This is a genomic window from Synechococcus sp. H55.7 (assembly GCF_047462395.1).
Lineage (GTDB): Bacteria > Cyanobacteriota > Cyanobacteriia > Thermostichales > Thermostichaceae > Thermostichus.
In genome coordinates this window covers 1-54,358 of sequence record NZ_JANSJD010000012.1, presented here as the reverse complement: position 1 = coordinate 54,358, position 54,358 = coordinate 1, and the positions used below count along the sequence as shown (strand labels likewise).

The window sequence follows — 54,358 nt, the reverse complement described above, 5'->3', positions numbered from 1 at the left end:
CAGGGCGGCGGCGGGATCGGCGGATCCCTGCCATTGCTCCAGGGGCAGGCTCTCCTGGACGCGAAAGGGGCCACTTTGCAGCCGTCGCAGGCGGCTCATCAAGCCTCCGCAACCCAATTTCTCCCCCACGTCGCGGGCGAGGGCGCGGATGTAGGTGCCGGGGCCACAGGCAATCTCCAGATCCACTTCCGGGAAGTTGCCGGGGCGCCAGCCCAGGATCCGCAGGTGCCGAATCACTACTCTCCGCGGCTCCAGCCCCAGTTCTGAGACCTCTGCCCCGGCCCGCGCCAGCTCGTAGAGCTTTTTCCCCTGCCGCTTGATGGCGCTGTAAAGGGGCGGCACCTGCTCAATCTCGCCGACAAACTCCCGCAAACAGGCCGCCACCTGCTCGCAGCTCAGCTCCGGACAAGGGGATCCCACCTGGATCTGCCCCTCGGCATCGTCGGTGTCGCTGCGCTGCCCGAAGCGGAAGGTGGCCCGATAGACCTTATCCCCCGGCAGAAAGGCCAAAAAGCGCGTCGCCCGCCCCACGGCAATGGGCAAAACCCCCGTCGCCGCCGGATCCAAAGTGCCGCCATGCCCCACCCTGCGGGTGCGCAAGACCCGCCGCACCACCGCCACACAGTCGTGGGAGGTAAGCCCTGCTGGTTTATCCAGGTTGAGAAAGCCCTCCAGGGATCCCATGCCAGGCATCAACTTGCATCAACCAATAATTAAGATTTGTAACCGAACTGCCGCAGCGCTTAACATGGGGTTAACTTCCGTCTGCGAGTTTGAAGCACCCATGGCTCAGTCTTACCTGCTTTCTCAGCCTATCTGGCAACGCCTGTTGATGATCGCCCCTTTTTTCCTGTGGGGTTCGGCGATGGTGGCGATGCGGGATGCCCTCTCTGAGACCACCCCTCTCTTTATCGCCATTCTGCGGCTCTTGCCGGCTGGGATCCTGGTTTTGGCCTTTCGGCTTTGGCAGGGACGGGCCGCCGGGGCGTCTCAACCCTGGCATCCGCAGGGGCGGCGGGGGTGGCTGTGGGTCTTGGCCTTTGCCCTGGTGGACGGCACCTGTTTTCAGGGATTTTTGGCGCAAGGGTTGAGAGAGACCGGCGCCGGGCTGGGATCCGTGCTGATCGACTCGCAGCCGCTGGCGGTGGCTCTGATGGCCACCTGGTTTTACCGCGAGCGGATGGGAGCGCTGGGCTGGCTGAGCTTGGGGATAGGGGTGGTCGGCATCGGCCTGATCGGCTTATCTGGCGGGGGATCCCTGCAGTTGGGGGCTGGCGTCGTCTGGATGTTGCTGGCATCCCTGTCGATGGCCATCGGCACCGTGATGATGCCCAAGGTGGCGGAGGTGGCGGATCCGGTGTTGGCGACGGGCTGGCACATGGTGTTGGGCAGCCTGCCCTTGATCCTGCTCTCGGCGCTAACAGAAAGCGAGCAATGGCAGCACCTGAGCGGTGCCCACTGGCTGGGCCTGCTCTACGCTTCGGTGATGGGAAGCGCTGTGGCCTATGCCCTCTTCTTCTATTTCGCCTCCCAGGAGAACCTCACCGAATTCAGCTCCCTGACCTTTCTCACCCCCATCTTCGCCCTGCTGTTCGGCAGCACCTTCTTGGGGGAATCGCTGACGCGGCTGCAGTGGTTGGGAGTGGGTATCACCCTGGTCTGCGTGTATTTGATCAACCACCGGCAAGAATGGCAGGAGCGCCTGCGCTTGGCCTGGCCAGGGATCCTCTCGGAGCTGGGCCTGGAGTTCAGCACCGTCGAGATCCGCGATGGCAACCGCGACTAGCAGGGATCCCTTAGGGGGGTAGGAACCCCATTGCCTCTCGCACCCTTTGCAGCGTTGGCTCGGCAACAGCGCGAGCCTTGGCAGCATTTTCCCGGATCAGCGCCAGCAGATAGTCGGGGTTGTTGCAGAGATCCCGGTAGCGCTGCTGAATGGGCTCTAGGGCAGCGATGATGCTGTCTGCGAGGAGAGGCTTGAACTGTCCCCACCCCATCTCGGCACACTCAGCCGCCACCGCCTCCTTGCTTTTTCCAGAGGTGAGCATGTAGATCGTCAGCAAATTGTGGGCTTCAGGACGAGCCGGATCGTCAAAGACAATGCCCCGAATGGGGTCGGTCTTGCATTTTTGGATCTTCTTGCGGATGGTATCCGGGTCATCCAAGAGATGAATGCGGCTGAGATCCGAGGGATCCGACTTGGACATCTTGCGCGTGCCATCGGTCAAGCTCATGATCCGCGCCCCCTGTGGGCGAATCAGGGCCTCTGGGATCACAAACACCTCGCCAAAGCGGTCGTTAAAGCGGCGGGCAATATCCCGACACAGCTCAATATGCTGCCGCTGATCCTCCCCCACCGGCACATACTTGGGCTGGTAGAGCAAAATATCCGCCGCCTGCAAAATCGGGTAGCTGAACAAGCCAACGCTGGTCTCCTCTCCCTGTTTTTCTTTTTTCTCCTTGTATTGGATCATGCGCTCCGCCCAGTTCATGGGGGTGATGGTGTTGAACAGCCAGGCCAGCTCCGTATGGGCAGGCACGTGGGACTGCACGAACAGCACACAATGCTCCAGGCTGAGGCCACAGGCCAAATAAAGGGCAAACAGCGAGCGGGTGCGCTCCCTCAACAGCTTGGGATCCTGAGGGACGGTGATGGCATGTTGATCCACAATGCAAAAAAAGTTCTCGTAGTGCTCCTGCTCGGCCACCCAATTTTTAATCGCCCCCAAGTAATTGCCCAGGTGCAACTCGCCAGAGGGCTGAATGCCAGAGAGGGTGCGCGGCTTAGCCATAGGAAAAGCAGATCTCAAATGCCAACAAGACAAGAGCAAGGAAAGTCTTTATCAGGATACCAAGAGAGGCGCAACCCGTTGGTTCATGATGGATAGAAGACGCCCAGCCCAACACCATGTCAGACTCGGAACCCGAACTGTTGCGTGCCGCCAACCACTATGTGCTGCTGATCCCGGGCTTGCCGGAGCAATTTCTCAGCCCTGAGGAATTGCAGGAGTTCCTCGTGCGGCTGTTGCAAGAGCACCCCCACCTGGTGGATGCAGATCTGGCCCGCTACCCCACCCCCCAAGCGCAGGCGCAGCGGCTGATCGACACCGCCTGTGAAGTCGAGGTTTCCCCCGGCGAAACCCTGCAGTGGCATCCTGTGCGCCTGAGCAAGCGCCCCTCGATACCGCCTTGACAGACCAGGGGCTCGTTTGTGAAACCAACGGGGCTGTGTTTCGGATCCCGCCTTGGACGTGATACAACGCAAGAGAGAAATCTTTAGTCCCAAGTTCTAAAAGGGGTCAGCCATGCCGCGCAGCATGAAGAACGACAACTTCATCGACAAAACCTTTACCGTCATGGCCGATCTGATCCTGAAACTGCTGCCGGGGGTGAGTTCTGAGCAAAAGAAAGCTTTTGCCTACTACCGGGATGGCATGGCCGCTCAGAGCGAAGGGGAATACGCCGAGGCTCTGGAAAACTACCGAGAAGCCCTCACCCTGGAGCAAGGCGAAGAGGATCGTAGCTACATCCTCTACAACATGGGCCTGATCTACCAAAGCAACGGCGAACTGGACAAGGCCCTGGAGTACTACCACCAAGCTCTGGAGTTGAACCCACGACTTTGTTCTGCCCTGAACAACATCGCTGTGTTGCTGCATCATAAAGGCGAGCAGAGCCTGCAGGCCGGAGATGAAGAAACGGCAGAGGCCCTGTTTGACGAGGCCGCTCAATACTGGATCCGCGCCATTCGCATTGCCCCCAACAACTACATCGAGGCCCAAAACTGGCTGAAAACCACCGGGCGCGCCAACCTCGAGTTGTATTGAGTCTGCCTGCCAAAGGACTCTGTACCACCAACGCGAACGGTTGCTCTCAGCTACCTTAAGCTAAGTTAATGATCTGCGCGCCGGGGGGAAGGATGCTGAAACGGGAAGGGGTACAACATGTCGCTCACTTGGCTCGTCTGGAGCTAACCGAGGAGGAAGAGATCCAGTTCACCGAGCAACTGGCAGACATCTTGGCCTACGTGGAACAACTGAAAGAGCTGAATACGGAAGGGGTGGAGCCCACCTTCCATGCCCTGGACATGGAGCTGCCCACCCGCCCCGATGAAGTCGAGCCCTATCCGGATGTCGAAGGGATCCTGGCCAACGCTCCCGACCGGGCGGATGTGTTCTTCAAAGTGCCCCGCATTCTGGATGCAGAAGACTGACGTCGCCAGATTACCTTAGGCTGGCCCAAGGGAGTAGGGGCGTGGTAGGGGCCGCCGGACAGCATTGTGGGTTACTCAATAAAGCAACGGAGAGGGTGGGATTCGAACCCACGGTGGCGTGAACCACGGCAGTTTTCAAGACTGCTTCCTTAAACCGCTCGGACACCTCTCCAATTCTCTGGGATCCCCAAACCCTATTTATGCTACGCAATTGGCTTCAGGTTGTGCAATTGTACTCCGCACCGAGTAGCGCGATGGGCGGGAAAGCAGGCCATGGCATGGTTTAGCATAGCAACGCTCGCCTTGGCCCAGGCCGCCCCAGCAGGGATCCCTCAGTCTGCAACTGCTGCTATGCTACGGGACAAGTAGGCGGATCCCTTGTCGCTATGGCCTCGCGTCGTTCCAAGTTGGTTTTGGATCCCGGATCAGAGGTGGAGGGGGGGCGTCTCTTAGCCCTGAAAAACCAGATTGAGGCAATCCTCTACCTGAAGGGGCAGCCGTTGGCCCTATCGGCGCTGGCTCAATTGGCCCGCTGCAGCCGCGATGAGGCCTATGATGCGCTGCTGGAGTTGATGGAAGACTATGCTCACCGCGACTCTGCCCTGGAAGTATTGCAGGTCGGGGAGGGGTTTGCCCTGCAGTTGCGAGAGCCGTTTTTGGAGCTGGCCAACCAGCTCTTGCCCCCCGAAATCGGGGTGGGCGCTGCCCGTACCTTGGCGACCATCATCCTGCGGGGGCCCCTCTCCCAAGCCGAGTTGGTAGAGTTGCGCGGTCAGGGCGCCTATCAGCATGTGGCAGAGCTGGTGGAGAAAGGCTTTATAACCCGCTACCGCAAAGAAGGCAGCCGCTCCCCCTGGTTGCGGGTGACGGATAAGTTTCATCGTTACTTTACGGTAGACAAGCTGGCCAATCCCTTCCCCGAAGAATAAACTTCCCGCAACGCGGCCAGCGATTCATTCGTTCCCTTTTGCCAGCCCTGCCCGAACGGCATCCAAAAACTGACGGGCGGTGCGACCGGAAAAGCCGTTTTGCTGCTGCGCCCAGATCAGGGCCCGGCGACGCAGGGCCGCCAAAGATTGAGCGAAACCCAGCCGCTGCGCCAAGTGTTCTACAGTTGCCAAGTAATCGTCTTGAGTGAACGGAGGGAAGGTGAGGGTGAGGCCAAAGCGATCCTGCAGCGACAGCTTTTCCTGCACCGTATCCCAGGCGTGGACTTCTTGATCTTGGGGGTTGGGGCGGTCGGCGAAAAACTCGCGGACCAAATGGCGGCGGTTGCTGGTGGCATAGAGGCGGACGTTGGGCGGCGGCGCGACGAGATCCCCCTCCAGGAGCACCTTGAGCTGCTTGAACTCGGTTTCGTCGGCCTCGAAGGAGAGATCGTCCACAAACAGCACAAAGGGCAGCCCCTGTTTCCTCAGCTCCGCCAAGATCTCCGACAATTGCATCAAGTCAGTTCGTCTCAGCTCCAGAAGGCGCAGCCCCTGAGGGCCGTAGCGGCGCAACAAGGCCTTCACCAACGAAGACTTGCCGGTGCCCCGCGCCCCGTAGAGCAAGACATGCAAAGCCAGATCCCCCCGCAGCAGCGCTTCGGTGTTGGCGGCCAACTGCTGCTTCTGCCGTTCGTAGCCGTAAATCTCATCCCAATCGGGCAGGTCGGGAGCCGGGATCCCTTCTAGCCCTGCTGGCCCCCAGCGAAACGCCCAATAGCGAGCACAGATTCCTACCCCTCTTTGGCGGTAGTGGGCGATCAACGCCTCCAGGCTCAGGCCCCAGTCGGCAAAAGAGCGCGGATCCCAGCCGGCGCAGTCACTGTCCCCATCCGGCCAAGGGATCCCCAGGCCCAGCGCCTGCATCTGCTCTTCGATGAGCTCCTGGCTCTCGGCCAGGATCTGTAAGCAGCGGAGATCGTGCCGTGCTGCTTGCAAAAGGGGTGTCGGGATCTCCCCACCTCGCAGCGCCGCGCGGGCAAAGGGGTTGTCCGCCCAGCGGATCTCCTGGATCAGCCACTCCCGCCAGCTCAGGTTTTGCTGGGCCAAAAGCTCAAACCAGCGCCCGTAGGCCGCCCAGCAAGGCAGGGGATCCCCGGCCATCAACTGCTGGATCAGCTCCTGCCAGCCCAGGGCTAGGGGATGGGCGCAGATTTCTCGAAACAGCAACAGCTTGGCCGCCGCTTCCGCCGCTTCTTCAAGGGGAGTCATCGCTGTGGTTGAGATTGGGCATAGTCGCTATGTTGCCGCGATAACGGCAGTGCAGTAAAGCCTTGCAAGACAAGGTTGGTTTTCTGGCTCATCCCCATCGTTGGCGTAGTGTGCCGGCGGCAGGGAGAATCGCCAGACGGGGGGAGTCTCTGTATCCCCATGCTCATCTTGGTCAAATGGGGGGTCGCCCACCCACAAGGGTGTCTGCTCTGCTTCCCCTGGCTATAGAGGCGGGGGGTTGACGCGATTCTGTTCAAGCCAAGGTCAGAAGCAAAAGTCGGCATCTTTGAAGATGTTATAGATTGGGATGCGAGTGCTCTGAATCTCGTAGATCCCCGGTTGCTGACAGGGATCCCAATGGGTTTTGCGGTTCTTGTCTGCAGCTTTGCAGGGAGGTACTTTGGATGGCTAACTACCCAATGCGAGGCCGTTCTTCTCCTGCTTCTGACCATTTTCCCTTGGGCACCTTGGTGGTGGCGAGCGTCTCGGTTGGGGCTCTGGCTGCCTTGGGTTGGCAGTTGTGGCAGATGGTCGCTCCGATGTTGGCCCCCCCGCCCCCACCCCAATTTCAGCGGGCGATCCGCCCGGATCCCTTGCCGAGCCCAACCAGCTTTCCCCCTCCCCTGTCTGCCCCTGCTGCAGGCACCCTTGACCCTGAAGGATTTCCCCCCGGCAGCCGCGGACGGGTGATTGAGCCGATTGGCCTGGCGATCCGCAGCCGGCCCTCCGCCGATGGAGCCTACCAGGGCGGGATTGTGGTGGGGGAAACGGTGACGGTGTTGGAGTATAGCGCCGATGGTCGTTGGCAACGGGTGCGGCGGGAGTTGAACGGTCAAGAGGGCTGGGTGCGGGCGGGCAATTTGGGCCCTGTGGAAGGGGCGGCAGCCTCGGCATCTGCTGTCTCTACCGTTTCACCATCGACAGTTCAGTTGACTCAACCCAGGCCTGAGTCCACCCACTCTCCTGGAGCAACAAGCGTTTCCCCCGGTGAGCGGGGGCGGGTGATCGAGCCGATGGGTTTGGCGCTGCGAGCCACTCCCGACCGGGAAGGGGCCTACATGGGCGGCCTGCCCCTGAATGAGGTGGTGACGGTGTTGGGCCTGAGCGAAGATGGCGGTTGGCAGCGTATCCGCCGCGAGAACGGGCAAGAGGGCTGGGTGCGGGCCGGGAACCTGGCGCAGGAGTAGCAAGATGCCCCAGCGGGGGATTGTGGTGCCCCGAAAGTTTGTGTTTGGCTAGGTCAGTAGCGCTGGCCGAACTCCAGGTGAAGCAACTCCTCTCTCCGTCGTGGGTCATTTCCTCCAGGGATCCCTTGGCCAGAGGGCTGGCTCTGGTGGCCCTGGGGCTGGGAGCCGGCATGACAGCTTGTCGTCCGCCTGTCGAGTCGGGGCCAGCTAGGGAGCCGCAGGCGATCTCTGCCTCGGCCAAAGGCACGCTGGAGCTGTGGGCCAACGGCGAAGCGTTCGTGCGGGAGGGGTTGGTCTCCAAAGACGGCTGGGCGCTGCAGTTTGAGCGTGTGTACGTGACGCTGGCCGACATCACGGCCTACCAGACGGATCCCCCTTTTGAAGGGAAAGGGGAGCTCCAGGCCAAGGCCTTAGTCAACCTGACAGGCCCCCTCACGGTGGATTTGGTGCCAGCGGCGGGGGCAGAACGGGTTCTGCTGGGATCCCTGGAAGCTCCCCCTGGTCACTACAACGCCTTGGCTTGGCGGCTGGTGCCGGCAGCGGAGGGGCCGGCCAAGGGCTACTCCCTCTGGATCGAGGGCACAGCCCGGCCAGCAAAAGGGGAGGGAGAGGGGATCCCCTTTGTGCTCAAGTTCAGCCCTGAGCTGGCCTTCGTCTGCGGCGAGTATGTGGGGGAAGCGCGCAAGGGCTTTGTCCAGGCGGGCCAGGTGGCGGATCTGGAAGTGACTTTCCACTTTGACCACCTGTTTGGGGATGGCAGCCTACCGCCGGAAGATGACCTCAACCGGGCGGCGCTGGGGTTTGCCCCGCTGGTGAAGCTGGATCCCCTCTCCCTGGAGCAGCGGCTAAAGGGGGGATCCGACCCTCTGGTCTGGGACGACCTGCAGGAAAGTGGGACGGCGTCCGAAACCCTCTTGGAGATCCTGCAGAACTTGGGCCACGTGGGGGAGGGCCACTGCCGCGCGTCCTCTGACCGTCTTGGTGGGACGGGATCTTGACCTTAGGTCTTTGCCCTCAAGCCTGGGTGGCTTTTGCAGTCGAGAGATTGTCCTCTACTTTTGCCGACCCATGAACTCAGTCTGGCCAAATCGCCTCCCTTTCTACGCTTACTGGCAACTGAGCTGGCTGGCCTGCGGCCTGCTCTTGTCTGCTCCGGCTTGGGGGCATGGGGTGGAGGCCTCTTGGCGGGCCGTCCCCACTTTCGAGATCCAAGCCCGCTACGATTCCGGCGAGCCGATGCGTTCTGCCCGCGTCACGGTGTTTGCGCCCACCGATCCCACCACCCCTTGGCAGGAAGGGCAAACGGATGAGCAGGGGCGATTTCTGCTGCAGCCGGATCCTGAGCTCAAGGGACTGTGGCAGGTGCGCATTCGCCAGGCCGGCCACGGCGGGGTGGTGAACGTGCCGGTGGGCGAAGCGGCTATGCAGGCAGAAGGGATCCCCAACGGCTCCTCCTTTGGCCCTGTGCAGCGGGGGGTTATGGCTGCCTGTGTCATCTGGGGGTGCTTGGGTACGGCCCTGTTCTTCTCCCGGCCCCGTCCCTCCCAAGGCCCAGAACTCCCCGACTCCTCAGGGGGTGTTGCCGCTTTGAGCCAGGACTAGCCATGCACATCAGCGAGGGCCTTCTGCCAGCACCGCTTTGGCTGGGGGGCTATGGCATCACTGCCCTGCTTACGGGTTGGAGCCTACACCTCCTCCAGCGGTTGGAAAAGGATCCCCGCCGCCAACTGCCCAAAGCGGCGCTGCTGACCGCCGCCTTTTTTGTCGCCTCCTCCATTCACCTGCCTTTTCCCCCGGCCAGCCTGCACCTGCTGCTCAATGGCTTGCTGGGCGTGATGCTGGGGGCCTTGGCCTACCCGGCGATTGTGGTGGGCCTGTTTTTTCAGGCGGTGGCTTTTGGCCACGGGGGGCTAACCACCCTGGGGATTAACGCCGCCATTATGGGGATCCCGGCGCTCTTGGCAGGGGGGATCTTTCGAATGGGCCGACGGCGGCTGGGAGACGGGTTGGCAGCCTTCTGGGCGGGGGCGGCGGGGGTGGGGCTGGCGGCGCTGCTCTTCTACGGGGTGGTGATGGCTGCTCTCCTGGGCGAGGGGACGGTCTCCACCCAAGCAGAGCGCTTGGCCTTGGGCAGCTTGGTGATGGCCCACCTCCCTTTGGCGGCGGTGGAGGGGCTGTTTACCTGTTGGGTGGTGCGGTTTTTGCAGCGGGTGCAGCCGGAGCTGCTGGGAGAAGATGCCAAAAGATAGGGCCGAGGCCGTCATCTCCCAGGATCTCAGGGGAACGCAGTTCTCTCCACCCGCTCCCCTCCCTCCCTCCCCCTCTTGGCTTCACCGCTGGCGGCCTTTGCCCAAGCTGGTGGGCCTGGGAGCCCTGATGGCAGCTTTTGCCCAGGTGCAGCGCTTGGCCTTGCTGCCCCTGGCCTGGGCGCTGCTGGCTCTTCTCTGGGCGTTGTCGGGAGTGCCGCTCAGCCGAGGACTGAAACGGCTGGCCGCCCCAGGCGCTTTGCTAATAGCTCTCGTCGCTCTCCTACCGTTAGTTATGGGGAACACCATCCTCTGGCAGTGGGGATCCCTGGCTCTGCGGTGGGAGGGGCTGGAGAAGGCGCTCTATGTCGTTGGGCGCAGCCTGGCTTTGTTGGCGCTGGCGACGCTGCTTTTGGAGACCACCCCCCTGCTGGAACTGTTGGCGGCTTTGCGGGCGCTGGGGATCCCCGACCTGCTCTTGGAGTTGGCCTGGCTGACGCAGCGCTATTTGCAGGAGATAGGCGCCCAGTGGCAGCAGATGCAGCGGGCAGCTTGGCTGAGGGGCTGGCAGCCGCGGGGATCCCTGTGGCGTCCGGGCCCGGCCTTGCGCCAAGACCTGCCCTTCCTGGCTGCTGGGGTGGCTACTCTCCTGGTGCGCAGCTATGAGCGCTCCGAGCGCGTCTATCAGGCGCTGCGCCTGCGGGGCTACGGGCGGGCGCCCTTGGTTCCGACAGCGGCTGGCGGGGATCCCTGCAGTTGGGCGGCCAGCGGTCTGGCAGTGGCTGTGGCTCTTGGCTTGGTGTGGGTTCAACTTGGGGGGTAGCCCGATTGAGCTGGTTGGCAGAGGAGTTCAGAAGCGAAACCTAAACTAGAATAAGAAAACTTTCATTTCTGCTGTCGCCATTCTCTCGGCCTCTCCTGTGGCTATGAACCGGTTGGAGACCGCTTTGCCTACGCCCTCTCGCAGCCCTGCCGCTCCCCCAAAGAAAGCGCCGGCAGTTGCCGTTGTGCACCTGGGCTGTGAGAAAAACCGGGTGGACACCGAGCACATGCTGGGCCTGCTGGCCCAGGCGGGCTACCGGGTGGAAGGCGACGAAGACAGCGCCGACTACGTCATCGTCAACACCTGCAGCTTCATCGAGGCGGCGCGGCGGGAGTCGGTCAGCACCCTGATGGAGCTGGCGGTACAGGGCAAAAAGATCCTCATCGCCGGCTGCTTGGCCCAGCACTTCCAAGAGGAGCTGCTGCGGGAGATCCCGGAGGCGGTGGCCATCGTCGGCACCGGCGATTACCACCAGATCGTGCAGGTGATCGAGCGGGCGGAGCGAGGGGAGCGGGTCAACGCCGTCACCTCCAGCTTGGACTACATTGCCGACGAGACCGTCCCCCGCTATCGCACCACCCATGCGCCGGTGGCCTACCTGCGGGTGGCCGAAGGATGTGATTACCGCTGCTCTTTTTGCATCATCCCCCACCTGCGGGGCAAGCAACGCTCCCGCCCCATCGAGTCCATTCTGCGGGAGGCGGAGCAACTGGCCGCAGAAGGGGTGCAGGAGTTGATTCTCATTTCCCAGATCACCACCAACTACGGGATCGACCTCTACGGGGAGCCGCGGCTGGCCGGGCTCATCCGCGCCCTGGGCCGGATCCCCATCCCCTGGATCCGCATGCTCTATGCCTACCCCACCGGCATTACCCCGGCAGTGGTGGAGGCCATTCAAGAGACGCCCAATTTCCTGTCCTATCTGGATCTGCCGCTGCAGCACAGCCACCCGCAGATCCTCAAAGCCATGAACCGCCCCTGGCAGGGCCAGGTCAACGACCGGGTAATCGAGCGGCTGCGCCAGGCGCTGCCCAACGCCGTGCTGCGCACCAGCTTTATTGTCGGCTTTCCCGGCGAGACGGAGGAGCACTTCCAGCATCTGCTGGAGTTTGTCCAGCGCCACCAATTTGACCATGTGGGGGTGTTCACCTTTTCCCCAGAAGAGGGCACGCCCGCCTACCGTCTCCCCCAGCAGGTGCCGGAGCCCCTCAAGGAAGAGCGCCGCGCCCGCCTGATGCAACTGCAACAGGGGATCGCCTTCCGCCGCAACCGCGAGCAGGTGGGCCGGGTGGTGCCTGTGCTCCTGGAGCAGGAAAACCCCCGCACCGGCGAGTGGATTGGCCGTTCCCCCCGCTTTGCCCCTGAGGTGGACGGGGTGGTGTACGTGCGCGGGCCGGGATCCCTGGGATCCCTGGTGCCGGTGCAGATTACTCGCGCCGAGCCCTACGATCTCTTTGGCCAGGTGGTGGCAGCGCCGCAGGGCTTTAGCTGGAGCGGGCGGTAGAATAATTCGGTTGGACTCCGGAAAGGCGAGATGGCCAGTGCAGATGAGCTGAAACAGGCAGCAGCCCAAGCGGCGGCTCAAAAGGTGCAGTCAGGGATGGTGGTGGGGCTGGGCACAGGATCCACGGCTGCTTTTGCGGTGAGCGCCCTGGCGGAGCGGATGCAAAAGGAGGGGCTGCAGTTCATCGGTGTGCCCACCTCGGAGCGCACAGCAGAACAAGCCCGCTCCCTAGGGATCCCGCTGGCCACCCTGGAGGAGCAGCCCCGCCTGGATCTGGCCATCGATGGAGCCGACGAAATTGAAGTGGGATCCCTGAACCTGATTAAAGGAGCAGGGGGGGCTCTGCTGCGGGAAAAACTGGTAGAGGCCAGCGCCGCCGAGCTGATCATCATCGCCGATGCCTCCAAGAAGGTGACGCATCTGGGCACTCGCTTCCCGGTGCCCGTGGAGGTGGTGCGCTTTGGCTGGAAAACCACCTTGGCGCGGGTAGAGGCTATTGGCTGTGCGGCCACTTTGCGGTTGAATGCCCAAGGGGATCCCTACCTGACGGATGAACAGCACTACATCCTCGATTGCCAATTCGGCCCCATCGCCGATCCCGCCAAGATCGCCGATCAACTCAAGGGGACGGTGGGGGTGGTGGAGCATGGCCTGTTCATCGGCATGGCCCAAGAGGCGATCATCGCCCTTCCTGAGGGAATTGAGACGCTGCAACCAAGCTGATCCCGTACCCAGTTGCGTATTGGCATCATGTCCAATCGCCATGAAACGGTTCGTTAACTCCCCTCTCCCGCTGGGAGAGGGGTCGGGGGTGAGGGAGCGTTCCCGCTGGGAGAGGGGTCGGGGGTGAGGGAGCGCTCCCGCTGGGAGAGGGGCCGGGGGTGAGGGAGCGCTTGGGAACTGTCTCAATGACTTGAAATGATTATGAAGAATGCCCGATGCTGACCTTACAAGCTGTAGCCGATCTGCTGCAAACCCCTCTCCGGGGAGATCCCCATCTGTTGGGGTTGCCGGTTCAGGCCCTCTGCACCGACAGCCGCCAGTTGCAGCCGGGATCCGTTTTTGTGGCGCTGCGGGGGGAACGCTTCGACGGGCATGATTTTATTCCGCAAGCCCTGAGCAAGGGAGCCGTTGCCGTCATCAGCCAGCGTCCGACCTCAGGCCCTCATTTTCAGGTTTCAGACACGCTGAGGGCCTATCAGCGCCTTGCCAGGGGCTGGCGGGAGCAATTCTCCATCCCGGTGGTGGCCATCACCGGCTCAGCCGGCAAAACCACCACCAAGGAAATGCTGGCGGCTGCCCTATCCCGCTACGGCAGCGTTCTCAAAAGCGAGGCTAACCACAACAACGACATTGGCGTGGCGCAAACGCTGCTGCGGCTGCAGCCGGAACATCAGTTTGCGGTTCTGGAAATGGCCATGCGCGGCCCTGGGGAAATTCGCCGCCTGGCGCAGATGGCCCGTCCCACCCACGCCTTGATTACCCACATCGGCACCGCCCACATCGGCAGGCTGGGATCCCGCGCCGCCATTGCCGCCGCCAAGTGCGAGCTGCTACAGGAGCTGGGGCAGGGAGTGGCCCTGCTCAACGGAGAAGATCCCTTGCTGTTGTCCACCGCCGCCGGCCTGGGGTCGGGACCAACCCTCACCTATGGCCTGGAGCGAGGAGACCTGCGAGGAGAATGGGATCCCCAAGCCCAAACGGTAACCGTGGCGGGCCTGACCCTTCCGGTGCCCCTGCCCGGAAGACACCACGCCCTCAACTGGATGGGGGTGCTGGCGACTGTGCGCAGCTTGGGGCTGGATTGGGAGCCGCTCCGAGAACCCATCGCCTTGCCCACGCCTCTGGAGGGGCGCAATCGCCATCTCAAGCTGGCAGGAGATGTGGAAATCTGGGATGAAACCTACAATGCCTCGCCGGAAGCGATGATAGCGGCTCTGCACCTATTGGCCCAAACCCCAGGGAGACGACGCTGGGCCGTTCTCGGCCCCATGCGGGAACTGGGAGAGCATGCACCTCAGCTCTATGCAGAGGTGGGACGAGCGGCTGCCCCTTTGGGGTTGGATTGGGTTTTGCTCCTGGATCCGGAAGGAGAAATGCAGCCGCTGCTCGACCAAAAACCGGCAGCCCAGGCAGAACGCTGTAGGGATGCAGCGGCAGTGCTGCAAGTTTTGCTAGATCAGGTGCAAGCCGGGGATCGGTTGCTGTTCAAGGCGGCACGAGCCGTTGAGCTGGAGCAGGTGCTGCACCGCTTTTTGCAAGCCTGGCAGCGGTAGGCTAAGCTAAAAGACAGCTGATGGCAAGCCTGCATCTCTCTGTTGGGCTGGGATCAGCCCAGGCGTCTTTCTCTTTGTCGATAACTACCCCTTCTGCGTACGGCATGTACTTCAATCCCTCTCTACGCGAAGAACCCCGCAATCAACCGCCAACAGTGGTGCCCTCCCCTAGTAGCCTTTCCATTCTCGATTGGTTGCGCCAGCAAGGCCGGTTGATCGAGCAGCCTATTGAAGTCTCTGGGGCTGTTTTGGAAGAAGACATCGACGACATCGACGACTTGATCGGGGACGACTACAGCGAAGACTTCGAGGCAGAAGAAGAGTAGGCACGACGGCCGAGATCGTTACGAGATCACCAGCTCGTTGATCCCTTCGCCCGACACGTCGAGGGCGTCTGCTTTTGCGCTGCCAATGGATCGCTAACTTGAACAAACAAAACAATAAATGTAAGTAAACGTAACGGATCCCTCAGCCTAAAGGGATCTTTTTTTAGCTTGTTTTGGATTGCTCACCACCATCCCGCGATGATTGTTGCAAATCTAACCTCAGCGGAGATTAGCCTTGCAGCCCTTGTAAAAAAAGTATTTTGGGGCAGTGGAAATATCTTTTTTGGGGACTTTTTTCAATTTTGAGGAACTCCAGCTCCATCCCGCCCGTCATAGATAAATATAAACCTACTCTTCACGGAGGGTTACATTGCATGATTCGCAATCTCTTCGCTCTTTCCTTAGCTGTTGTCTCGGCCACCACGTTGGTTGCAGCCCCTGCGGTCATTGCCGGCAGCTACGGCGCAACTTCTGAAAGCGTGAAAACCGCTGCTGCTACCGGCAAAACCATTGTGGATGTTGCGGCTGAGGCCGGCTCTTTCACCACGTTGATCCAAGCCTTGGAGGCTGCCGACTTGGTGGAGGTACTGGCTGGGGAAGGCCCCTTCACCGTTTTTGCTCCCACCGACGAGGCCTTTGCAGCGCTGCCGGAAGGCACTTTGGAGAAGTTGCTCTTGCCGGAAAACCGTGAGCAATTGACCCAAATTCTCACCTACCATGTGGTGCCCGGCAAAGTTCTCTCCAACGATCTGAAAGCTGGGGAAGTGGTCACGGTCGAGGGATCCCCTGTGGAGATCTCTTTGGCTGATGGAGTCAAGGTCAACGATGCCAACGTGGTGACCGCGGATATCGAGGCCGTCAACGGCGTCATCCACGTCATCGACAAGGTGATCCTGCCCCCGCAGATCTAACCTGTCGGTAGGGAAGTTCTAGATCCTGCGGGGTCTAGTTCCCTGGCAGCCCCTGCCCCCGGTGGTGGGGCTTTGTGTTGCAACTTAGGCCGACGACCCTCAAGGGATCCCTGACCTTGAGCTCTATAGGTCGATGCCGACGCTGGAAGCGTAGATCGCCTCCACCGACACGCCCGAGACCCGCTGCGGACGCACGATCATGTACTCATTGTCCATTTGCTTGGGCAAGGTGATGAACTCTTCGCCGCCCACCATCAGGTTGTTGATCAACTCTGTGTATTCTCTGGCCTCTTTGACCCGCACCTGCATGGTTTGTCCACCTTCCAGCATGATGTGGACAAGGTATCCGTCAGGTTTTCTGGCCATGGATGCTCCTGCTGGGTAACCGAAGGACGAAACGAGGGGTGTTCTTATGAACATTATTCCCCCTTTCGCGACCCCTAACCCACTCCTGACTCCGCCGTGAAATCTGGAATGGGGCTGCGCCAAACCGAATCTCAAGCCGTAGCATAGTGAAAGTGAAATGTGTCCATTTTAATCTTTCTCGCGCTCCATGCCCCATTTGCCTGATGTCTCTGCTGCCCACCGTGAGCTGGGGTGGAACGGAGTTTCTTCCACCCCGACCCAAGCTGCCCAACCCTACCCTACCGTGAGGGATCCCAGCATCGCCCGTTCCGACCTCATTGCCGTTGGGGGAGCAGAGGACAAGGAAAAGGAATGCCACATCCTTTGGGAGTTCTTCCGCCGAGCGGGGGGAAGGTCGGCCCACATCACCATCGTGCCTGCGGCTTCTGGGATCCCGGCGGTGCTGGGGGAGGTCTACGCCAATATTTTTCAGCAGATGGGGGCGGCCAGCCTGCAGGTGCTGGATATCCGCAACCCGATGGAGGCGAGGGATCCCGATAACGTCGAGAAAATCCGCTCCTCCACCGGCATCTACTTCACGGGTGGGGATCAGGAGCGGCTGGCGGAGGTGCTGGCCCACAGCGAGTTGATGGAGGCCATTCGGCAGCAGTGGCAGCGAGGACAGACGGTGATTGCCGGAACCAGCGCCGGAGCTTCTGCCTTGGGACAGCAGATGATCTCCCGCGGCTACAGCGGGGAACCTCCCACGCCGGCAATTGTAACGGTGAAGACGGGCCTGGGCCTTTTGCCTCGCGTCATCATCGATCAGCACTTCCATCAGCGCAATCGCCTGGTGCGGTTGGTTACAGCGGTGGCCCACTACCCCCAGTGCCTGGGCATCGGCATCGATGAGAATACGGCGGTGGTGATCCAGGCCAACAATGTGATGGAGGTAATCGGCTTGGGCACGGTGACGATTGTGGACGGGACGCAACTGTACTCGACCGTTCAGGAGGCGGCAGCGGACGAGTATTTTCGGCTGCACAATGCCCGCCTTCACTTTTTGCCGCCGGGATCCCGATTTGATCTCAACACGTTGACTCCGCTGTGACCGGTGAAAACTTTGTCTCGCCAAGGCGGCTGGATTGGCGCAACCTCAACGCCCTCTGGGGATCCCTGTTGGCCGAGACCCTGAGCCGGCTGGGCTGTCGCCTGGCGGTGGTGTGCCCGGGATCCCGCTCTGCCCCCCTCACCTATGCCCTGGCGCAGCATCCGGAGATCGAGGCCATTCCAGTGCTGGATGAGCGGTCGGCGGCCTTTTTTGCCCTCGGCTTGGCCCAGCGAACTCGGCAGCCCATCCCTCTGGTGTGTACTTCCGGCAGCGCTGGCGCCCATTTTTTCCCGGCTCTCCTTGAGGCAGCCGAAAGTGGGTTTTCCCTGTTGATCCTGACGGCGGATCGGCCCCCAGAGCTGCGCCACTGCCGCGCCGGGCAGACTATCGACCAGGTGAAGCTCTACGGTCACTACCCCAACTGGCAAGCGGAATTGGCCCTGCCCAGCGCGGAGCCAGAAGCCCTGGCCTATCTCCGCCAAGCCCTGGTTCACGCCTGGGAGCGCACGCTTTACCCCTTTCCCGGCCCTGTGCATTTGAATGTGCCCTTGCGAGATCCCCTAGCTCCCGTTGCCGATGGCAGCACTGCGCCCCTGGTTCATTTGCAGGAAGATCCGGAGTTTGAGAAGACCTTTTTCCGCGGGGTTATCCCCCCATCTGGCCTGGCTGCCGGTTCTGCGTTCGCGTCAACAGCTTCCTTTTGGCAGGAGTGGCGCGGCTGTGAGCGGGGGGTGATCTTGGCGGGGCCGGCCCAACCGGCGGATCCCCAGCGTTATGCAGAAGCGGTGGCCCGCTTGGCGCTGGCCCTGGGCTGGCCGGTGTTGGCGGAGGGACTCTCCCCTCTGCGCAACTACGCTTCCCTCAACCCCCATCTCATCACCACCTATGACCTCCTCCTGCAGCAGGATGGCCCCCAGCTCTGGCCGGAACAAGTCATCCAACTGGGATCCCTGCCCACCAGCAAAGCGCTGCGGCAAACCCTGGCCAAAGCTCGCCCCCGCACCTGGCTGCTCGATCCCCGGCCCGAGAACGGGGATCCTCTGCACAACCCCACCACCCATTTGCCCTTTGCTGTGGAAGAGCTGGCCGCCGGGATCCCGGAAGCAACATTCAAAACTCCAGCCCCCCGAACAGCTTTTCTGCAGGGCTGGCTGACAGCCGAAGCGCAAATCCGCGCCACCCTAGACCAGACCATGGCTGACCTGCCGGAGTGGTTTGAGGGCAAGATCGCCTGGTGGCTGGCCCACCACCTGCCGCCGGAGACGCCCCTGGTGATTGCCAACAGCACGCCGGTGCGGGATGTGGAGTGGTTTTGGCCGCCCAACGACCGCCGCATCCGGCCCTACTTCAACCGCGGCACCAACGGCATTGACGGCATTCTCTCGACCGCCTTCGGGGTGGCCCACCGCCATCGGCCAACAGTGCTGCTGACCGGGGATCTGGCCTTTTTGCACGACTGCGGCGGCCTGCGGCTTAGCCCTTACCTGCAGGGATCCCTGACTATCCTCCTCATCAACAACCGGGGGGGTGGGATTTTCGAGCTGCTGCCCATTGCTGAGGCGGGCCCACCCTTTGAGCCCTACTTCGCCACTCCCCAGGCGGTGGATTTTGCCCTCCTCTGCCAGGCCCATGGCATTCCCCACCGGCGGCTAGAGACGTGGGAAGAGCTGGCCCAAGCCTTGGATCCCTTGCCCGCCCAAGGGGTGCGAGTGTTGGAGATCCTCACCGATCGGAAAGCCGATGCTCAGCGGCGGCGGGAGTGGTTTCAGCAGTGGTCTGTTCTGCCATCCAGGCTTTAACCCGCTCCCAGATCTGCTCCGGCAGATCCTCAGCCTCGCAGTCCAGCCACTGGATCCCTGGCATGGCCCGAAACCAGGTCATCTGCCGCTTGGCAAACTGGCGGGTGCGCCGCACAATCAAAGGCTGCAGCTCCGCCTCTGGGATCCGCCCTTCTAGGTAAGCGCCGATCTCCGCATAGCCCAAAGTTTGCAAGAGGGGCAAGTCCGGCCCATAGCGCTCCCGCAGAGTTTTTACCTCTTCGATCCACCCCCTCTCCATCATCTCCGCCGTGCGCCGGGCAATACGTTGTTCCAGACGGGGCATCGAGCAGCGCAGCCCCAAGATCAAGATGGGGTAGTGGGGAGGATGGGCCTGCCGTAGGCAAGAGGCCGGTTTCCCGGTGGTGTAAATAATTTCCAAGGCCCGCAGGGTGCGCACTTCATCATGAGAGTGGATCTGCCGAGCGGCCACGGGATCCAACTGCTGCAGCCAGGCGTAGCGGATCTCGGGCGGCCAAGTTTCCAATTGAGCGCGCAACTGGGGCTGAGGGGGAACTGCCGGGATCTCCAGCCCTGCAGTGATGGATTGGATGTAAAGCCCCGTCCCCCCCACCAGAATGGGAGTCTGTCCCTGCCGATGGGCCTCGGCAATGCGGGCTTGGGCCGCTCGTTGGAACTCGGCCACGGTGTAGGTGTGGCGGGGATCCACAAAGTCAATCAACTCGTGGGGCCAAAGGGCCCGCTCGGCGGGAGTGGGCTTGGCGGTGCCGATGTCGAACTCCCGGTACACCTGGCGAGAGTCGGCGTTTAACAGCGGGGATCCCAGCCGTTGGGCCAGCAGCAGCGCCTGGCGCGACTTGCCGGTGGCGGTGGGGCCAGCAATGACGACGAGCCCCGGTCCTGCGGTCGAGGAGGGAGGTTCTCGGCAGTCGTGCCCATTTGGAGACCGGTTTTGATCCATCCGCTGTCGGCAAGAAAGTTCACCCAGGGCAGCAGATTAAAATTTTCAAAGAACCCTAGCGCTGTGGATAAAATAGGACATCCATAGCCTCTATTGTCTTCCCGGCTCTTCGAATTTCCCCGTGATCTCATCTTACGTCTCTGCTTCCGTTGCCGTGTTGGGCGGGGCGCAGCCTCGATTTGAGCTGCCCCCTGTCAAACTCCTTCTCTTGTTGCTGCGGGCCTCGGCACGGCGAGGGCTGGCTGGCCTTGGCAGAGCCCTCGGAGCCGGTATCCTGGCGGCGCTGCTGGCGTGGGAACCGCGCCCTGCCTTGGCGGAAGTTTTGGTGCTCAAGCAAGGAGAAGTGCGCACTCTGCCCCTATTGCAAACGCGGGCCCGACTGCCCCTACAAATGGAAATGCTCTATTTGGGCATGGTGGAGGAGCGCTTCTTGAGCTACGCCCGCGCCAACAATTGGGAGACCATTGCTAGCGACCGCGAGGATCCCCGCTGGAGCCGCTGGCAACTGCGCCCAGGCGGTGAGGCCATCTACCTGCCGGATGCCCCTTCATCGCGGGATCCCTCAGAGCCCCCCCTCTACGCCCGCGGGTTTTATGTGCAAGCCTATTTTGTCGGCGGACGCTTGGCGGGGATGCACCTGATTCATAACCCGGAAGAGCCGGGCTTCAATTTGAGGCAACTGCAAAGGCTTGTTCGCGCTTGGTTCCCCGATAACCGCTTGATGTTGCACTACCAGGTGCTGCCGGAGGATCCCGACCGGCAGGTGCTGGGCGCCTACTGGGGCACCATCCCTTCTCCTTACCTTGCTGACATTCAGCGCAACAGCCGCCTGCCCTTTTGCCAAGTTTTTTTCAGCCCTACCTCGCCTCAGCCAATCGTTCCCACCTCTGCACCTCCGCATTGCCTCAGCCAGACTGCCGTAGAGGATGGTGCAGCCCCTGCGGCTGCCCAGAAGAAGACCGCCGCTCTGCGCTAGAATTTCGAGCCCGTTCTTCCACCAGAAGGGATCCCTGCCGCTGAGCTGTGGCCATTCGCAATGGGCCAAGAATGAGGGGCGCTAGGTCTTCTTCCCTCTCTTTTGTGCCTTGGCCTAAGAGGGGCTCAAGAGCATGGGTTTCCCCAATCGATAAGCTCAAATCAAACCGTTACCAGCTCCGGGCGACGGCTGTTGCGGATAGCGCGAATAGCCTCCGCATAGTCTTTGGCCTTGAACACTGCCGAGCCGGCCACAATGGCGTTGGCCCCCGCCTCGATGACCTGCCAGGCGTTGCTGGCCTTGAGGCCGCCATCTACTTCAATCCAGGGATCCAGACCGCGCTCGTCGCACAGGGCCCGCAGTTGGCGAATCTTGGGCACCACCGCCGGAATGAAGCTCTGGCCGCCAAAGCCGGGGTTGACGCTCATGATCAAGACCAGGTCCACCAAATCCAGCACGTACTGGATGAGCTCCAGGGGGCTAGCGGGGTTGAGCACCACACCTGCCTGTTTGCCCAGATCCTTGATTTGGCTGAGGGTGCGGTGCAGGTGAATGGTAGAGCTGGACTCGGCATGAACGGAGATGATGTCGGCCCCCGCCTTGGCAAAGTCGGCCACATACTTTTCCGGCTCCACAATCATCAGGTGGACGTCCAGAGGCTTGGCCGTAACCGGGCGCAGCGCTTCCACCACCAGCGGGCCGATGGTAATATTGGGCACAAAGCGGCCATCCATGACGTCCACGTGGATCCAGTCGGCCCCCGCCTCGTCCACCGCCCGCACTTCTTCCCCCAGGCGGCTAAAATCCGCCGAAAGAATCGAAGGGGCGACAACAATCGGCTTTTGCCCAGAGGCTGCTGACGGCTGAGTCATGGTGAGTATCCAAACTGTGAACCGCAAGAAAGGGGAGCCTGCTCCTCTATGGTACGGGGTTTGATCCCCTTTGCAAACTGCCTCTTGGCTCGGAGACTAGGGTTACAGGGGACTGGCCTCGACCCAATGCCGGAAAACTTGGGCCAGATGACCCCAGGGATGCGGCGGCTGAGCGTTGCTCTGGGACTCTGGAGCAGCCTGCTCTGAGGGAGCCGGTTTTACCTCTTCTTCCAGCCGCAGGGCAAGCTGCTGCAATTGCATGTAGATGCTGTTGACGGCCAGCATGGCCAAGACGGTGCCGAAAAACTTGGTGCGGGATCCCATAGACCAACCCCTAGGCAAGAAGCAAGATAGAGGATATTCTCGTCGCCGCTGCCCTAGTTCCACCTTAGCGCACAGGCGGAACAGGTCTTTTGGAGAAAATCCTTACACTTTCTCTCGACAGCTTCAGGAACTTGCGCCCAAGCAACGTCATGAGCACCTATCAGCACCTGCACACCGCCCTTTGGGTTAGCGATCTGGCCAGGGCTGAGCATTTCTACGGAACCGTGCTCGGGATCCCCAAGGCAGAACGGTTTCCCTTTAACTTTCCCGGCGCTTGGTACCAAGTGGGGTCTTCGCAGATTCATTTGATTGTCACTGAGGAGCCGCTTGACCAAGGGCAGCAAGCCAGTCGTGGCAGCAAGGCGAAGTGGGGGCGCCTTCCCCACGTGGCGCTGGGAGTGGAAGATCTGGAGGCGGTGAAGGCCCGCTTGCTGCAGGCAGGCTACGAGGTGCAGCCCAGCGCTTCCGGGCGGGCGGCTGTGTTTGTTCGGGATCCCGACGGGAATGTGATCGAGCTGAGCTCCATAAGCCCCCCTCAGCCATGACCGCCATGCCAGAGCCCTCTTTGCCCCAGCAGCGCAGCGTCCTCAACTCCCTTGACCCGGCCACCGCCCTGGTCAGCTCGGCGCAGATGCGGCGCCTCGAGGAGGAGATCTTCGCTGCCGGCATGCCCGTGGCCGCCCTCATGGAGAAGGTGGGGCTGGCCGTTTTTGCCCGGTTGCGGCAGGATTTTCCCCAGGCGCAGCGCGTTGGCATCCTCTGCGGCACGGGGCACAATGGCGGCGACGGCTTGGTGGTTGGGCGAGAGCTGCAGCTAGCCCAAAAGGGGGTAAAGGTTTGGCTGGGGAAGCCGGATCTCAAACCCCTAACCGCCGACCACGCCCGCTACCTCAGGGCTCTAGGGGCGGAGTTTGTGGAGCGGGTGGAGGCGTTGGCCGACTGCGACTTGCTCATCGACGCCCTCTTTGGCATTGGCCTAAACCGGCCCCTGGGGGATCCCTGGGCGGGGGCGGTGGAGTGGGCCAACGGCAGCAGCATTCCCATCCTCAGCCTGGACTTGCCTTCTGGCCTCAACGACCAGACAGGTGAGATCTGGGGCTGCTGCATCCGCGCCAGCCACACCTATGCCCTCGGCCTCTGGAAACGGGGCCTGTGGCAGGAGGCGGCTCTGCCCTGGGTGGGACGGCTGCATCGCCTTGATTTTGGCATCCCCCCTTGGGCCTGCCCGGCAGAGGCGGCTCCCCAGTTGTTGCTGAACCCTTGGCCGCATTTTCCCCCTGACCCGCCTTTGGATACCCACAAATACCGCCAGGGATCCCTGCTAGTGGTCGCAGGGTCGGCGGCCTATGCCGGGGCGGCGGTGTTGGCCGGGCTGGGATCCCGCGCCAGTGGCGTGGGCATGGTAACCCTGGCGGTGCCGGCGGAATTGAAGGGGCTCATCCACAGCACTTTGCCGGAAGCCTTGGTTCACCCCTGGGAAGGGATCCCGGCTCTGCCGCCGCTGGGTGAAAAACCTTTCCAGGCGGTGGCGGTGGGGCCCGGCCTAGGAGAAGCCCGCCGGCGACTGCTGGAGAGCTTGCTGCAGGATTGGGCCGGGATCCCTTGGGTTATCGACGCCGATGCCCTTAATGCCCTGGCGGAGATGGGGGTGGAGCGCTTGCAAGAAAACGGGATCCAAGCCATCCTCACCCCCCACCTGGGGGAGTTTCGCCGGCTTTTTCCAGGGATCCCGCCTGCGGATCGCATGGAGGCAGCCCAAAAGGCGGCAGCCCAGAGTGGAGCAGTGGTGGTTTTAAAGGGAGCACGGACGGTCATCGCCTCTCCTAGGGGGGAATGCTGGGTCAACCCGGAGAGCACACCGGCTTTGGCCCGCGGCGGCAGCGGCGATGTCCTAACTGGCTTAATCGGCGGCCTGGTGGCGCGCAGAAGGGCCCAACTGGGTCAGTCGATGGGGATCGCGGAGCTGCTCAGTTGTGCCTGTGCCGGAGTGTGGTGGCATGCCCAAGCCGCTATCCAACTGGCGGGGGAGCGGGGTCTAACAGGGGTGGATCCGGCCCACCTAGGGGAGTACCTGCCCAAGGCGCTAAGTCGGCTTAAGGTTGCAAGAACCCCAGGGCCAGTCCCAGGAAAATGAACAGGCCAAACCCAATCCGGTAGGCGATAAACAGCCAGGTGCTGCTGCGCTGCAAAAATCGAATGAGCCAATCGATGGACCAGTAGGAGAAAACAAAGGCCGAGAGCGTCCCCAACCCCTGCGACAGCAGCGCCTCTGCCTTAAACTCGGAGATGAACTCCGCCACCCCCGCCAAAAAGAGGGCCGGGATCCCCAGCAAAAAGGAGTAGCGGGCGGCAGCCGAGCGCTGCAAATCCAGCAACAGAGCCGCCGTCAGCGTCACACCGGATCGGGAGACCCCTGGAATCAACGCCAAGGCCTGGGCCAGCCCCACCCAGAGCCCATCCCCAATGCCCAGGCTGTGCAGATCTCGCCGGCGTTTCCCCACCCGTTCCGCCCAGCCCAAAGCCAGCGCCAAGCCAATGGCGGCAGCAGCAATTACCCCCAACTGGCGGGGTGGGGATCCCCAAATGGCCTTGACGGCCCATCCGGCAACCACAATCGGCAACGTCCCCACCAGGATCCCTATGAGCAGCCGCCAAGACTCCTGCTGGAAATCTCGCTCCTGCCAAGCCTTCCAGGAGCCAAGGAGCACCTGGCGCAGATCAGAGGCAAAGTAGATCAACACCGCCCCCAAGCTGCCCAACTGGATTACCGCTGCAAAGGAAGCGCCTGCATCTGGCCAGCCCAGCAAAGCCGGAACCACCCGCAGGTGCGCCGTGCTGCTGATGGGCAGAAATTCAGTGATCCCCTGCACCATGCCCAAGAGCAGGGCCTGCCACCAGTTGGGATACCAGGTGTCGGCTAGCACCAAAGACAACCTCTCCCTGTATGCCAGGCTACCGTCTGGAGGGGAGATCCCCTCACCCCCAGCCCCTCTCCCTGAGGCCCAAGCGCTCCGCGCCGCTCACGCGACCACCCCCAGCCCCTCTCCCTCAGGGAGAGGGGAGATGGGGATCCCTTGGGGTTGTTGAAGCCAGATGCAGCGGCCATCAGAACGTGAGCCGCTCCGGATCGTCGATGGTGATGAGCCAGTTGCCCACCTTGCGGAAGAGCGGGTTGGGCTCTGTTCCCCGTACCCGCGCCTCTACCCGGTAGATGCCGGCAGCGGAAGGGTTGCGCACATTGGAGAGCACCAAGCGGATCTCCTGGCCGGCGGCAATGGGTTGACGGGCCACCACCTCCAAAGAGCGAAACTCCTCGTTCCAGTACACTTCCGCCAGCTCCACCGACTTGCCCTCCACCTCTAGGCGCACATTCTGGGGATCGATGACGGCATCAAAGTTCCTATCCGCGCTAATCTGCACCTCCGCCACCGCCACATCCTGCGGTGGGATCTTCAGGCGATAGCGATCCAGCCGACCGCGAATGCCGCGAAAATCCAGCCGATAGCTGAGGACAGGCACCCCCTCGCTGCCGGTGATGACAAAGCCCGACTGTGCCTTTGCCAAAGGGGATAGCGCCCCTACCAACAAGCCTGCCAAAATCAGCCTCGTCCCCAGCCGGGCCAAGCGGAGGCCCCACGAACGCTTCACTGCTCTCAACACCCAAACCTCCCAAAAGACTTCGGCATAAGCACCGCTTCCTGCCGACCGAGCAGGCAGCAAGGCCATGAACATGGAATCGAGTTGCTGTCCATTGTAAGGGGGTGGGATCCCTTCTACCGAGAGCGCTCAGGGCCCAACAGGGTGCGGAGGTGCGCAGTTTTTCCCCGCCACCGGAACCTTGCAGCCCTGATGCTCTGCAACGTCCGGGAGCTGGTGGGATGGTGAGAGGATCACTTAAAGAAACTGAGTACCCCCACCCCGATCACCATCAGCACCCAGAGCAGGGATCCCACCAAAATCACATTCTTGGCCCGGCTCCAGTCGCTGGCCGAGCTGTAGAGCACCGGCACCGCCACCACCAGCAGCAAGCTGTACAGCACCAACACCAACAAAGCAATTTGGAAAATGAGCATCATGGTCTGGATCCCTCACAAAAGTCTTGTCTTGGATAAAAGCTCCCGACAACACCGGTCTGCCCAACCTGATCCGGCTCGCTGCGCACCGGCGGCAGGGTAGATAAGATAGATAACGCTCTGACTATACCAAAACTGGGATCCCTCTCAAGGCCAGATCCGTCGGGGCAGCCGCTGGATGGATGAACTATCTGGATACAGACTGCATTCGGAAAGGGTTGAAGTCGGTTGCCACGTCAAAGTAGTCTTCCTGTTCTTGCTGCTTCAGCCAGCCGGTGATGGCGTAGGTCAGAGGCGTACAGACTGCCTCAACGGCACACTTGAACACGTAGTTGGAGACGATGAGGCTCACGAGACCGGGAAACACCCCCCAGAAAGCGATGAGAATAAACAGGCCCGTGTCCACCGCTTGGCCCACCAGGGTGGAGCCGATGGTGCGCGTCCACAGCCAGCGTCCCCGCGTCCACACCTTCAGGCGCGCCAGCACGTAGGCATTGGCGAAGCTGCCGCTCCAGTAGGCAATCAGGCTGGCCAGCACAATACGGGGGGTGAGGCCGAGGATCTGGTTGTAGGCTTCCTGATAGGGCCAGTCGGGGGCTGCCGGCAGGGATCCCACGATCATGAAGGTCGCCGACATCAGGGCCGCCGAGAAAAACCCCAGCCAGATCACCCGCCGCGAGCGGGCATAGCCGTAGACCTCCGTGAGAATGTCGCCGAAAATGTAGCTGAGGGGAAAGAGGATGGTGCCGCCATCGAAGGTAAACGGCCCCAAAAGCACGATCTTAGTGGAGGCGATGTTGGAAATCAGCAGCACGGCCACGAACAGGGCCGTCACCGCATCCAGGTGCCGATAGGCGCGCTCAGACATCAGGATCCCCCCAACAGTTTACGAATATGGCGCAGCTCCCTGACGATCAGGGCCAGGCCCTGGCTGTGCCGTTCCACCTCGCTGGTGAGCTTACGGATCTGCTCTTCCAGGTTAGCGCTATAAGATTCCTGACGCTCCAGGCGCTGGTTGAGGCTGGCAAGCCGCGTCACCACCTCCCGCTGGATGAGGTTTTCCGTACCTTGGATGAGCAGCGTCTCGATGGCGGTGAGCTTGTTCAAGAGCAATTGAGTGTTGGTTTCCGATCCGGGCTCCAGCGCAGCCGCCGGGGTCACTTGCAGGGCCTTTTGAATGCGAGCCAGAAGGGCTTCCGCCTCAAACGGCTTTTCAATGAAGTCAAAATCGACAAAAGGCTCAGGGATGCGGGCTGTTACCTGCTCTTTCATCCCCGACATGATGATGACGGGGGTATTCTTCAGGCTCTCTTCCTGCCGGATGGCCTGCAATGTGTCATAGCCGTCCATCTTGGGCATGACAAAATCCAGCAAGATCAGGTCGGGGTGATGTTTTTTGGCAGCCTCCAAGCCCGCTAGGCCATCTTTGGCCTCCAGCACCTGAAACTGGTCAGCCAAGATGCTGGCCACCATCTTGCGGATCATGATGCTATCGTCAATGACCAACACCGTCTTGGCTGTCATGCTCGGGGCACTCCCTTTTCTGTTCCCATCTGCTCGACCTGCTCAGCCCCTTCCTCCAGTGCATGGGGCATCGGGGACGTCCTTCCGGGGACACCAATAGAGTACTCTCCCTCTTAGGGAAGTGGGGTGTGATTGGCGATCTACAGCTCCAACTTCGCCGACTCTCCCAAGGCCCAGAACTTGCCGGTTTCCCATCGCTGCCTTGCTATAATCTAACGTAAACAAACATTAAGCATTCGCACCTTGCAGGGTTATGAGCCTACAGTTGAGCTCCGAGCTGTCGCTGCCGATCCCGTCTCCAGTCGGAGAAGCTGCCTACCGCACTTTTCAGTGGGGTAAAAATCTCTTTGGCTTTGCCCATAAGGCTCTCTCCACCCAGGCTTCGGAGCTGATGCTCTCGGTACTTAGGGATCTGCAGAGCTTCTCCTCCGGGAAAACCCTGCCGCCGCGGGAGCGAGTGAAGCTCAGCGCAGCTACTTTGCAAGAGTTGCGGGCTCGTTACGAACGGCTGCTCCAGGTCGATTGGCAAGATGCCGAGGCAGGTTATTACCCTCACGCGCTTCTTTTCGACAACCCCTGGCTGGACTTTGCCCGCTACTACCCGCAGGTATGGCTGGATCTGCCGCAGATCACTCAGCGGGTACACAGCAAGCGCTACCAAGAGTTTTCTCAGGACATCTCCACAGAAGGCTATCCAAAATACTACCTGCAAAATTTTCATTACCAAACCAACGGCTACCTGAGCGACAGCTCGGCTGAGCTCTACGACCTGCAGGTGGAACTGCTGTTTGGGGGCACAGCGGATGCGATGCGGCGGCGGGTGATCCGCCTGCTCAAAGATGCTCTCGATCCCGCCCTGTCGGCTCCCCACATTCTCGATGTAGCTTGTGGCACCGGGCGCACGCTGCGCCTGCTGCGGGGATCCCTGCCCAAAGCCGCGCTGTATGGTTTGGATCTTTCCCCTGCCTACCTGCGCAAGGCCAACCGGCTGTTGCAAGAGCTGCCGGGGGAGCTGCCGCAGCTCATCCGCGCCAACGCCGAGGCCATGCCCTACGCCGACGCCACCTTTGATGCGGTTGTCAGCGTGTTTCTCTTCCACGAGCTGCCCGGCCCAGCCCGCCAAAATGTCATCAACGAGATGAGCCGCGTGGTGAAGCCGGGGGGCGTGATCGTCATTTGCGACTCGGTGCAACTGCTGGACTCGCCGGAGCTGGAGGAGACGATGGAAGCTTTTGCGCAAACCTTCCACGAACCCTACTACCGGGACTACATCCGCGACGATCTGGGGGCGCGCCTGCAGCAGGCGGGCTGTGAAGTGTTGCGCCGAGAAACCCACTACGTCAGCGCCTACACCTTGGCCCGCAAAAGTTGAGCACCCTTCTAGGGGAATCCGCCGCCTGTAGCTAGCTTGGGTTTTTAAGGCGGTTGACCACCCGTGCCCCTCCAGGGAGGGACGGCACAAGGTCATCCCAGCAGGCAAGATATCAGCTTCTAATCCCCGCCTTGCAAGGTGGGGCCCTACGGCGCTAGCTGGTAAATCGGCGGTCACTTGTCCAGAGGGTGTATAGTAGTTTTAGACACGAAACCTTGGATAAGAAGACGGGTTGTTAACTGGATAACCCTTGGGCGCAAGTCCGTCTAAACTCTTTTCTTCCGCTTAGGCTCATGTCCCACCCCCATGGATCCCTCCGCGCCGGCATCACTGCTCTCAAGCAGGAGCGCTACCTGGAGGCGATCAATCTTCTCGAGTCGTTCTGCTACTGCTGCTCAATCCAAGAGAAGCAAGAGCGCAATGGCTCTAGGGCAAATCCGGAAGACTGCGCTTTGGCTCGTGTGGCTCTGGTCATGGCCTATCAGGGTAGTGGTGACCTGGAGCGCTCAATCGCCCTTTGCCAAGAGCTGTTGGAGCAGAAGGAAACAGTTGAGTCCACTACCTGGGCTCGGGAATGGGCAGCCCAGGCTCTGCCCACCCTCAAACAGGCTTCCGAACACGCCATGCCGCCTGAAGAAGTGATGGCGCGGCTGCCCGTCCTGCGGCAGTTGGAAGACTGTCGGCTCCTCTGTAGCTCCCGCGATCCGGCCCCGCATCTGCTTAAATCTGCCCATTTCTGAGGGAGAGGGCCTGCAGGGAAGGGTCCCTCTTAGCCGTGGATGTCCGGCCCTAGCCTCTATCGTTAGCAGCTTCATAGCAACTTTATGTCTGTTGTCGAGCCGATGACCTATCACTTTGTCGTTGCCAGCCTGTCTTTCTTACGTTCTGAGCCCCTGGAAGAGGTGCTGGAGGAGCGTCGCCGACACTACGAGGAGCGCCGCCGCCCTGTCGATTTCTTCTGGGTGCCGCAGCCGGCTTTTATGGAAGCCCCACCGTTGAAGCCTTTGCGGGACAAGCTGAGCGGCCCACTGGGGGCAGTGGTCTCAACCAACGAGGATTTCATTCGCTGGCTGAAGGTGCGCCTGACTTTTGTAGAAATGGGCAGCTTCGTGGCTCCTAGCGAGTCGATCCCGGATCCCTTGCGCTCCTTATCTGCCGACAAAGGGTAAGCCTGCCGATTCCTAAGATTTGAATGGGTTGAGGGGAGGGCAGGCCAGGATAAGATCGGGGCACCCCATACCTGCCCTCCTTGGCTGACGGGATCCTCCGTTGTGGGGCCGACGTCGGGGAAATGGGCAGGTCAGCCGCGGAGCACTATGACTTTATGACTTTGGAGCAACAATGGAACAGGCCGGAAGGAGGGGCAGAGGTCTGCCACCCCAACTCCTGCCTTCGGGATTTCCAGCCTGCATCAGCGCCAACTTGGGTGCTGAAGTCAGAAGCTCTCTTGCCTGAGCCGACAGCAAGCCCCACCCTGAGCTCGCCGGAGTGCTCCTCTGGGGATCCCTCACCAGATCCACTTCCCGAAGATCCCCAAAAAGAAGAGGAAAATCAAGGTTTATCTGAGCCGGGCCTGAGAAACTTTGTTGCTGTGCTGCGCCGACGCAATTTTCTGCTGCTGTGGACGGGGCAGGTGTGTTCGCAGTTGGCGGACAAAGTGTTGTTGGTGCTGCTGATTGGGTTGATTGCCCGCAAGTTTCAGCCAGAAGGAGCCTCTATTAGCGGTTGGGTCTCGGCCATCATGCTGACTTTTACGCTGCCGGCGATGCTACTGGGCAGCCTGGCAGGGGTATTTGTGGATCGCTGGCTAAAAAAAGGGGTGTTGGTGCTCTCCAACCTGGCGCGCGGGATCCTGGTGTTGCTGTTGCCGCTGCTGCTCTGGCTCACCGCCGGGCGCGACCTTTGGCCGGGGATCCCCTTGGGGTTTGTCGGGCTGTTGCTGGTGAGCCTTGCCGTCTCGACCCTGACCCAGTTTTTTGCTCCTGCTGAACAGGCGATTTTGCCCTTGATCCTGCCGAAGCGAGAGCTGCTGGCGGCCAATTCCCTCTACACCACCACGATGATGGCTTCGCTGATTGTTGGCTTTGCTGTGGGGGAACCGCTGTTAACCCTGGCGGATCATTGGGTGCGCCATTGGTTGCCGGGCTGGGAGGTGGGGCCGGAGCTGTTGGTGGGGGGAGCCTACCTCTTGGCCGGATCCCTGCTGTTGCTGCTACAACCCCACGAGAAGCTGGAGCCCCAGCCTTGGGAAGCCCCCCACCTTTGGGAAGATCTCCAGTTGGGCTTGCAATATGTCGGCCAGATGCCCCTGATCCGGGCTGCTCTGCTGCAGGTGGTGGTGCTCTACTCGCTGTTTGCGGCACTGGCCGTTTTGGCGGTGCGCATGGCCGAAGTGATGCCGGAGCTGAAGCCGGATCAGTTTGGGGTGTTGTTGGCCGCTGCCGGCCTGGGCATGGGGATCGGCGCCTTTTGGGTGGGGCATGCGGGCCGCCGGGTGAGCTGCCGCGCCTGGAGCGGGCTGGGATCCCTGCTGCTCTGTGGGTCTCTGGCAGCCCTATCTTGGACGACCCACTGGTTGTTGCTCAGCTTGGGCTGGATTGCTCTGTTAGGCTGTGGCGGGGCTTTGGTGGCGGTGCCGATGCAAACCTTGATCCAGGAGGAAACGCCAGATCATCTGCGAGGCAAGATTTTTGGGCTCCAGAACAATGTGGCCAATATCGCCCTCAGTTTGCCTCTGGTCTTGACGGGGTTGGCGGAAACCTACTTTGGCCTTTCCGGGATGTTTTTAGGCCTGTCTGCTCTGGCCGCTCTGGCGGGGCTGTACACCTGGAGCCTATTGGGCAGAGAAGGCCGGTGAAACCCTCTCAAAGCTGGGGCCAAGGCAGCAGCTAACTCTGCTACTCTTGTAGAGGCTCAAAAGTCGAGACCCTCCTTGCAGCTCGGCGCTTCGCCTTTGCGGGGATCCGCCCATGCACATCGCCTGGATAGGCAAGAAAACACCTTTCTGTGGCAATGTCACCTACAGCCGTGAGGTGACCAACGGCCTGTTGGATCGGGGACATCAAGTGAGCTTTTTTCACTTCACCAACGACGGCCAACCGCCCACTTGGGATCCCGGCTCTCGTGGAGGTGAAGGCTGGCGGGCAGAGCTGGATCGCCGCGACGTTTCCCTCCCCTGTCTGTATAAGTCGCAAATCTACACGATCCCGGCCCCCAACGCCAAGCGGGTGCTCACCCAGGCCCTCAGGGAACTGCAGCCGGATCTGGTACATGCCTCCTTGACGATTTCTCCCATTGACTTCGTGCTGCCGGAGATCTGTGCGGAGCTTAACCAGCCGCTGGTGGCCACTTTTCACCCGGCCTTCGACCGGCGGCGGCGCAACATCGCCTCCCGCACCCAATACTTGGCCTATCAACTCTACGCCCCTTGTCTGGCCAATTATCACCGCACCATCGTCTTCTCAGAGACGCAACGGGAGATCTTGGTCAAACTGGGGGTGCGTCCCCAGCAGGTGGTGGTCATTCCCAATGGCGTGGATGTGGACAAGTATTCGCCTGGGCCTTCAACCCTCAAACAGCGGTTGGGACTGGAGCGGATCTTTGTCTATCTGGGGCGGGTCTCGCCGGAGAAAAACCTGGAAGCCCTGCTCAAGGCTTGGAAACACTCCCAGATGGGGGAGAAGTGCGGTCTGCTGATTGTGGGGGATGGGCCGTTGCTCAACACCCTCAAGCCCTTCTATACCCTTCAACATGGGATCCACTGGCTGGGGTATATTGCCGACGAGCAGCAGCGCATCGAGATCTTGCGCGGGGCCGATGTGTTTGTTTTGCCCTCTTTGATCGAGGGGCTCTCTTTGTCCTTGCTGGAGGCGATGGCCTGCGGGCTGGCGGCGGTGGCCACCGATGTGGGCGCCGATGGCGAGGTTTTGGCGGATGGAGCCGGGATCCTGTTGGATCCGACACGGGTGACGGCGGAGCTGCAAACCCTGCTGCCTTTGCTGCGGGATCAACGGGAGTTTACCCAACTGCTGGGGATGAAGGCCCGCCGGCGGGTGCTGGAACGCTATACCCTCAGCCACAACATCAGTCGGGTGGAACAGCTCTACCGGGAGCTGTGCCAGGGATCCCGTCAGCATCGCCGGGCCTAAAGGAGGAAGTCGAAAGCGAGGCAGAACTTTTGTGTAGAGCTTGTGATATTTTTGCTAAGCTGTTTCGTTACGTTTCCAAGGGATTAACGCCAGCCTTCCCGATGGATGCTCACAGCCCCCAAAAGGCCGTTTCGGCACAGCTATCCGGCTCCTCGTGGTCGGAGCCTTTGCTTGGCCAGGATTTGCCCCCCAATCCTCCAGTTCCCTCCCTGGAGAACTCGGGCGACTTACGCTCAGCTCAGGCCAGCCCGGATCCGGTTGGCGTTACGTCTGATGAGGTGGAGCTGCCGGAGGTCAAGCCTGCCATTGTGCCTGCCCCTGCAATGCCGGATCGGGTGGCAATGGGGAGAGACCAGTATCGGATGCAGTATTTGCTGGCGTGGTTAGCCTTTGCCCTCCGCTCCTTTAACAACTTGAATCAGATCCTGGAGCTGACGGCTTTTGTGGCCAGCCAACTGACCGATGCCGAAGGCGGAGCCCTGGTTTTGTTCAACCCCAACGGCACCATTCAGTTGGATCAACTGCATTGCTCGGATCTCCACCACCGCGAACAGATTCGGGCTGAGATGGAGCAGATTGCCCAAACCCTCTCGGCTCAGGAGCCCATGCTCAAGACGGAGAGATCCCTGTCCGTCAAAATCCCTGCCCTCGAACACCTGTTGGACGAGCGGTTTCGCCAGAGCTTAGGGCCGGATGTGCGCCTCTTCGGCACGCCCTTGTTGATCCGCAACTCTGTCCAGGGTCGCTTGTACGTCTTCAGCCGTCAGCCCGGCTACCACTGGGATGAACGCCGCCAACAACTGTTGCGCCTGGTCGCCGATCAGGCAGGCGTGGCCATCGAAAACGACCGCTTGACGGCAGCCTTGCGCCGCAAAGTGGCCCTAGAAAAAGAAATGGAGATCGGCTCTTACATCCAGGCTCAATTGCTACCGCAGGAGTACCCGCAAGTCAAAGGCATTCGCCTGGCAGCTCGTTGCCGTGTGGCCAGCAAAGTGGGAGGCGACTACTACGATTTCATCAAGATTCCAGAAAAATCAGATCCGGCTGCCTCTCCACCCTCATCTGAAAAGCTGGCCATCGTCATTGGGGATGTGATGGGCAAAGGGGTGCCCGCCGGCCTGTTGATGAGCATGACCCGAGCCATGGTGCGGGCAGAAGCTCTCAACCGTCATTCCCCAGCCCGCGTTCTGCAACATCTGAACCGGGCCATGTACAGCGACCTGGAGCACTCCAATCGCTTCATCAGCCTGTTTTATTCAGAGTACGATCCCCACTCCCATCGCCTTTGCTTTAGCAACGCGGCCCACAACCCTACCCTGTGGTGGCAGGCCCGCACCCGCGAGATTCAACCCCTGGACACAGAAGGGGCGCTGATCGGCTTGGAGGAAAACAGCCACTACTCGGAAAGCTGCGTGCAACTGCAACCCGGAGATGTGGTGGTGTACTACACCGACGGCTACACCGAGGCTGCCAACAGCCGCGGGGAGCGCTTGGAAACCTCTGGGCTCATGGATGCCATCCAGCATGCTGCCTGTCGCTACGACTCCCCCGAAGACATCTTGGAGAGCTTGTTTGAGCAGATGGATGCTTTCCGAGGTCGCCAGGGATCCCCTCCTCTGACCCTGTTGCCGCCGGACGATCCAGAGCTGCTATTGCAAGATGAGATTTCCCTGCGGCCTGAGCCTGTGGACGATACCACACTGGTGGTGTTGAAGGTGTTGCCCGACTCTGAGCCAAAATAGCTAAAAAAGTTCGAACTCAGGGTACGCTCTAGCTAGTACAGGGCTGGCTCCCCTGCTTCCCGGTTATCTACACCTTAGGCATAGCCATGAACTTCTCTTCCTCTGGGTCTGAAACCACTTCGGTTTACTTGCCGGCTCCTGCTGCTTTCCAGACAAAAATGATGGTCGGGCAGGTGTTCCGGCAGGATGTACTGGGCGATATCCGCAAGGGTTGGAATGGCTTTGTGGAGTCGGGCCAAATTTGGGCGCTTTTGATAGGGATCGTGGTGGGCTATATGCTCAAGAGCATCACCAGCTCCCACTAGTTGCTCTGGCCGGATCCAGTTGGCCTGAGGCGGCGGGGTTTTAGCCGTCGGTTCTTGATTTTTGTATTTTTTCCACAACTGCAGCGGTGGTCAATCCTTCTCCCCATTCTCCCAGTTCTGAGCCGACAGCGACGGTTACCCCACGCCCCTGGAGCCAGCGCTTTGAGGGATCCCTGCATCCTGCCATCGCCCGCTTCAACGCCAGCATCGGCTTCGACATCCGCCTTTTGCCCTACGATGTGGCCGGATCCCTGGCTCATGTGCAGATGTTGGCCGCTTGCGGCATTCTGACCCGGCCAGAGGCCGACCAGATCCGGCAGGGGCTGGAGCAGATCCAACAGGAAGCGGCTGCCGGCACCTTCCGTCCCGATCCAGAGGCCGAGGATGTCCACTATGCCGTCGAGCGCCGTTTGGTGGCCTTGGTGGGGGAGGTGGGCAAAAAACTGCACACGGGGCGCTCCCGCAACGACCAAGTGGCTACCGATCTGCGCCTCTATCTGCGGGATCACATCGATCACCTGCGGCAGGCCCTCTGGGAGCTGCGGGGAGTCTTGCTGGACTTGGCCGAGCAGCATCTGGAGACGATCCTGCCCGGCTACACCCATCTGCAACGGGCTCAGCCGATCAGCCTGGCCCACCACCTTTTGGCCTATGAAGAAATGCTCTGGCGAGACTGGCAACGGCTGGGGCGGGTGCGGGAAGAGGTGAATGTCTGTCCCCTCGGCTCCGGGGCCTTGGCCGGCACTTCCCTGCCCATCGATCGGCAGCTCACTGCCCATCTGCTGGGATTTGAGCGCATCAGCACCAACAGCTTGGATGCCGTCAGCGACCGCGACTACATGGTGGAGTTTCACACCGCCGCCAGCTTGATTTTGGTTCACCTCAGTCGCCTCTCGGAAGAGCTTGTCCTCTGGGCCTCGCAGGAGTTCGGCTTTGTCGTCCTCACCGATGCCTGTGCCACCGGCTCCAGCCTCATGCCCCAGAAGAAAAACCCCGATGTGCCGGAATTGGTGCGCGGCAAGGCGGGGCGGGTGTTTGGCCATCTCCAAGCTTTGCTGGTCACCTTGAAGGGGCTGCCGCTGGCCTACAACAAAGATCTCCAAGAAGACAAAGAGGGGCTATTCGATACGGTCGAGACCTTAAAAGCCTGCCTGGAGGCGATGACCATCCTGCTGCGGGAAGGGATCCAATTTCAGCCTGAGCGCATGGCCGCTGCTGTGCAGGAGGATTTCTCCAACGCCACCGATGTGGCCGACTACTTGGTGCGCAAAGGGATCCCCTTTCGCGCTGCCCATGACCTGGTGGGCCAGATCGTGCGCATTTGTTTGGCAGAGGGGATCCTGCTAAAGGATCTGCCCTTGGAGCGCTGGAAAACTTTCCACCCGGCTTTTGAGGAGGACATTGCGGCGGCCATCGATCCCCGCCAGGTGGTGGCGGCGCGGCGCAGCGCCGGAGGAACGGGCTTTGCCGTAGTACGGGAAGCCCTACAACAGGCCCAGGCCCGCCACCAGCAGCCAGGGCCCTCGGAAGGAACGCTACAAATTTAAACTTATCTCAACGAGAATTGGCAATGTTTGGGTTTTCCTCGCCAGGGTGTGCCATCCTGAGGTTCTGAGCCGCTCCAACACAATTCCCAGCTTGTTGGCCTCTGCTCTGGGTGACCGTTTCATGTTGGATAACCTCACCGCCCATATCCTCGAAAATGCGGCCAAGCGTCGCTGGCGAGAACGCGCCTACAGCCGATTTTTGCAGGACTGGCGACGACAAGTGGTGCTGCTGCGCCGTCAACGAGCTGGGGAGTTGGGCCCCCCTCTGGGGGATCCCACCTGTGTTTTCAGCGCCCACTCGGCTTGGTTGCGCTGCGCCGTCAATCCACGGGGGCCGTGCCAGGGCTGCCCCCACTATGCCGCGGCTCCAAAACCCGCTCCAACTCTAGAGTCGCTCCATTAGAGGGATCCGACCGCTGGCGTCGGCACCATCGGGCCGCGCTCCCCCAAGCTGCGTCGAGTCGAGGACCCCGCTGTAGCCAAGTTGAGGGATCCCCGGCCAATTTGTGCCACAATAAAAGAACGGTAACTCCATCGACAAAAGCGAGATTCATGGCCCTTCACCTCTCGGCAGAGCACCTTCGCGCCATCCGCCAGCAGGGCGAGCAGGCCTTTCCCTACGAGGGCTGCGGCATTTTAATTGGCGAGCTCAAAGGATCGGATAAGATCGTCCACGAGCTGTGGCCGGCGGCCAACACCTGGGATCAAGCTGAAAACCCCTTAGCAGACGGAGAATCCAGCCGCCGCCGCTTCTTGATCGAGCCGGCAGTTTTCAAGCGGGCCAACGACCATGCTGTGCGCAGAGGGTTGGGGATCCTGGGCACCTATCACTCTCACCCCAACCATGCGGCTATTCCCTCGGAGTTCGATCGGCAGCACGCCTTTCCTTGGGGCTTTTCCTGTGTGATCGTCAGTGTGCGCGAGGGCAAAGCAGAAGAGGTGGTCAGTTGGGTTTTGGATGAGCAGGAGCAACCCCAGCGGGAGCCGATGCAAATTTTGGAAGATGCGGCCCTTGCCGCGCTGCCAGTTTTGGCCGGCTAGGGCCGGGCGTCGGTGGCCCTGATCTTCTAGCTTGAGGTGAGATCTGGGGCTGAGTTCCGTTGCGATCCCGGTTGGACAAGCCGGTGTGGAGAGAGTGAGTGGTGCCGGAAAAGCGGTAGTCTGAACTGGAGAGGTGACATAACTGCAAGCAGGTAGGTCCGCCAGATCGGCTCGGAACCTCAAAAATGAACCAGAGATCGCTAGAATCCTTCCCTGAACTCCCATGGCAACCAAAATCTTAATCCCCGCCCCCCTGCGCCCCTACACCGACAACCTGGAAGCTGTTGAGATCGAGGGCAGCAACGTCGGCGAAGTGATGCGCAACCTCATCGCCCGCTACGGCGAACTGAAGCGCCACCTCTACACCGAGGACGGCAAGCTGCGCAATTTCGTCAACGTTTACCTCAATGACGAGGACGTGCGCACTTTGACCCAAGGCGACAACACCCCCGTGGGAGAACAAGCCGTCATCAGCATTGTTCCTGCTATTGCCGGAGGGCTTTGACTATGCTGAACCTGGACACCAGCCAAGTCAGCCTCTCCCGCGAGGAGATGGAGCGGTTTTCTCGCCATTTGATCCTGCCGGAGGTGGGCCTGGAAGGACAAAAGCGGCTGAAAGCGGGCAAGGTGCTCTGCATCGGCACAGGCGGCCTCGGCTCACCCCTGTTGCTGTACTTGGCGGCAGCCGGCGTGGGGCGGATCGGCATCGTCGATTTCGATGTGGTGGACGTGTCGAACCTGCAGCGGCAGGTGATCCACGGCACTTCCTGGGTGGGCAAGCCCAAGGTGGAATCGGCCAAAAATCGCATCCTGGAGATCAACCCCTATTGCCAGGTGGACATTTACAACACCGCTCTGAAGGCCCACAACGCCCTGGAGCTGTTTGCCAACTACGACGTGATCGTGGACGGTACCGATAATTTCCCCACCCGCTACCTGGTCAACGATGCCTGTGTGCTGACGGGCAAGCCCAATGTCTACGGCTCGATCTTCCGCTTTGAAGGGCAGGCGACGGTCTTCAACTACGAGGATGGGCCCAACTACCGCGATCTCTACCCCGAGCCACCCCCGCCAGGATTGGTGCCTTCCTGTGCCGAGGGGGGAGTGCTGGGGATCCTGCCCGGCATCATCGGCCTCATTCAAGCTACGGAGACTGTGAAGATCCTGTTGGGCATCGGCACGACCCTGAGCGGGCGGCTGCTGCTCTACGATGCTCTAAAAATGAGCTTCCGCGAGCTAAAGCTGCGCAAAAACCCCGCCACCCCGCCCATCACTCAACTTATCGACTACGAGCAGTTCTGCGGAATCCCGCAAGCGCAAGCCAGCCAAGCGGAGATCCCGGAGATCAGTGTGGCCGAGCTGAAGGCGCGGATGGATGCCGGCAAAGATTTTGTGTTGATCGACGTGCGCAACCCCAACGAGTGGGAGATCGGTCGGATCCCTGGCGCCCACCTGATCCCGTTGCCGCAAATCGAAAATGGCGATGGGGTGGAGCAGGTGCGCAAGCTGCTCAATGGCTCGGAGCTGATCGTCCACTGCAAGAGTGGAGTGCGCTCGGCTAAGGCCTTGAAGATCCTACAAACTGCTGGGATCGCGGGGAAAAATCTACGCGGTGGCATCCTCGCCTGGGCTGAGGCTTACGATCCCTCGATTCCCAAGTACTGAGACAACTTCCGGATCCCTGGTCCAGGATATGATGGCTCCGCTGCCCAGAGCCGGCTGTGCCCAATATCTCCCTTTTGCGTCCCTTTTTCCATGAGTGCCACTTTGCCGGCAGAGACAGAAACCATCTTTCACTCCATCCCCGAAGCCCTGGAAGACCTCAAGTGTGGCCGCATGGTCATCGTGGTCGATGACGAAAATCGGGAAAACGAAGGGGATCTGATCTGTGCTGCCCAGTTTGCCACGCCAGAGGTGATCAACTTCATGGCCACCCACGGGCGCGGCCTCATTTGTCTAGCCATGCAGGGATCCCGTCTGGACGAGCTGAAGATCCCGCTGATGGTGGGGCAAAACACCGACAGCAACCAGACTGCCTTTACCGTCAGCATCGACGCCGGGCCAGAGTTAGGGGTTTCGACGGGCATTTCCGCCGCCGATCGCTCCCGCACCATCCAGGCGGCCATCCACCCCCATACGCGGCCGGAAGATCTGCGTCGCCCTGGGCATGTCTTTCCGCTGCGGGCGCGGGAAGGCGGGGTGCTCAAACGGGCCGGCCACACAGAAGCGGCGGTGGATCTGGCGCTGCTGGCCGGGCTGTACCCGGCAGGGGTGATCTGCGAGATCCAAAACCCGGATGGCTCGATGGCCCGCCTGCCCCAGTTGGTCGAGTTCGCCCACCAGCATAATTTGAAGATCATCACCATCGCCCATCTGATCGAGTACCGCTTGCGCACCGAACGGCTGGTGCATCGGGGGGCTACTGCCACCTTGCCGACGGAGTTTGGCCGGTTTCAGGTCTACGGCTACCGCGACAGCCTCAACCAGGTGGAGCACCTGGCGCTGGTGAAGGGGGATCCGACCCAATTTGCCGCCGAGCCCGTCCTGGTGCGCGTGCATGTGGAATGCCCCCTGGGGGATGCGCTGGGATCCCTGCGCTGCGACTGCCGCCGCCAATTGACCGCCGCCCTGAAGATGATCGACCACCAGGGCAAGGGGGTGCTGGTGTACCTGCGCCGGCAAGAGCAGGAGCTTAGCCTCATCCAGCAAATTCAGTCCTATGCCCTGCAGGATCTGGGGCTAGCTGAAACCGCGCCGCCGGCAGCGATGGATCTGCGGGATTACGGCATTGGCGCCCAGATCCTACGCGATGTGGGGGTGCGCCAAATGCGCTTGATCAGCAACACCTCTCGCCACATCAGCGGCTTGAAAGGATTTGGCCTGGAAGTGGCCGAGCGGGTGCCCTTGCTGGTGGAAGAGCCGGATCTCAATTTGCACGTGCAGCCATCCTGTTCTCTAGAAAACGCGACCCATTCCGGCTTAAGCCTGTAGAGCGTTGTAGGGCCGGGCGGTGTGGTGGAACAGGGGCCGCGGTGCAGCCGGTTCGTCCTCGACCCCATAAGCCTTGCATCCCCAAGGCCAGAACGACCAGGAAGGACGTTTGGGCAAAGATGGAGCCAGGCGCGCTGGCAAGACAGAGTCCCTGGCCGTGGGGCTCAAGAGGGGCTTTGGCAAGACGGGAATGTCGGATCCCACCTGCGACCACACCTCGTAGCTCTGGGATCGCACCACCACAATGCTGATCAGGGAGCCGCGATCCATGTCGTAGCGGCAACTGTCGATGGCGTCCTGCAGCCGAGAAAAGCTGCGGTTAAAGACGTAAAAATGGCCCTGAAAGCGGATGGCTTCCCAGAAACCTTCCCGTGTCACCGCCACATGGTCGCGATCGGCGGCGGCGTAGTCGAGGATCACCATACGTGTAAAGACTGATTAGCGATGGATCAGATTAGGGTGGCTTTTACCGTATTTCCACTTAAGCACACCATTGCACAGCCCGTCATCCGCGAAATGGCCTGCCTGCAACAAGACTTAAGGAGTTTTCTCGCCCTTGCTCCTCACGGGATCTGGCCCAATTCCCGTCGCAGCTCGGCCATGGCTGCTTCTCCGATGTGGGGGGCGGCGCAGACCAGGTGGGGCGTGCGGATCAGGTCGGGTCGGGCTTGGCGCACTAGGGCGCGCAGGGTGGGGTAGCTGGCCTCGTCGCAGATGAGGGTGTGGGCGCGGCGGATCAGGGATCCCACCCGCTCGGCATCGGAAATCACCGCCGTCAGCACCAGCAGGTCTCCCCGCAGGCTGTGGACAATCACCTCGGCAACTTCCAGGAGGGCGGTGCTGATGCTCACCAGCCCTAGACAGGCGTGGGGAGGCAATTGGCGAATCAGGGCAATTTCGCGGGCGTAGTCAGATACCTCCACCGGGAGAACACGGGCCCCCCGCGGCTGGGCAATGGCCTCGACGGCGCTGAGAAAATAGTGGAGCGTCACCACAGTGCCGGAATGGATTTGATCCAGCACGGCGGCCAGATCCTCTAGGGGCACCAACTGCACCCGGATGCCCAAAGTCTGTTGGATTTGTTGGGCCATCAGTTGTCCTGTGCCCAGATCCCGATTGGGCACGCACACCAGCACTTGGGCACTGCAGCGCAACCGCCAGTCGATCTCCGCCAGCAGCAGATCCCGCACCTGCTCCAGAGAAAAGCCCTGTTGCTGAAGCTGATCGATACCCTGGCGCACCTGCTGCAGGGCTTGTTGGGATCGATCCAGGTTTTCGCCCAGACTACAAGAGCGGTTAACCGCCTGGCGGGCGGAGCCGCTGACGTAAATGCCAGATCCAGCGCGCGTTTCCACCAGACCCATGGCCTCCAGTTGGTGGTAGACCTTGTGGATGGTGTTGCGGTGCAGGCCCGTCTGCATGGCCAACTGACGGGTGCTGGGCAGGCGATAGCCGGGAGGAAATTGCCCGCAGGCAATGCCAAAACAGAGTAAGTTGAAGAGCTGGACAGAGCCAGGGATCCCGCTCTCCGGCTGAATAGAAATGCGCATCATGGCCCGCCTGAAGAAACGAACCTAGTTGTTAGAGAGACCCAAAGACACGGGACTTTTGCCAAAAGAATTGCACCAACACCCCTAAGGATAGGCACTCGAGAACTGCTCTGGCGAGCTTTGTCCAGACGGGCACAGGGATCCCCTCTGTTGCCGCGCCCCCCCCAACCCGATGGCCGAGGATCCGGCCTCTGCATTCCAAGGCGGGGGATCCCGCCCTGGCCTTGTTACAGAAATTTAGAATCGTTACAATAGTTAGCATCTTTGCATTGCAGGTTTCATCTTATGGCACTCACTCAGCGCTTTCCCGTGCTGTTCGTCTCAGTTTTGCGTCACGACAGCGTAGCCCCGCGCTGGTCTCAAGTGGCGTGGACCGTCTTGCGGGTGGTGGCAGGGCTATTCATGATTCACAACGGCCTCGACAAACTGGCTGATATCGAGGGGTTTGCAACGGCTTATGTAGAAGTGATCGGGTTGCCTTTCCCGATCTTTTTTGCTTATGTAGCTGCCTATACTGAACTGATCGCAGCTCCGCTGGTGGCAGTGGGTTTGTTGACCCGCGCGGCGGCGTTGGGTTTGTTCGCCACGATGGCGGTGGCCATGTTCCACCACATCAAGGTGGCCGGCTTCAGCGTTCCTTATCTGGAGCTATCGGCTATCTACGCGGCCATCTTCTTGGCCTTTGCGGTGAATGGCGGCGGCTGGTTCTCTTTGGATCAGCTCTTGGCGAACGGTATTGAGGCGGGGCTGAACCGCTCCAGCCGACAAAAGTTGGAGAGCCTGGAGTCTTCGTTGCAGGCCACTGAGAAGGTAATTGCGCTGGGGGATCAAGAGGCTGAAGCCGCCGAAACCCCTCGCTCCTGAGCCAACTCAGGGACGGGGGTGAGGGCTAAAGGCGGCTGGCGGCTCGCTCCATCAGGCGTTGGTGGGTGGAGCGCACCGGCTCTCCCGGCCTAGGCTGCCGCTGCACATAGGTGCCATCGGGGCGCAGCTCCCAGGCCTGCCGGTTATCCGTCAGACAAATCTCCAAGATCGCCTTCAGCTCTTGCTGCAACAGAGGATCCTCTACAGGGGTCACCACCTCGACGCGGCGATCCAGGTTGCGGGTCATGTAGTCGGCGCTGCCGATGAAGTACTCTTCCTGGCCGTCGTTGTAGAAGTAGAAGATGCGGGAGTGCTCCAAAAAGCGCCCGATGATGCTGATAACGCGGATGCGCTCGCTCAGGCCCGGGATCCCTGGTTTTAGGCAGCACATGCCGCGCACAATGAGATCAATCTCCACCCCTGCCTGGCTAGCCTCGTAGAGCACTTGGATCATGCGTGGGTCGGTGAGGGAGTTGACCTTGACGATGATGCGCCCTTGGCGTCCTGCCTGGGCATGGCGCATCTCTCGCCGGATCAAGGCTTCCATGCCCTGGCGCAAGGTACGGGGGGCCACCAGCAGCTTGCGGAAGTGCCGCTGCCGCGAGTAGCCGGTTAGCAGGTTAAACAACTCGGTTACATCGTTGCAGAGGGTCTCGTTGCAGGTGAACAGGCCCAGATCGGTGTAGATACGGGCGGTCTTGGGGTTGTAGTTGCCGGTGCCGATGTGGACATAGCGCCGCAGGGATCCCCCCTCTTCCCGCACCACCAGGGCCAACTTGCAGTGGATCTTCAGCCCTGGCAGGCCATAGGCCACGTGCACCCCGGCTTTTTCCAGCTTCTTGGCCCAGAGGATGTTGTTTTCTTCGTCGAAACGGGCCTTCAGCTCCACCAGAGCGGCCACCTGCTTGCCGTTTTCGGCAGCCTGGATGAGGGATCCCACCACCGACGAATCGCCAGAGGTGCGGTAGAGGGTTTGCTTAATGGTGAGCACCTGCGGATCGTTGGCCGCCTCCTCCAGAAACCGTTCCACACTGGCAGCAAAAGAATCGTAGGGGTGATGCACCAGCAGATCCCCTTCCCGGATGACGGAGAAGATATCCACCGGCTCGTCGCTGACCGAGGCAGTACGCAAGCGGGGAGGGGTGACGGGCCCCCAAGGGGGATCCTTTAAATCGGGTCGATCCAGGCCGAGAAAAGCCATCACCCCCCCCATGCTCAAAAGGCCATCCACCTCGTACACGGAGTCGCTGTCGAGGCGCAGCTCTTCGCAGAGCCGCTGTCGAATGGCAGACGGCATGGACTTGGCAATCTCCATGCGCACCACCGAGCCGAAGCGGCGCTTGCGCAGCTCTTCTTGAATGGCCGCGAGCAGATCGTCGGCTTCGTCCTCTTGGATTTCCAGATCGGCACCGCGGGTGATGCGGAAGGGGTAGTACTCCAGCACTTCCATGCCCACGAACAGCGCCTCCAGGTGGTGGGCAATCACCTGCTCCAGCGGCACAAAGCTTACCCCGTCCCGCAGCGGCACAAAGCGAGGCAGGGTGCTGGGCACCTTGATGCGGGCAAAGTGTTCCCTGCCGGTTTCCGGATCCCGCACCACCACCGCCAAGCTGAGGCTGAGGTTGGAGATGTAGGGGAAAGGATGGCCCGGATCCACCGCCAAGGGAGTGAGCACGGGAAACAACCGTTGGTCGAAATACTCCCGCAGCTCCTGCCGCTCCGGCTCGGCCAGCTCAGAAAAATCGCGGATGTGAATGCCTTGTTCCGCAAGCTTAGGCACCAATTCCTGCCGAAAACACTCGTGTACCTTTTGAATCAGGGGGCGCAGGTGCTGGGAAATCTGCCGCAGCTGCTGCTGCGGCGTGAGGCCATCGGGGGTCGGCAGCAGCACGCCTGTTTCCAACTGACGGCGAATCACCGCCACCCGCACCATAAAGAACTCGTCCAGGTTGCTTTCGAAAATAGCGAGGAACTTCAGCCGCTCCAAGAGGGGGGTGCGCTCGTCCAGGGCCTCGTGCAAAACCCGGGCGTTGAACTCAATCCAGCTCAGCTCCCGGTTGAAGTAGTGCTCCGGCAAGGCATAGCCCTCCTGGATGGGCGCAGTCGGGATCCCTGGCTGGCCAGCATTGGGGGGGCAACCTGTCGCATCGGGGTTGCGGGGCGACAAGGAGGAGTCCGTTTCCTTGGAGCGCGGAGTCATGGTGGCCGAGATCTGGGTTGTCTCAAAGCGTCAACAACGGCTGGAGCCGACCCAATCCTATCCTGCTGGGTTCTGCTTGGAGGAGGCGGAAGTGTCCAAAACAGGCTTGGGCGGGCGTTCTGGCAACAGCCCTTGGGAGCGGGTAAGCAGAATTACCTGCAGCAGGATCCCGATCAACAAAATGCGCAAGGGACCGGCCCGGGTGGCCCACTGGGGCGGCAGACGGTTGGTCAACCACTCGCTGCCCGACCACACCCCCCAAATGGCCAGCACCCCCAGCAGGGCGCCGCGATTGTTGCCGCTGCCCCCCGCGATCAACATCACCCAGACGATAAAGGTGGCAAACTCCGGCTGGAAGGCTTCCGGGCTGATGAAATTGACAAAGTGGGCATAGAGCGCCCCCGCCAGCCCCATCAGCATGGATCCCAGCACAAACGCCTGCAGTCGAAACTGGAGGACATCTTTGCCGGCGGCCAGGGTTGCCGGCTCATCCTCGCGGATGGCCCGCAGCACCCGTCCCCAGGGGGAGCGATAGGCCCGCTCACTCAGCCAGTAAACCACCGCCAAGACCAGCAGCACCAAGCCCAAGTAGAGCAGCGTATCCTGCCCTGGGATCCAGCCGCGAAAGGGCCGCGGAATGCGGGTGATGCCGCGCACCCCGTTGGTCAGCCAGCCCTCGTTCCTCAGGATTTGGCTGATGATCTCGGCAATGCCGATGGTGGCAATAGCCAAATAGTCGGAGCGCAGCTTCAGGGTGATCAAGCCAATCAAGAAGGCGATCGCACCGGCGGCGGCTACTGCTATGGCAAAGCCCACCCAGAACGGCAGATTGAACCCACCCAGATGTTCAGGGGTGGGCGGCGCCGTGGCTATGGCGCTGGCGTAGGCCCCCACAGCAAAAAAGGCCCCCACGCCGATGTTGAACATGCCGGCATAGCCCCACTGGATATTGAGGCCCAGCACCAGCACGCCGTAGATCCCCACCAAAACCAAAAAGAAGATGGCGTAGCTCAACATCAGGCCCGCCCCCCCAATAGCCCTGTGGGCCGGAAGATCAGCATCAGCACCAAAATGGCGAAGGCTACCCCTGTTTTGTAGGCCGGATTGATCGCTAAAGTCGAGAACTCCTCCGCCAGGCCAATTACCAGCCCCCCAGCAATGGCTCCATAGGGACGGCCAATGCCGCCGAGAATGGCTGCCGCAAAAACGGGCAACAACAGCCGCCAGCCCATGGTGGGGTGCAGCCGCGTATCCAGGCCCAGGAAGATGCCCGCCACACAGGCCAAGGCAGCGCCGATGGCCCAAGTCCAGAGGATGATCCGCTCCGTCTCAATGCCGGTCACCTTGGCCAAGTCAAAATTGTCGGCCATGGCCCGCATCGCTTTGCCTACCCGCGTGCGCTGCAAAAACAGGTGCAGAGCCACCACCAGCAAGGCCGTTCCCACCAGAATCACCACCCAATCCGGCTTGATGCGCAGCCCCCCCAACTGCCAGGGCAACTGGATGCCGCTGCGGTACACCTGGTTGTTGGGCCCCCAAACGATCTGCACCAAGCTGCGCAAGATCAGGGCCGTGCCAAAAGAAGAAATGAGCAAAATCACCGGTGCTTCCCGGCGCAGGCGGCGATAGATCAGTTGGTCGATCCCCACCGCGCAAAGTGCCGTCGCCAAGGCCGCCGGGATCCAGCTCACCCCAATCGGCCAACCCAACCCGACAAACGTCAGAGCAAAATAGGCCCCCAAGGTCATCAGATCCCCGTGGGCAAAGTTGGCAAAACGCAAAATGCCGAACGTCAGCGACACCCCGATCGCCCCTAGGGCGTAGATGCTGCCCAGGACGAGGCCATAGATAAAAAGCTGCAACAGTTGGGCCACCCTTGCCCCCGCAATACTCTGCCCTGATGATGCCACGGGTTTGCCGAGAGCGGGATCCCATCCGGCCCAGCGGCAGGGTAGAGCTAGGGTAGGAGAAAGCGCGCAAGAGAGATCCATGCAGCCCAACTCTTCCCGGATCCCAGGTTGGCTAGTGGTTTTGGCCCTGCTGAGCGCTGCCTGTGGTGGGCCGGAGCCACCTCCAAGCAGGGATCCAGGTGTCCCGCGCGAGCCTATCTCCACCCCCCAGTTAATCTACGAAAACATCACTCTCACCCAGGCCAAACCTGACGGTGGCCTGCTCTGGCGCTTGCGGGCGCGCCTGGCCGAATACGAGTCCCCCCCAGAAAACGGCTCCACTCCCGTACAGTTGGGATCCGCCCATTTGCAGTCTATCGAGGGAGAGTTTTTCGACGCAGACAACCGCGCCATCCGCACCCGTGCCGAGCGAGGATCTGTGTACCCAGACGAGCGGCGGCTGGAATTGACGGGCCAAGTGGCGGTGGAATCGGAGCGGGATAACCTGCACCTGCAGGCAGAGCGGCTGCAGTGGCTGCCGGAACAGCGCCTCCTCGAAGCCGAGGGCCAGGTACAGGTGGAGCTGTTGGACGGCCAGGGATCCCTGTGGGGGGATCGTTTGCGCATCGACTTTGGCCAGGCCCAGATGCAACTGGAGAATTGGGATCCAAGCCAACCGGTGCGGGCCAAGTATCGCGATCCGGAGCTGGAGCTGACCGCCAGCCGCTTGCTCTGGAACTTTGGTGCCGGCGAGGTGCAGGCGTTGGGAGCAGTCGAGGTGGATGCCCCCCAGCAAACGGTGCGCCTCAGCGGCGAGCAATTGCGGGCCCCGCTGCCCCTGACCGAGCTGCGCCTGCTGGGCAACGTGAAAGCCAAAGCCGTTCCCGTTGGCGGAACGGGATCCCTGCAGACCGGCCAAGAGCTGGAAGCCCAAGAGATCCGCTGGCGCATCGGCTCCACCCAACTGCAAGCCCTGGGCAATGTGCGCTACCGCCAACCTGGACAAGCCCTGACTGTGAGCGGTGACCAAGGGATCCTGGATTGGCAGGCCAACACCGCCCGGATCCAAGGCAACAGCCAAACCCGGCTCACTTTGCCCTAGGAGCCGGCGACAAAGGGCCAACAAGAGCATGTCAAGATAGTTTAAGAACCGTGCTGGGTGGGTTGTGGTGAGGAGTTCAGCAATGGCAGAGGCCGCCTGGGGGGAACGCCCCAACATTCTGTTGATCGTGCTGGATACCCAGCGGGCGGATCGCCTTTCCTGCTACTGGTCAGAGGAAGAGCGGGCCCGCCAGGTGCCCACCAGCCCCAACCTGGATCGGCTGGCCGCTGAGTCCACCCTCTTCGAGCGGGCCATCGCCCCCGCCCAGTGGACGATCCCCTCCCACGCCTCCCTGTTTACGGGGGAATACCCCAGCACCCACCAAACCGTTCAGGCAGACCTGGAGCTGAGCCCTGCTCTACCCACCCTGGCGGAGCTGTTGAAGCTGGGCGGCTACACCACCGTGGGCTTTTGCAACAACCCCCTGATCGGGATCCTGAAAAACGGCCTGCGGCGCGGCTTCGACACCTTCTACAACTACGGCGGGGCCCTACCCACCCGCCCTCCCGAAGGCAACCCTCTGCCGGCTCCCCTCAACCGCTGGCTGGCCGCCTACACCCAGTTTTGGCGCCGTCTCTCCTACCCGGTGCAAAATGCCTTTGCCCGCTCCGACACCCTTTTTCAGTTGGCGCTGCACCCCTGGTTTGCCTCCCTCTGGACCCGCCTGATGAACTTTAAGGGCAACACGGCTGCCTCCATCGCCGACCTGAACCGCTACCTGCAGCAGATAGCCCGCTGCCCTGCCGGAGCACCGCCTTTCTTTTGCTTCGTCAACCTGATGGAGCCCCACCTGCCCTACTGGCCGCCGGAGCCCTTTGTGCAGAAATACGCCCCCTACTTCAAGACCAACCGCGAGGCGCGCGACTTTTTGCGCCAGTACAACGCCCAGCCCTACCGCTGGATGGCGCCCCTGCCGCAGCCGCTTTCTCCCCTGCAAGCGCAGGTGCTCAGGGACATCTACGATGCCGAGGTGGCCTACCAGGATCACCTGCTGGGATCCGTCTTCGCCACCCTGCGCCACACCGGCCTGGAGCAGAACACTCTGGTGGCTATCGTCGCGGATCACGGCGAAGGCTTGGGGGAGCACGACTTCGTCGGCCATGCTTTTGTGGTTTACGAAGAGCTAATCCGCGTCCCCCTGATCCTGCATTACCCCGGCTATTTTCCGGCAGGAAAGCGCGTGACCACCCCCGTTTCCACCCGCCGCCTCTTTCATACTCTCTTGGAAGCTGCCGGCTTCCGCCCCAGCCTTTCTCTAGCCAACGGCGCCCCCCGTATCAGCCTCAAGCTTCGCCGCGAGATCGCCCGCCTCAGCCTGACCCGCACCCTGGCCGGTGAGGATCCGGAGCAGGGGGTGGTGCTCAGCGAGGCCTTCCCGCCCCACCTTCTCCTGCGGGCCATGGAAAACCGCAACGACAGCCTGCTGCAGGCGCGCGCCTGTTACGACACCCGCCGAGCCCTCTACGAAGGGGTGACCAAGCTGATCCAAACCGGAGATCGCCCCAGCCTCTACAACCTGGAGCAGGATCCGGCGGAACTGCGGGATCTGCTCTTGGCCGGGATCCCTTCTGAGCCTGGTAGCCCTTCCCTTTCCCCCCAAACTTGGCTGACCCGCCTGCGGCAAGCCTTGAGGCAGTGGCTGGACTGGGCAGAGTCGCGCCGGCCCAGCACGGCTCCTCGCAAGGTAAATGTGGAAAGCGATGCAGACTTGGTACGGCAGATGCAAGAGCTGGGCTACCTGGAGTAGAGGCTATTCCAGCTCTCCTGCTTCCCCCACATGATCCCGCACATAGCCGTTTAAATCGTAGTCATCCGCCTCCTCGGGATCCGCTGTCGGCCAGTCCTCGTTTTGCCCGCCGATAATGACGCGGCTGAGGTGGATGTACTCGAGGCTAAGGGTGCGCAAGGCGTTGATCAACACGTCCAGCGCCAAGGCATCGGCAGTGCCCAGATCAAACCAGCAGCGGGCCCAGTTGTCCTTTTCCTCTAGGGATCCCATGTTGTGCATTAGAGAGGGCAGAGGATCCGAGTCGCTGGGGTACTCCAAATAGCTCAGATCCACCTCCGCCTCTTGGGCCACCAGGCGCTCGGCGTTGAATCCTCCCAACTTGCCCAGCACATACCACGATTCCAGCACCTCGTTGAGGTACTCCAGCTCAGCTTCGACCGGCGGCTCGGCAAACTCAAACCAGATCCAGAGATTTCCCGGATCGCACTCGCGAAACTCCACTTGCATGGACAGCTCCTCTGCTGCGGCCTAGCCCTTGATCTTAACTGCCAAGAGCGCGAGAACATAAGTCCCGCGCTGTATGCGTAGCAACCCTGCGGGAAGCAAACTACAGCGCCGGGATACATGGAGTCTCGCTGCTTGCTTTCAATGCCCCCGAAGCAAGCATTTACCACCCCACTCCGGTTGTGGTAAAACGACCCCATATTGACCATGCACTACACCTACCGAATCTGCCCAGATGCCACACAGCAAGCCCAACTGCTGGAGTGGCTTGCAACATGCAGAGGCGGGTATCACTACGCTTTGCGCGAACTCAAAGACTGGGTTGCTTCGCGTCAGAGCCTTCTACAGACCAGATCTGCGATCGGTGAGGGAGCGACCGGGATCCATGTCTACGATCGAAGTCTTTGATGCGCAGCAGGTGGCCAGGCTGATCGAGAGCCTGGCAGCAGCGATCGCCAGGGATCACCCCCACCCCCAGAAGCTCACTCTGATCGGCATTCGCACTCGCGGAGTCCCCTTGGCCTACCGCCTGCGGGATCGGATTGCCGCTCGACTGGGGATCCCGCCCCAGGTCGGGGAGCTGGACATTACCTTTTTCCGAGACGACCTGGGCGCCGGCGGGCTGCGCACCCCCGATCGCAGCGAGATGCCCCGGGATCTGACTGGCCAGGAGGTGGTGCTGGTGGACGATGTTATCTTTCGGGGTCGCACCGTCCGCGCGGCTCTGGAAGCCCTGCATCACTTTGGGCGACCGGAACGGGTGCGCTTGGCCGTGCTGATCGACCGTGGTCACCGCCAGTTCCCCATCCAACCGGATTACTGCGGTTACCAGCTTCCCACGGAACCTGAGCAAAGGGTGAGGGTTCATCTGCGGGAAACCGATGCAGAAGAGCGGGTGTTGTTGATAGACCAAACAGCAAAGAGCGATCCCTAAGCTGGTGCTTGGGGTATTTTGGGGATGATCTGCCGCAACTCACCGCTATGTCTTGGTTGCCGGAGACCCGCCGTTACGCTGTTTTGGGCACGGGCGCCCTGGGGGGATTTTATGGGGCGAAATTGCAACAGGCAGGCTTTGCGGTGCATTTTCTGCTGCACAGCGACTATGACTATGTTCGCCAAAACGGCTTGTGGGTGCAGTCCTGCTGGGGGGATTTTCATTTGCCGCAGGTGAATGCCTACGCAGCAGTAGAGGACATGCCCCCTTGCGAAGGGGTGATCGTGGCTTTGAAAGCCACCCAAAATCACCTGCTGCCGCAGTTGCTCCCGCCCGTGTTGGCCGAGAATGGCGTGGTGATCGTGCTGCAAAATGGGCTGGGGGCGGAGCCGGAGGTTGCCGAGTGCGTCGGCCCTGAACGGGTCATGGGGGGCCTGTGTTTCATCAGCTCCAACAAGGTTGGCCCCGGCCACATTCATCATCTGGACTATGGGTCGGTGCTGCTGGCAGAATACGGCCCTAACTATGCCCCCCAAGGGATCACGCCCCGTCTTCAACAAGTTCAAGCCGATTTTCAACGGGCAGGGATCCCCACCACACTCTCTCCGGATCTGATGTTGGCCCGCTGGCAAAAGTTGGTCTGGAACATTCCCTTCAACGGCCTCTCGGTGGTGTTCAACGCCGACACGCAGCAGATGATCCGCGACCCTGAGGCTCGTGCTTTGGCGGAAACGCTGATGCAGGAGGTGATCCAGGGAGCGGCGGCCTGTGATCGCCTGCTTCCCGATTCCCTGATCCCAGAAATGCTCACCAACACCGAGAAGATGGCTCCCTACCGCACCAGCATGAAGATCGACTACGAGCGCAAACGTCCTCTGGAACTGCAGGCAATCTTTGGCAACCCACTGCGCTATGCCCGACAAGCCGGGATCCACTTGCCGCGGGTGGAAATGCTCCACCGGCAGTTGCAGGTGTTGGATCGCCTGAATCGAGGGATCCCTGTCGCTCAGCAGGCTTGAGTTTTTCAAGATCAGCGGCGCCTGTAAACTACCCGACTCCGACCGCTCAGCGGTACGGACTGGGCTTAAGCGCTCCGCAAAGCCGACAAGGTTGCCTCTAGCTTCACGGCTTGCGAAGCAGACACCTTGAGCTTGCAGGAGAAAGTCAGGACTTGGGTCATGTTGCAATCATACGTCGTCCGCATTCCTCCCGACCCTGACCCTACAGGGCGGGCCTCCTGCGGTTTCTAGCTGAAGCTAGGTCAGGCTTTTTCCTCCGCTGGCGGGTAGACTGAGCGCCAGTCGGGTACCGTTGCTCTGGCCTTATGCCGCTGGGATCCACCCACGATCGCATCACCCTCTGGACGGCCCCCGGCATCACCTTGGCCGCCGGTTTGTTGGGGAATAGCACCACCGTTGCTCTGGCTGTGGGATCCGCCTATCTGTTCAGTGGCCTGATGTTTTCTGGAGATCTGGACACCTGTTCTCGACAGTACCAACGCTGGCTGTTCTTGCGCTGGATTTGGCTGCCCTACCGCAAGTGGATGCGGCATCGCTCCTTCTGGTCGCATGGGCCCATCGTGGGCACCGCCCTGCGGGTGCTGTACTTGAGCCTATGGGCCGGCGGAGTTGGCCTGCCGGTGGCTTGGCTGGGATCCCGGTTGGGCTGGTGGATGTGGCAGCCTTGGGTGTGGCGCAGCGATCTCTGGCAATGGCTGCAAGTTCACGCCGAGATCCTGTTTTGGATTGGGATGGGGTTGGAGCTGGGATCGGCCAACCACAGCCTCAGCGATTGGATGGTCTCCAACTGGAAACGCTGGCGCAAAAAACGCCGTCAGGTTCGCTCCAGGCCACTCGGCTATCGTCGCTAGATCCCCGTTGGACCAAGAGTAAACTACCCCACACTTGAACCTGTTGCTGTCCTGTGCCTGCAAGCCCGCCCTCCTGAGAAGACTTAACGGCCAATCTTTGTCAATTGCCCCCGCCCCCTCTGTCCGACTCCCGTGGCTTGATGCAAATTATTCCTATTTTGTCGGCTATGTATTGCAATTTAGTCTCAATAGAGTTATGCTGTTACTCAGTCGAGTGGTGGAGTTCTATCCATCAGTCTTCCTCTCTTGTCTTGGACGTGACAGGGATCCCGCGCCGGTGGAACTGGCCATCCTGCCTTTGGCAGGGATCCCTTTCTCTCTTCTTCGGCTTTAGCCGAGCTTCTGGGTTAATGAGAGTCAGTCCTAGTTAATGAGGGGATAGTTTCTGCTGGAGTGGGTCGAGCTGCGGAGGTGGCGGTGTGCGGCAATAACAGCGGCTGAGGGCCGGAAGACAAGACCTAATACATACAAAAGTCGCTGCGCCAGTTGTCTTTGTAAACCCGTTGCAAGCTAAGGGGAAGGGCTAACTTTTTGGGGCAAACTGTCTGTCCTAAACCTTGTGTTGCTGTTTAAAAAAATGTGTTGAGTCAAAGAGAAATTCGAGAAAAAATCGAGAAAAAAGTTGAATCGTGCGGGAAGAATCGGTTAAAATCTAGCTGGCGTTAACGCTAACCGCGACGAAGAGATCGGAGGGAGGAAAACCTAACAGCCTCTCTCCTTTTTTCTGTAGAAATTACTCTCACTTTCAACCTCTATAGTCACTTCAAGTAGCAACACAACGTTTCTCTACATCGCTATTGCTAGGCAACGCTGTCGCGAACGCGCCGCTCTAACTCCCCTCTCCTTCAGGGAGAGGGGCTGGGGGTGAGGGATGTCCCTCAGGGAGAGGGGCTGGGGGTGAGGGATGTCCCTCAGGGAGAGG

Annotated in this window: 57 protein-coding genes, 1 tRNA gene and 1 pseudogene (1 of these 59 cut by a window edge); 40 read left to right on the top strand and 19 right to left on the bottom strand. The window is 61.0% G+C overall.

Translation table 11 applies throughout. The annotated features are described in order from the left end of the window. Positions 1 to 684, bottom strand: the 5' portion of a protein-coding gene (gene truB, locus NW851_RS07705) for a tRNA pseudouridine(55) synthase TruB (protein WP_414337610.1). Its footprint begins 216 nt before the window's first position; the window shows 684 of its 900 coding nt (coding positions 1-684); its start codon is at positions 682 to 684; the stop codon falls past the left edge of the window. 100 nt (positions 685 to 784) lie between these two features. On the opposite strand from truB, the gene NW851_RS07700 reads away from it, so the two are divergent. Beyond that, positions 785 to 1,786 (top strand): DMT family transporter, encoded by a 1,002-nt coding sequence (locus tag NW851_RS07700; RefSeq protein ID WP_414337564.1) that lies wholly within the window; start codon positions 785 to 787, stop codon positions 1,784 to 1,786. A 10-nt stretch (positions 1,787 to 1,796) separates the two neighbouring features. Here the strand turns inward: NW851_RS07700 and trpS are convergent, their stop codons facing one another. After that, positions 1,797 to 2,792, bottom strand: coding sequence for a tryptophan--tRNA ligase (trpS, locus tag NW851_RS07695; RefSeq protein ID WP_414332748.1), 996 nt, complete (start codon positions 2,790 to 2,792; stop codon positions 1,797 to 1,799). 116 nt (positions 2,793 to 2,908) lie between these two features. Between trpS and NW851_RS07690 the strand changes: the two genes are divergently transcribed. The 3 genes from NW851_RS07690 to gatC all read left to right on the top strand — a co-directional run bounded on the left by NW851_RS07690 (position 2,909) and on the right by gatC (position 4,213). Next, positions 2,909 to 3,193 (top strand): chlororespiratory reduction protein 7, encoded by a 285-nt coding sequence (locus NW851_RS07690; RefSeq protein WP_414332746.1) that lies wholly within the window; start codon positions 2,909 to 2,911, stop codon positions 3,191 to 3,193. Positions 3,194 to 3,305: 112 nt separating this feature from the next. Continuing rightward, a complete protein-coding gene (locus NW851_RS07685; RefSeq protein WP_414332744.1) occupies positions 3,306 to 3,827 on the top strand; it encodes a photosystem I assembly protein Ycf3 in 522 nt (173 codons plus the stop codon). Positions 3,828 to 3,919: 92 nt separating this feature from the next. Next, positions 3,920 to 4,213 carry an Asp-tRNA(Asn)/Glu-tRNA(Gln) amidotransferase subunit GatC gene (gene gatC, locus NW851_RS07680; RefSeq protein WP_414332742.1) on the top strand — a complete coding sequence of 98 codons (294 nt, stop codon included), beginning with the start codon at positions 3,920 to 3,922 and terminating at the stop codon, positions 4,211 to 4,213. 87 nt (positions 4,214 to 4,300) lie between these two features. On the opposite strand, the gene NW851_RS07675 is transcribed toward gatC, so the two are convergent. After that, positions 4,301 to 4,385, bottom strand: a tRNA-Ser gene (locus tag NW851_RS07675). Between the two features lie 214 nt (positions 4,386 to 4,599). On the opposite strand from NW851_RS07675, the gene scpB reads away from it, so the two are divergent. Next, positions 4,600 to 5,142: an SMC-Scp complex subunit ScpB gene (gene scpB, locus NW851_RS07670; RefSeq protein ID WP_414332740.1), complete on the top strand. Its 543-nt coding sequence runs from the start codon at positions 4,600 to 4,602 to the stop codon at positions 5,140 to 5,142. 24 nt (positions 5,143 to 5,166) lie between these two features. Here the strand turns inward: scpB and NW851_RS07665 are convergent, their stop codons facing one another. Beyond that, positions 5,167 to 6,411 (bottom strand): ATP-binding protein, encoded by a 1,245-nt coding sequence (locus NW851_RS07665; RefSeq protein WP_414332738.1) that lies wholly within the window; start codon positions 6,409 to 6,411, stop codon positions 5,167 to 5,169. Positions 6,412 to 6,815: 404 nt separating this feature from the next. Here NW851_RS07665 and NW851_RS07660 point away from each other — a divergent pair, with 404 nt between their 5' ends. The 10 genes from NW851_RS07660 to NW851_RS07615 all read left to right on the top strand — a co-directional run bounded on the left by NW851_RS07660 (position 6,816) and on the right by NW851_RS07615 (position 15,684). Beyond that, entirely contained in the window at positions 6,816 to 7,598 is a 783-nt protein-coding gene (locus NW851_RS07660) for an SH3 domain-containing protein (RefSeq protein WP_414332736.1), read from the top strand. Between the two features lie 44 nt (positions 7,599 to 7,642). Further along, the gene (locus NW851_RS07655) at positions 7,643 to 8,596 is read left to right on the top strand and encodes a hypothetical protein (protein WP_414337557.1); all 954 of its coding nucleotides are present in this window, start codon (positions 7,643 to 7,645) and stop codon (positions 8,594 to 8,596) included. A 70-nt stretch (positions 8,597 to 8,666) separates the two neighbouring features. Next, positions 8,667 to 9,200 (top strand): hypothetical protein, encoded by a 534-nt coding sequence (locus NW851_RS07650; protein WP_414332733.1) that lies wholly within the window; start codon positions 8,667 to 8,669, stop codon positions 9,198 to 9,200. A gap of 2 nt (positions 9,201 to 9,202) precedes the next feature. Further along, on the top strand, positions 9,203 to 9,847 hold the full coding sequence (cbiM, locus tag NW851_RS07645; RefSeq protein WP_414332731.1) for a cobalt transporter CbiM: 645 nt from the start codon (positions 9,203 to 9,205) through the stop codon (positions 9,845 to 9,847). Further along, positions 9,834 to 10,667, top strand: coding sequence for a cobalt ECF transporter T component CbiQ (gene cbiQ, locus NW851_RS07640; RefSeq protein ID WP_414332730.1), 834 nt, complete (start codon positions 9,834 to 9,836; stop codon positions 10,665 to 10,667). Before cbiM ends, cbiQ begins: the two co-directional genes overlap by 14 nt. Positions 10,668 to 10,791: 124 nt before the next feature. Continuing rightward, complete coding sequence (gene rimO / locus NW851_RS07635; RefSeq protein WP_414337552.1) at positions 10,792 to 12,171, top strand: 30S ribosomal protein S12 methylthiotransferase RimO; 1,380 nt, start codon at positions 10,792 to 10,794, stop codon at positions 12,169 to 12,171. A 30-nt stretch (positions 12,172 to 12,201) separates the two neighbouring features. Then, positions 12,202 to 12,894: a ribose-5-phosphate isomerase RpiA gene (gene rpiA, locus NW851_RS07630; RefSeq protein WP_414332726.1), complete on the top strand. Its 693-nt coding sequence runs from the start codon at positions 12,202 to 12,204 to the stop codon at positions 12,892 to 12,894. A gap of 215 nt (positions 12,895 to 13,109) precedes the next feature. Further along, positions 13,110 to 14,447 (top strand): UDP-N-acetylmuramoyl-tripeptide--D-alanyl-D-alanine ligase, encoded by a 1,338-nt coding sequence (locus NW851_RS07625; RefSeq protein WP_414332724.1) that lies wholly within the window; start codon positions 13,110 to 13,112, stop codon positions 14,445 to 14,447. Between the two features lie 104 nt (positions 14,448 to 14,551). Beyond that, a complete protein-coding gene (locus NW851_RS07620; protein ID WP_414337549.1) occupies positions 14,552 to 14,773 on the top strand; it encodes a DUF3134 family protein in 222 nt (73 codons plus the stop codon). Positions 14,774 to 15,147: 374 nt separating this feature from the next. Then, complete coding sequence (locus tag NW851_RS07615) at positions 15,148 to 15,684, top strand: fasciclin domain-containing protein (RefSeq protein WP_414332721.1); 537 nt, start codon at positions 15,148 to 15,150, stop codon at positions 15,682 to 15,684. 123 nt (positions 15,685 to 15,807) lie between these two features. Here the strand turns inward: NW851_RS07615 and NW851_RS07610 are convergent, their stop codons facing one another. Then, positions 15,808 to 16,050: a hypothetical protein gene (locus tag NW851_RS07610; protein ID WP_011433628.1), complete on the bottom strand. Its 243-nt coding sequence runs from the start codon at positions 16,048 to 16,050 to the stop codon at positions 15,808 to 15,810. A gap of 187 nt (positions 16,051 to 16,237) precedes the next feature. Between NW851_RS07610 and NW851_RS07605 the strand changes: the two genes are divergently transcribed. Both NW851_RS07605 and menD read left to right on the top strand, forming a co-directional pair. Next, positions 16,238 to 17,140: a cyanophycinase gene (locus NW851_RS07605; protein ID WP_414337546.1), complete on the top strand. Its 903-nt coding sequence runs from the start codon at positions 16,238 to 16,240 to the stop codon at positions 17,138 to 17,140. After that, the gene (gene menD, locus NW851_RS07600; protein ID WP_414337543.1) at positions 17,137 to 18,939 is read left to right on the top strand and encodes a 2-succinyl-5-enolpyruvyl-6-hydroxy-3-cyclohexene-1-carboxylic-acid synthase; all 1,803 of its coding nucleotides are present in this window, start codon (positions 17,137 to 17,139) and stop codon (positions 18,937 to 18,939) included. Before NW851_RS07605 ends, menD begins: the two co-directional genes overlap by 4 nt. On the opposite strand, the gene miaA is transcribed toward menD, so the two are convergent. After that, a complete protein-coding gene (gene miaA, locus NW851_RS07595) occupies positions 18,863 to 19,879 on the bottom strand; it encodes a tRNA (adenosine(37)-N6)-dimethylallyltransferase MiaA (RefSeq protein ID WP_414337541.1) in 1,017 nt (338 codons plus the stop codon). The genes menD and miaA overlap by 77 nt on opposite strands. 121 nt (positions 19,880 to 20,000) lie before the next feature. Between miaA and NW851_RS07590 the strand changes: the two genes are divergently transcribed. Continuing rightward, positions 20,001 to 20,855, top strand: coding sequence for a hypothetical protein (locus NW851_RS07590; RefSeq protein ID WP_414332714.1), 855 nt, complete (start codon positions 20,001 to 20,003; stop codon positions 20,853 to 20,855). A 161-nt stretch (positions 20,856 to 21,016) separates the two neighbouring features. On the opposite strand, the gene rpe is transcribed toward NW851_RS07590, so the two are convergent. Both rpe and NW851_RS07580 read right to left on the bottom strand, forming a co-directional pair. Continuing rightward, positions 21,017 to 21,727, bottom strand: a complete 711-nt coding sequence (gene rpe, locus NW851_RS07585) for a ribulose-phosphate 3-epimerase (RefSeq protein WP_414332712.1) — start codon at positions 21,725 to 21,727, stop codon at positions 21,017 to 21,019. 102 nt (positions 21,728 to 21,829) lie between these two features. Continuing rightward, positions 21,830 to 22,051 carry a hypothetical protein gene (locus NW851_RS07580; RefSeq protein WP_414332711.1) on the bottom strand — a complete coding sequence of 74 codons (222 nt, stop codon included), beginning with the start codon at positions 22,049 to 22,051 and terminating at the stop codon, positions 21,830 to 21,832. A 149-nt stretch (positions 22,052 to 22,200) separates the two neighbouring features. On the opposite strand from NW851_RS07580, the gene NW851_RS07575 reads away from it, so the two are divergent. Further along, positions 22,201 to 22,596, top strand: a complete 396-nt coding sequence (locus tag NW851_RS07575) for a VOC family protein (protein ID WP_414332709.1) — start codon at positions 22,201 to 22,203, stop codon at positions 22,594 to 22,596. Next, entirely contained in the window at positions 22,593 to 24,185 is a 1,593-nt protein-coding gene (locus tag NW851_RS07570) for an NAD(P)H-hydrate dehydratase (protein WP_414337536.1), read from the top strand. Before NW851_RS07575 ends, NW851_RS07570 begins: the two co-directional genes overlap by 4 nt. On the opposite strand, the gene NW851_RS07565 is transcribed toward NW851_RS07570, so the two are convergent. The 5 genes from NW851_RS07565 to NW851_RS07545 form a co-directional block, all read right to left on the bottom strand. Next, positions 24,145 to 24,978, bottom strand: a complete 834-nt coding sequence (locus NW851_RS07565) for an undecaprenyl-diphosphate phosphatase (protein ID WP_414337607.1) — start codon at positions 24,976 to 24,978, stop codon at positions 24,145 to 24,147. The genes NW851_RS07570 and NW851_RS07565 overlap by 41 nt on opposite strands. 178 nt (positions 24,979 to 25,156) lie before the next feature. Beyond that, a complete protein-coding gene (locus NW851_RS07560; protein WP_414337533.1) occupies positions 25,157 to 25,777 on the bottom strand; it encodes a DUF2808 domain-containing protein in 621 nt (206 codons plus the stop codon). A gap of 164 nt (positions 25,778 to 25,941) precedes the next feature. Next, on the bottom strand, positions 25,942 to 26,127 hold the full coding sequence (psbZ, locus tag NW851_RS07555; RefSeq protein WP_414334060.1) for a photosystem II reaction center protein PsbZ: 186 nt from the start codon (positions 26,125 to 26,127) through the stop codon (positions 25,942 to 25,944). 184 nt (positions 26,128 to 26,311) lie between these two features. Continuing rightward, complete coding sequence (locus NW851_RS07550; protein WP_414334059.1) at positions 26,312 to 26,992, bottom strand: queuosine precursor transporter; 681 nt, start codon at positions 26,990 to 26,992, stop codon at positions 26,312 to 26,314. After that, on the bottom strand, positions 26,992 to 27,648 hold the full coding sequence (locus NW851_RS07545) for a response regulator (protein ID WP_414334058.1): 657 nt from the start codon (positions 27,646 to 27,648) through the stop codon (positions 26,992 to 26,994). Before NW851_RS07545 ends, NW851_RS07550 begins: the two co-directional genes overlap by 1 nt. Before the next feature lie 253 nt (positions 27,649 to 27,901). Between NW851_RS07545 and NW851_RS07540 the strand changes: the two genes are divergently transcribed. From NW851_RS07540 to ribB, 13 genes and pseudogenes are all read left to right on the top strand, one after another. Then, the gene (locus NW851_RS07540; protein ID WP_414334057.1) at positions 27,902 to 29,020 is read left to right on the top strand and encodes a class I SAM-dependent methyltransferase; all 1,119 of its coding nucleotides are present in this window, start codon (positions 27,902 to 27,904) and stop codon (positions 29,018 to 29,020) included. Between the two features lie 293 nt (positions 29,021 to 29,313). Continuing rightward, the gene (locus NW851_RS07535) at positions 29,314 to 29,760 is read left to right on the top strand and encodes a hypothetical protein (protein ID WP_414334056.1); all 447 of its coding nucleotides are present in this window, start codon (positions 29,314 to 29,316) and stop codon (positions 29,758 to 29,760) included. A gap of 84 nt (positions 29,761 to 29,844) precedes the next feature. Then, positions 29,845 to 30,189, top strand: a complete 345-nt coding sequence (locus tag NW851_RS07530) for an MgPME-cyclase complex family protein (RefSeq protein WP_414334055.1) — start codon at positions 29,845 to 29,847, stop codon at positions 30,187 to 30,189. A gap of 122 nt (positions 30,190 to 30,311) precedes the next feature. Continuing rightward, entirely contained in the window at positions 30,312 to 31,877 is a 1,566-nt protein-coding gene (locus NW851_RS07525; protein WP_414337526.1) for an MFS transporter, read from the top strand. A 112-nt stretch (positions 31,878 to 31,989) separates the two neighbouring features. After that, positions 31,990 to 33,168 carry a glycosyltransferase family 4 protein gene (locus NW851_RS07520; protein WP_414334052.1) on the top strand — a complete coding sequence of 393 codons (1,179 nt, stop codon included), beginning with the start codon at positions 31,990 to 31,992 and terminating at the stop codon, positions 33,166 to 33,168. 101 nt (positions 33,169 to 33,269) lie between these two features. Beyond that, a complete protein-coding gene (locus NW851_RS07515) occupies positions 33,270 to 34,910 on the top strand; it encodes a PP2C family protein-serine/threonine phosphatase (protein WP_414337524.1) in 1,641 nt (546 codons plus the stop codon). 86 nt (positions 34,911 to 34,996) lie between these two features. After that, on the top strand, positions 34,997 to 35,215 hold the full coding sequence (locus NW851_RS07510) for a hypothetical protein (protein WP_414334049.1): 219 nt from the start codon (positions 34,997 to 34,999) through the stop codon (positions 35,213 to 35,215). A gap of 86 nt (positions 35,216 to 35,301) precedes the next feature. Further along, complete coding sequence (argH, locus tag NW851_RS07505; RefSeq protein WP_414334047.1) at positions 35,302 to 36,762, top strand: argininosuccinate lyase; 1,461 nt, start codon at positions 35,302 to 35,304, stop codon at positions 36,760 to 36,762. 121 nt (positions 36,763 to 36,883) lie between these two features. Next, the gene (locus NW851_RS07500; RefSeq protein ID WP_414334045.1) at positions 36,884 to 37,165 is read left to right on the top strand and encodes a DUF6464 family protein; all 282 of its coding nucleotides are present in this window, start codon (positions 36,884 to 36,886) and stop codon (positions 37,163 to 37,165) included. Positions 37,166 to 37,314: 149 nt separating this feature from the next. Further along, positions 37,315 to 37,803: a M67 family metallopeptidase gene (locus NW851_RS07495; RefSeq protein ID WP_414334043.1), complete on the top strand. Its 489-nt coding sequence runs from the start codon at positions 37,315 to 37,317 to the stop codon at positions 37,801 to 37,803. Positions 37,804 to 38,026: 223 nt separating this feature from the next. Further along, positions 38,027 to 38,308, top strand: a complete 282-nt coding sequence (locus NW851_RS07490) for a MoaD/ThiS family protein (RefSeq protein ID WP_414334041.1) — start codon at positions 38,027 to 38,029, stop codon at positions 38,306 to 38,308. 2 nt (positions 38,309 to 38,310) lie between these two features. Then, positions 38,311 to 39,468, top strand: coding sequence for a molybdopterin-synthase adenylyltransferase MoeB (gene moeB / locus NW851_RS07485; protein ID WP_414337521.1), 1,158 nt, complete (start codon positions 38,311 to 38,313; stop codon positions 39,466 to 39,468). A 123-nt stretch (positions 39,469 to 39,591) separates the two neighbouring features. After that, positions 39,592 to 40,740 (top strand): annotated as a pseudogene (gene ribB / locus NW851_RS07480) (3,4-dihydroxy-2-butanone-4-phosphate synthase); the annotation flags it as partial. Between the two features lie 42 nt (positions 40,741 to 40,782). Here ribB and NW851_RS07475 read toward each other — a convergent pair. Together NW851_RS07475 and NW851_RS07470 are read right to left on the bottom strand one after the other, a co-directional pair. Beyond that, a complete protein-coding gene (locus tag NW851_RS07475) occupies positions 40,783 to 41,217 on the bottom strand; it encodes a hypothetical protein (RefSeq protein WP_414334038.1) in 435 nt (144 codons plus the stop codon). Positions 41,218 to 41,357: 140 nt separating this feature from the next. Continuing rightward, the gene (locus tag NW851_RS07470) at positions 41,358 to 42,347 is read right to left on the bottom strand and encodes a GntR family transcriptional regulator (RefSeq protein WP_414334036.1); all 990 of its coding nucleotides are present in this window, start codon (positions 42,345 to 42,347) and stop codon (positions 41,358 to 41,360) included. Positions 42,348 to 42,629: 282 nt separating this feature from the next. Here NW851_RS07470 and NW851_RS07465 point away from each other — a divergent pair, with 282 nt between their 5' ends. After that, a complete protein-coding gene (locus NW851_RS07465; protein WP_414334035.1) occupies positions 42,630 to 43,208 on the top strand; it encodes a DoxX family protein in 579 nt (192 codons plus the stop codon). 25 nt (positions 43,209 to 43,233) lie between these two features. Here the strand turns inward: NW851_RS07465 and NW851_RS07460 are convergent, their stop codons facing one another. From NW851_RS07460 to NW851_RS07450, 3 genes are read right to left on the bottom strand one after another with little or no spacing between them, the layout of a single operon-like run. Next, a complete protein-coding gene (locus NW851_RS07460; protein ID WP_414337516.1) occupies positions 43,234 to 45,408 on the bottom strand; it encodes an RNA degradosome polyphosphate kinase in 2,175 nt (724 codons plus the stop codon). 57 nt (positions 45,409 to 45,465) lie between these two features. Further along, complete coding sequence (locus NW851_RS07455; RefSeq protein WP_414337514.1) at positions 45,466 to 46,425, bottom strand: branched-chain amino acid ABC transporter permease; 960 nt, start codon at positions 46,423 to 46,425, stop codon at positions 45,466 to 45,468. Continuing rightward, positions 46,425 to 47,399, bottom strand: coding sequence for a branched-chain amino acid ABC transporter permease (locus NW851_RS07450; protein WP_414337511.1), 975 nt, complete (start codon positions 47,397 to 47,399; stop codon positions 46,425 to 46,427). Before NW851_RS07450 ends, NW851_RS07455 begins: the two co-directional genes overlap by 1 nt. Between NW851_RS07450 and lptC the strand changes: the two genes are divergently transcribed. Together lptC and NW851_RS07440 are read left to right on the top strand one after the other, a co-directional pair. Further along, on the top strand, positions 47,398 to 48,399 hold the full coding sequence (gene lptC / locus NW851_RS07445) for an LPS export ABC transporter periplasmic protein LptC (RefSeq protein ID WP_414337508.1): 1,002 nt from the start codon (positions 47,398 to 47,400) through the stop codon (positions 48,397 to 48,399). The genes NW851_RS07450 and lptC overlap by 2 nt on opposite strands. Positions 48,400 to 48,481: 82 nt before the next feature. Next, positions 48,482 to 50,146 carry a sulfatase gene (locus tag NW851_RS07440; RefSeq protein WP_414337505.1) on the top strand — a complete coding sequence of 555 codons (1,665 nt, stop codon included), beginning with the start codon at positions 48,482 to 48,484 and terminating at the stop codon, positions 50,144 to 50,146. A gap of 3 nt (positions 50,147 to 50,149) precedes the next feature. On the opposite strand, the gene NW851_RS07435 is transcribed toward NW851_RS07440, so the two are convergent. Further along, on the bottom strand, positions 50,150 to 50,635 hold the full coding sequence (locus NW851_RS07435) for a DUF3531 family protein (RefSeq protein ID WP_414334024.1): 486 nt from the start codon (positions 50,633 to 50,635) through the stop codon (positions 50,150 to 50,152). 204 nt (positions 50,636 to 50,839) lie between these two features. On the opposite strand from NW851_RS07435, the gene NW851_RS07430 reads away from it, so the two are divergent. From NW851_RS07430 to NW851_RS07415, 4 genes are all read left to right on the top strand, one after another. After that, positions 50,840 to 51,040, top strand: coding sequence for a helix-turn-helix domain-containing protein (locus tag NW851_RS07430; protein ID WP_414334022.1), 201 nt, complete (start codon positions 50,840 to 50,842; stop codon positions 51,038 to 51,040). After that, on the top strand, positions 51,018 to 51,566 hold the full coding sequence (pyrR, locus tag NW851_RS07425) for a bifunctional pyr operon transcriptional regulator/uracil phosphoribosyltransferase PyrR (protein ID WP_414337502.1): 549 nt from the start codon (positions 51,018 to 51,020) through the stop codon (positions 51,564 to 51,566). The genes NW851_RS07430 and pyrR overlap by 23 nt, the downstream gene beginning before the upstream one ends. Positions 51,567 to 51,613: 47 nt before the next feature. Then, positions 51,614 to 52,585 carry a putative 2-dehydropantoate 2-reductase gene (locus NW851_RS07420; RefSeq protein WP_414334019.1) on the top strand — a complete coding sequence of 324 codons (972 nt, stop codon included), beginning with the start codon at positions 51,614 to 51,616 and terminating at the stop codon, positions 52,583 to 52,585. Between the two features lie 305 nt (positions 52,586 to 52,890). Further along, the gene (locus NW851_RS07415; RefSeq protein WP_414336194.1) at positions 52,891 to 53,436 is read left to right on the top strand and encodes a metal-binding protein; all 546 of its coding nucleotides are present in this window, start codon (positions 52,891 to 52,893) and stop codon (positions 53,434 to 53,436) included. Positions 53,437 to 54,358 lie beyond the last annotated feature (922 nt).

What these genes read in the sequence shown, in the direction of transcription:
- NW851_RS07700 (WP_414337564.1), top strand. Translation starts at nt 785, where the DNA reads ATGGCTCAGTCTTACCTGCTTTCTCAGCCTATCTGGCAACGCCTGTTG.
- trpS (WP_414332748.1), bottom strand. Translation starts at nt 2,792, where the DNA reads ATGGCTAAGCCGCGCACCCTCTCTGGCATTCAGCCCTCTGGCGAGTTG.
- NW851_RS07690 (WP_414332746.1), top strand. Translation starts at nt 2,909, where the DNA reads ATGTCAGACTCGGAACCCGAACTGTTGCGTGCCGCCAACCACTATGTG.
- NW851_RS07685 (WP_414332744.1), top strand. Translation starts at nt 3,306, where the DNA reads ATGCCGCGCAGCATGAAGAACGACAACTTCATCGACAAAACCTTTACC.
- gatC (WP_414332742.1), top strand. Translation starts at nt 3,920, where the DNA reads ATGCTGAAACGGGAAGGGGTACAACATGTCGCTCACTTGGCTCGTCTG.
- scpB (WP_414332740.1), top strand. Translation starts at nt 4,600, where the DNA reads ATGGCCTCGCGTCGTTCCAAGTTGGTTTTGGATCCCGGATCAGAGGTG.
- NW851_RS07665 (WP_414332738.1), bottom strand. Translation starts at nt 6,411, where the DNA reads ATGACTCCCCTTGAAGAAGCGGCGGAAGCGGCGGCCAAGCTGTTGCTG.
- NW851_RS07660 (WP_414332736.1), top strand. Translation starts at nt 6,816, where the DNA reads ATGGCTAACTACCCAATGCGAGGCCGTTCTTCTCCTGCTTCTGACCAT.
- NW851_RS07650 (WP_414332733.1), top strand. Translation starts at nt 8,667, where the DNA reads ATGAACTCAGTCTGGCCAAATCGCCTCCCTTTCTACGCTTACTGGCAA.
- cbiM (WP_414332731.1), top strand. Translation starts at nt 9,203, where the DNA reads ATGCACATCAGCGAGGGCCTTCTGCCAGCACCGCTTTGGCTGGGGGGC.
- cbiQ (WP_414332730.1), top strand. Translation starts at nt 9,834, where the DNA reads ATGCCAAAAGATAGGGCCGAGGCCGTCATCTCCCAGGATCTCAGGGGA.
- rpiA (WP_414332726.1), top strand. Translation starts at nt 12,202, where the DNA reads ATGGCCAGTGCAGATGAGCTGAAACAGGCAGCAGCCCAAGCGGCGGCT.
- NW851_RS07625 (WP_414332724.1), top strand. Translation starts at nt 13,110, where the DNA reads ATGCTGACCTTACAAGCTGTAGCCGATCTGCTGCAAACCCCTCTCCGG.
- NW851_RS07620 (WP_414337549.1), top strand. Translation starts at nt 14,552, where the DNA reads ATGTACTTCAATCCCTCTCTACGCGAAGAACCCCGCAATCAACCGCCA.
- NW851_RS07615 (WP_414332721.1), top strand. Translation starts at nt 15,148, where the DNA reads ATGATTCGCAATCTCTTCGCTCTTTCCTTAGCTGTTGTCTCGGCCACC.
- NW851_RS07610 (WP_011433628.1), bottom strand. Translation starts at nt 16,050, where the DNA reads ATGGCCAGAAAACCTGACGGATACCTTGTCCACATCATGCTGGAAGGT.
- NW851_RS07605 (WP_414337546.1), top strand. Translation starts at nt 16,238, where the DNA reads ATGCCCCATTTGCCTGATGTCTCTGCTGCCCACCGTGAGCTGGGGTGG.
- miaA (WP_414337541.1), bottom strand. Translation starts at nt 19,879, where the DNA reads ATGGATCAAAACCGGTCTCCAAATGGGCACGACTGCCGAGAACCTCCC.
- rpe (WP_414332712.1), bottom strand. Translation starts at nt 21,727, where the DNA reads ATGACTCAGCCGTCAGCAGCCTCTGGGCAAAAGCCGATTGTTGTCGCC.
- NW851_RS07580 (WP_414332711.1), bottom strand. Translation starts at nt 22,051, where the DNA reads ATGGGATCCCGCACCAAGTTTTTCGGCACCGTCTTGGCCATGCTGGCC.
- NW851_RS07575 (WP_414332709.1), top strand. Translation starts at nt 22,201, where the DNA reads ATGAGCACCTATCAGCACCTGCACACCGCCCTTTGGGTTAGCGATCTG.
- NW851_RS07570 (WP_414337536.1), top strand. Translation starts at nt 22,593, where the DNA reads ATGACCGCCATGCCAGAGCCCTCTTTGCCCCAGCAGCGCAGCGTCCTC.
- NW851_RS07560 (WP_414337533.1), bottom strand. Translation starts at nt 25,777, where the DNA reads ATGGCCTTGCTGCCTGCTCGGTCGGCAGGAAGCGGTGCTTATGCCGAA.
- psbZ (WP_414334060.1), bottom strand. Translation starts at nt 26,127, where the DNA reads ATGATGCTCATTTTCCAAATTGCTTTGTTGGTGTTGGTGCTGTACAGC.
- NW851_RS07550 (WP_414334059.1), bottom strand. Translation starts at nt 26,992, where the DNA reads ATGTCTGAGCGCGCCTATCGGCACCTGGATGCGGTGACGGCCCTGTTC.
- NW851_RS07545 (WP_414334058.1), bottom strand. Translation starts at nt 27,648, where the DNA reads ATGACAGCCAAGACGGTGTTGGTCATTGACGATAGCATCATGATCCGC.
- NW851_RS07540 (WP_414334057.1), top strand. Translation starts at nt 27,902, where the DNA reads ATGAGCCTACAGTTGAGCTCCGAGCTGTCGCTGCCGATCCCGTCTCCA.
- NW851_RS07535 (WP_414334056.1), top strand. Translation starts at nt 29,314, where the DNA reads ATGTCCCACCCCCATGGATCCCTCCGCGCCGGCATCACTGCTCTCAAG.
- NW851_RS07530 (WP_414334055.1), top strand. Translation starts at nt 29,845, where the DNA reads ATGTCTGTTGTCGAGCCGATGACCTATCACTTTGTCGTTGCCAGCCTG.
- NW851_RS07525 (WP_414337526.1), top strand. Translation starts at nt 30,312, where the DNA reads ATGGGCAGGTCAGCCGCGGAGCACTATGACTTTATGACTTTGGAGCAA.
- NW851_RS07520 (WP_414334052.1), top strand. Translation starts at nt 31,990, where the DNA reads ATGCACATCGCCTGGATAGGCAAGAAAACACCTTTCTGTGGCAATGTC.
- NW851_RS07515 (WP_414337524.1), top strand. Translation starts at nt 33,270, where the DNA reads ATGGATGCTCACAGCCCCCAAAAGGCCGTTTCGGCACAGCTATCCGGC.
- NW851_RS07510 (WP_414334049.1), top strand. Translation starts at nt 34,997, where the DNA reads ATGAACTTCTCTTCCTCTGGGTCTGAAACCACTTCGGTTTACTTGCCG.
- NW851_RS07500 (WP_414334045.1), top strand. Translation starts at nt 36,884, where the DNA reads ATGTTGGATAACCTCACCGCCCATATCCTCGAAAATGCGGCCAAGCGT.
- NW851_RS07495 (WP_414334043.1), top strand. Translation starts at nt 37,315, where the DNA reads ATGGCCCTTCACCTCTCGGCAGAGCACCTTCGCGCCATCCGCCAGCAG.
- NW851_RS07490 (WP_414334041.1), top strand. Translation starts at nt 38,027, where the DNA reads ATGGCAACCAAAATCTTAATCCCCGCCCCCCTGCGCCCCTACACCGAC.
- moeB (WP_414337521.1), top strand. Translation starts at nt 38,311, where the DNA reads ATGCTGAACCTGGACACCAGCCAAGTCAGCCTCTCCCGCGAGGAGATG.
- NW851_RS07475 (WP_414334038.1), bottom strand. Translation starts at nt 41,217, where the DNA reads ATGGTGATCCTCGACTACGCCGCCGCCGATCGCGACCATGTGGCGGTG.
- NW851_RS07470 (WP_414334036.1), bottom strand. Translation starts at nt 42,347, where the DNA reads ATGATGCGCATTTCTATTCAGCCGGAGAGCGGGATCCCTGGCTCTGTC.
- NW851_RS07465 (WP_414334035.1), top strand. Translation starts at nt 42,630, where the DNA reads ATGGCACTCACTCAGCGCTTTCCCGTGCTGTTCGTCTCAGTTTTGCGT.
- NW851_RS07460 (WP_414337516.1), bottom strand. Translation starts at nt 45,408, where the DNA reads ATGACTCCGCGCTCCAAGGAAACGGACTCCTCCTTGTCGCCCCGCAAC.
- NW851_RS07455 (WP_414337514.1), bottom strand. Translation starts at nt 46,425, where the DNA reads ATGTTGAGCTACGCCATCTTCTTTTTGGTTTTGGTGGGGATCTACGGC.
- lptC (WP_414337508.1), top strand. Translation starts at nt 47,398, where the DNA reads ATGCAGCCCAACTCTTCCCGGATCCCAGGTTGGCTAGTGGTTTTGGCC.
- NW851_RS07450 (WP_414337511.1), bottom strand. Translation starts at nt 47,399, where the DNA reads ATGGATCTCTCTTGCGCGCTTTCTCCTACCCTAGCTCTACCCTGCCGC.
- NW851_RS07440 (WP_414337505.1), top strand. Translation starts at nt 48,482, where the DNA reads ATGGCAGAGGCCGCCTGGGGGGAACGCCCCAACATTCTGTTGATCGTG.
- NW851_RS07435 (WP_414334024.1), bottom strand. Translation starts at nt 50,635, where the DNA reads ATGCAAGTGGAGTTTCGCGAGTGCGATCCGGGAAATCTCTGGATCTGG.
- NW851_RS07430 (WP_414334022.1), top strand. Translation starts at nt 50,840, where the DNA reads ATGCACTACACCTACCGAATCTGCCCAGATGCCACACAGCAAGCCCAA.
- pyrR (WP_414337502.1), top strand. Translation starts at nt 51,018, where the DNA reads ATGTCTACGATCGAAGTCTTTGATGCGCAGCAGGTGGCCAGGCTGATC.
- NW851_RS07420 (WP_414334019.1), top strand. Translation starts at nt 51,614, where the DNA reads ATGTCTTGGTTGCCGGAGACCCGCCGTTACGCTGTTTTGGGCACGGGC.
- NW851_RS07415 (WP_414336194.1), top strand. Translation starts at nt 52,891, where the DNA reads ATGCCGCTGGGATCCACCCACGATCGCATCACCCTCTGGACGGCCCCC.